At 69.5% G+C, this 56,335-nt stretch carries 56 protein-coding genes (1 of these 56 running past the window's edge); 29 read left to right on the top strand and 27 right to left on the bottom strand.

Annotated elements, in window-relative coordinates:
• The 3 genes in view from IE307_RS22790 to IE307_RS22780 are tightly spaced (each overlapping or abutting the next) and all read left to right on the top strand, a layout consistent with a single transcriptional unit that may run on beyond the window.
• Positions 1 to 77, top strand: the 3' end of a protein-coding gene (locus IE307_RS22790; RefSeq protein WP_308436389.1) for an ABC transporter permease. 502 nt of this gene lie to the left of the window's left edge; only the last 77 of its 579 coding nucleotides appear in the window; its start codon lies beyond the left edge, outside the window; the stop codon is at positions 75 to 77.
• Positions 74 to 841 (top strand): ABC transporter permease, encoded by a 768-nt coding sequence (locus tag IE307_RS22785; protein WP_229904977.1) that lies wholly within the window; start codon positions 74 to 76, stop codon positions 839 to 841. The genes IE307_RS22790 and IE307_RS22785 overlap by 4 nt, the downstream gene beginning before the upstream one ends.
• Positions 825 to 1,625, top strand: coding sequence for an ABC transporter ATP-binding protein (locus IE307_RS22780; protein WP_191300752.1), 801 nt, complete (start codon positions 825 to 827; stop codon positions 1,623 to 1,625). Before IE307_RS22785 ends, IE307_RS22780 begins: the two co-directional genes overlap by 17 nt.
• Positions 1,626 to 1,849: 224 nt before the next feature.
• Here IE307_RS22780 and IE307_RS46895 read toward each other — a convergent pair whose 3' ends face one another.
• Complete coding sequence (locus tag IE307_RS46895; protein WP_229904976.1) at positions 1,850 to 2,581, bottom strand: IniB N-terminal domain-containing protein; 732 nt, start codon at positions 2,579 to 2,581, stop codon at positions 1,850 to 1,852.
• A gap of 175 nt (positions 2,582 to 2,756) precedes the next feature.
• A complete protein-coding gene (locus IE307_RS22770) occupies positions 2,757 to 3,926 on the bottom strand; it encodes a 4-hydroxybenzoate 3-monooxygenase (protein WP_191300750.1) in 1,170 nt (389 codons plus the stop codon).
• Positions 3,927 to 4,103: 177 nt separating this feature from the next.
• On the opposite strand from IE307_RS22770, the gene IE307_RS22765 reads away from it, so the two are divergent.
• From IE307_RS22765 to IE307_RS22745, 5 genes are all read left to right on the top strand, one after another.
• Positions 4,104 to 5,120, top strand: coding sequence for an ABC transporter substrate-binding protein (locus IE307_RS22765; protein ID WP_191300748.1), 1,017 nt, complete (start codon positions 4,104 to 4,106; stop codon positions 5,118 to 5,120).
• A 219-nt stretch (positions 5,121 to 5,339) separates the two neighbouring features.
• Positions 5,340 to 8,114, top strand: a complete 2,775-nt coding sequence (locus IE307_RS22760; protein ID WP_229904975.1) for a nitrate- and nitrite sensing domain-containing protein — start codon at positions 5,340 to 5,342, stop codon at positions 8,112 to 8,114.
• The gene (locus tag IE307_RS22755; RefSeq protein ID WP_030468876.1) at positions 8,111 to 8,533 is read left to right on the top strand and encodes a roadblock/LC7 domain-containing protein; all 423 of its coding nucleotides are present in this window, start codon (positions 8,111 to 8,113) and stop codon (positions 8,531 to 8,533) included. The genes IE307_RS22760 and IE307_RS22755 overlap by 4 nt, the downstream gene beginning before the upstream one ends.
• Positions 8,534 to 8,549: 16 nt before the next feature.
• Entirely contained in the window at positions 8,550 to 9,146 is a 597-nt protein-coding gene (locus IE307_RS22750) for a GTP-binding protein (protein WP_191300744.1), read from the top strand.
• A gap of 335 nt (positions 9,147 to 9,481) precedes the next feature.
• A complete protein-coding gene (locus IE307_RS22745) occupies positions 9,482 to 10,003 on the top strand; it encodes a snapalysin family zinc-dependent metalloprotease (protein WP_229904974.1) in 522 nt (173 codons plus the stop codon).
• Between the two features lie 43 nt (positions 10,004 to 10,046).
• Here the strand turns inward: IE307_RS22745 and IE307_RS22740 are convergent, their stop codons facing one another.
• From IE307_RS22740 to IE307_RS22720, 5 genes are all read right to left on the bottom strand, one after another.
• Positions 10,047 to 11,879 (bottom strand): diguanylate cyclase domain-containing protein, encoded by a 1,833-nt coding sequence (locus tag IE307_RS22740; protein ID WP_191300742.1) that lies wholly within the window; start codon positions 11,877 to 11,879, stop codon positions 10,047 to 10,049.
• Complete coding sequence (locus IE307_RS22735; protein ID WP_191300740.1) at positions 11,879 to 12,679, bottom strand: SAM-dependent methyltransferase; 801 nt, start codon at positions 12,677 to 12,679, stop codon at positions 11,879 to 11,881. Before IE307_RS22735 ends, IE307_RS22740 begins: the two co-directional genes overlap by 1 nt.
• A 99-nt stretch (positions 12,680 to 12,778) precedes the next feature.
• Complete coding sequence (locus IE307_RS22730) at positions 12,779 to 13,222, bottom strand: hypothetical protein (RefSeq protein WP_191300737.1); 444 nt, start codon at positions 13,220 to 13,222, stop codon at positions 12,779 to 12,781.
• The gene (locus tag IE307_RS22725) at positions 13,200 to 13,817 is read right to left on the bottom strand and encodes an RNA polymerase sigma factor (RefSeq protein ID WP_191300735.1); all 618 of its coding nucleotides are present in this window, start codon (positions 13,815 to 13,817) and stop codon (positions 13,200 to 13,202) included. The genes IE307_RS22730 and IE307_RS22725 overlap by 23 nt, the downstream gene beginning before the upstream one ends.
• Positions 13,818 to 13,871: 54 nt before the next feature.
• Entirely contained in the window at positions 13,872 to 14,759 is an 888-nt protein-coding gene (locus tag IE307_RS22720; protein ID WP_229904973.1) for a S8 family peptidase, read from the bottom strand.
• Here IE307_RS22720 and IE307_RS46890 point away from each other — a divergent pair.
• Together IE307_RS46890 and IE307_RS22715 are read left to right on the top strand one after the other, a co-directional pair.
• Complete coding sequence (locus IE307_RS46890) at positions 14,748 to 15,152, top strand: hypothetical protein (RefSeq protein WP_229904972.1); 405 nt, start codon at positions 14,748 to 14,750, stop codon at positions 15,150 to 15,152. The two genes, IE307_RS22720 and IE307_RS46890, sit on opposite strands and share 12 nt — an antisense overlap.
• Positions 15,149 to 17,737 (top strand): CHAT domain-containing protein, encoded by a 2,589-nt coding sequence (locus IE307_RS22715; RefSeq protein WP_229904971.1) that lies wholly within the window; start codon positions 15,149 to 15,151, stop codon positions 17,735 to 17,737. Before IE307_RS46890 ends, IE307_RS22715 begins: the two co-directional genes overlap by 4 nt.
• Before the next feature lie 7 nt (positions 17,738 to 17,744).
• Here the strand turns inward: IE307_RS22715 and IE307_RS22710 are convergent, their stop codons facing one another.
• Positions 17,745 to 18,539, bottom strand: a complete 795-nt coding sequence (locus tag IE307_RS22710; protein ID WP_191300732.1) for a hypothetical protein — start codon at positions 18,537 to 18,539, stop codon at positions 17,745 to 17,747.
• 94 nt (positions 18,540 to 18,633) lie between these two features.
• On the opposite strand from IE307_RS22710, the gene IE307_RS22705 reads away from it, so the two are divergent.
• Positions 18,634 to 20,166 (top strand): FAD-binding oxidoreductase, encoded by a 1,533-nt coding sequence (locus IE307_RS22705; RefSeq protein WP_191300730.1) that lies wholly within the window; start codon positions 18,634 to 18,636, stop codon positions 20,164 to 20,166.
• On the opposite strand, the gene IE307_RS22700 is transcribed toward IE307_RS22705, so the two are convergent.
• On the bottom strand, positions 20,147 to 20,419 hold the full coding sequence (locus tag IE307_RS22700; RefSeq protein WP_229904970.1) for a YggT family protein: 273 nt from the start codon (positions 20,417 to 20,419) through the stop codon (positions 20,147 to 20,149). The two genes, IE307_RS22705 and IE307_RS22700, sit on opposite strands and share 20 nt — an antisense overlap.
• 85 nt (positions 20,420 to 20,504) lie before the next feature.
• Between IE307_RS22700 and IE307_RS22695 the strand changes: the two genes are divergently transcribed.
• Both IE307_RS22695 and IE307_RS22690 read left to right on the top strand, forming a co-directional pair.
• On the top strand, positions 20,505 to 20,834 hold the full coding sequence (locus IE307_RS22695) for a TfoX/Sxy family protein (RefSeq protein WP_191300728.1): 330 nt from the start codon (positions 20,505 to 20,507) through the stop codon (positions 20,832 to 20,834).
• Positions 20,831 to 21,394 carry a hypothetical protein gene (locus IE307_RS22690; protein ID WP_191300726.1) on the top strand — a complete coding sequence of 188 codons (564 nt, stop codon included), beginning with the start codon at positions 20,831 to 20,833 and terminating at the stop codon, positions 21,392 to 21,394. Before IE307_RS22695 ends, IE307_RS22690 begins: the two co-directional genes overlap by 4 nt.
• On the opposite strand, the gene IE307_RS22685 is transcribed toward IE307_RS22690, so the two are convergent.
• Positions 21,355 to 22,833: an Nramp family divalent metal transporter gene (locus tag IE307_RS22685; RefSeq protein WP_191300724.1), complete on the bottom strand. Its 1,479-nt coding sequence runs from the start codon at positions 22,831 to 22,833 to the stop codon at positions 21,355 to 21,357. The genes IE307_RS22690 and IE307_RS22685 overlap by 40 nt on opposite strands.
• A gap of 214 nt (positions 22,834 to 23,047) precedes the next feature.
• Between IE307_RS22685 and IE307_RS22680 the strand changes: the two genes are divergently transcribed.
• Positions 23,048 to 23,491: a nucleoside deaminase gene (locus tag IE307_RS22680; RefSeq protein ID WP_229904969.1), complete on the top strand. Its 444-nt coding sequence runs from the start codon at positions 23,048 to 23,050 to the stop codon at positions 23,489 to 23,491.
• 10 nt (positions 23,492 to 23,501) lie between these two features.
• Entirely contained in the window at positions 23,502 to 23,918 is a 417-nt protein-coding gene (locus tag IE307_RS22675) for a Rossmann-fold NAD(P)-binding domain-containing protein (protein WP_191300722.1), read from the top strand.
• Here the strand turns inward: IE307_RS22675 and IE307_RS22670 are convergent.
• From IE307_RS22670 to IE307_RS22660, 3 genes are read right to left on the bottom strand one after another with little or no spacing between them, the layout of a single operon-like run.
• Positions 23,900 to 24,268 (bottom strand): STAS domain-containing protein, encoded by a 369-nt coding sequence (locus IE307_RS22670; RefSeq protein WP_191300720.1) that lies wholly within the window; start codon positions 24,266 to 24,268, stop codon positions 23,900 to 23,902. The two genes, IE307_RS22675 and IE307_RS22670, sit on opposite strands and share 19 nt — an antisense overlap.
• A gap of 19 nt (positions 24,269 to 24,287) precedes the next feature.
• On the bottom strand, positions 24,288 to 25,052 hold the full coding sequence (locus IE307_RS22665) for an iron-containing redox enzyme family protein (RefSeq protein WP_191300717.1): 765 nt from the start codon (positions 25,050 to 25,052) through the stop codon (positions 24,288 to 24,290).
• A complete protein-coding gene (locus tag IE307_RS22660) occupies positions 25,052 to 26,119 on the bottom strand; it encodes a carboxylate-amine ligase (protein ID WP_191300716.1) in 1,068 nt (355 codons plus the stop codon). Before IE307_RS22660 ends, IE307_RS22665 begins: the two co-directional genes overlap by 1 nt.
• A gap of 49 nt (positions 26,120 to 26,168) precedes the next feature.
• Here IE307_RS22660 and IE307_RS22655 point away from each other — a divergent pair, with 49 nt between their 5' ends.
• Entirely contained in the window at positions 26,169 to 27,092 is a 924-nt protein-coding gene (locus tag IE307_RS22655) for a DNA topoisomerase IB (RefSeq protein WP_191300714.1), read from the top strand.
• Here IE307_RS22655 and IE307_RS22650 read toward each other — a convergent pair.
• From IE307_RS22650 to IE307_RS22640, 3 genes are read right to left on the bottom strand one after another with little or no spacing between them, the layout of a single operon-like run.
• On the bottom strand, positions 27,079 to 27,501 hold the full coding sequence (locus IE307_RS22650) for a DUF4383 domain-containing protein (protein ID WP_191300712.1): 423 nt from the start codon (positions 27,499 to 27,501) through the stop codon (positions 27,079 to 27,081). The genes IE307_RS22655 and IE307_RS22650 overlap by 14 nt on opposite strands.
• Before the next feature lie 42 nt (positions 27,502 to 27,543).
• The gene (locus IE307_RS22645; RefSeq protein WP_191300710.1) at positions 27,544 to 28,263 is read right to left on the bottom strand and encodes a SigB/SigF/SigG family RNA polymerase sigma factor; all 720 of its coding nucleotides are present in this window, start codon (positions 28,261 to 28,263) and stop codon (positions 27,544 to 27,546) included.
• A gap of 12 nt (positions 28,264 to 28,275) precedes the next feature.
• Complete coding sequence (locus IE307_RS22640) at positions 28,276 to 28,740, bottom strand: SRPBCC family protein (protein WP_191300708.1); 465 nt, start codon at positions 28,738 to 28,740, stop codon at positions 28,276 to 28,278.
• Between the two features lie 211 nt (positions 28,741 to 28,951).
• Here IE307_RS22640 and IE307_RS22635 point away from each other — a divergent pair, with 211 nt between their 5' ends.
• The 7 genes from IE307_RS22635 to IE307_RS22605 all read left to right on the top strand — a co-directional run bounded on the left by IE307_RS22635 (position 28,952) and on the right by IE307_RS22605 (position 35,996).
• A complete protein-coding gene (locus IE307_RS22635; protein WP_444543462.1) occupies positions 28,952 to 29,728 on the top strand; it encodes an ABC transporter ATP-binding protein in 777 nt (258 codons plus the stop codon).
• Positions 29,725 to 30,504, top strand: a complete 780-nt coding sequence (locus tag IE307_RS22630) for an ABC transporter ATP-binding protein (RefSeq protein ID WP_191300704.1) — start codon at positions 29,725 to 29,727, stop codon at positions 30,502 to 30,504. The genes IE307_RS22635 and IE307_RS22630 overlap by 4 nt, the downstream gene beginning before the upstream one ends.
• The gene (locus tag IE307_RS22625; protein ID WP_191300702.1) at positions 30,501 to 32,321 is read left to right on the top strand and encodes an AMP-dependent synthetase/ligase; all 1,821 of its coding nucleotides are present in this window, start codon (positions 30,501 to 30,503) and stop codon (positions 32,319 to 32,321) included. Before IE307_RS22630 ends, IE307_RS22625 begins: the two co-directional genes overlap by 4 nt.
• A complete protein-coding gene (locus IE307_RS22620; protein ID WP_191300700.1) occupies positions 32,314 to 33,201 on the top strand; it encodes a branched-chain amino acid ABC transporter permease in 888 nt (295 codons plus the stop codon). Before IE307_RS22625 ends, IE307_RS22620 begins: the two co-directional genes overlap by 8 nt.
• Positions 33,198 to 34,307 (top strand): branched-chain amino acid ABC transporter permease, encoded by a 1,110-nt coding sequence (locus IE307_RS22615; protein ID WP_229904968.1) that lies wholly within the window; start codon positions 33,198 to 33,200, stop codon positions 34,305 to 34,307. Before IE307_RS22620 ends, IE307_RS22615 begins: the two co-directional genes overlap by 4 nt.
• Before the next feature lie 13 nt (positions 34,308 to 34,320).
• Positions 34,321 to 35,607, top strand: a complete 1,287-nt coding sequence (locus tag IE307_RS22610; protein ID WP_191300699.1) for an ABC transporter substrate-binding protein — start codon at positions 34,321 to 34,323, stop codon at positions 35,605 to 35,607.
• Positions 35,608 to 35,789: 182 nt separating this feature from the next.
• Positions 35,790 to 35,996, top strand: a complete 207-nt coding sequence (locus tag IE307_RS22605) for a hypothetical protein (RefSeq protein ID WP_191300697.1) — start codon at positions 35,790 to 35,792, stop codon at positions 35,994 to 35,996.
• Here the strand turns inward: IE307_RS22605 and IE307_RS22600 are convergent.
• The 5 genes from IE307_RS22600 to IE307_RS22580 form a co-directional block, all read right to left on the bottom strand.
• Positions 35,993 to 36,892: an alpha/beta hydrolase gene (locus IE307_RS22600; RefSeq protein WP_191300695.1), complete on the bottom strand. Its 900-nt coding sequence runs from the start codon at positions 36,890 to 36,892 to the stop codon at positions 35,993 to 35,995. The two genes, IE307_RS22605 and IE307_RS22600, sit on opposite strands and share 4 nt — an antisense overlap.
• Positions 36,892 to 37,197, bottom strand: a complete 306-nt coding sequence (locus IE307_RS22595) for a putative quinol monooxygenase (RefSeq protein ID WP_191300693.1) — start codon at positions 37,195 to 37,197, stop codon at positions 36,892 to 36,894. Before IE307_RS22595 ends, IE307_RS22600 begins: the two co-directional genes overlap by 1 nt.
• Before the next feature lie 106 nt (positions 37,198 to 37,303).
• Positions 37,304 to 38,254, bottom strand: coding sequence for a TolB-like translocation protein (locus IE307_RS22590; protein ID WP_191300691.1), 951 nt, complete (start codon positions 38,252 to 38,254; stop codon positions 37,304 to 37,306).
• Positions 38,251 to 39,453 carry an MFS transporter gene (locus IE307_RS22585; RefSeq protein ID WP_191300689.1) on the bottom strand — a complete coding sequence of 401 codons (1,203 nt, stop codon included), beginning with the start codon at positions 39,451 to 39,453 and terminating at the stop codon, positions 38,251 to 38,253. Before IE307_RS22585 ends, IE307_RS22590 begins: the two co-directional genes overlap by 4 nt.
• A 20-nt stretch (positions 39,454 to 39,473) precedes the next feature.
• Entirely contained in the window at positions 39,474 to 40,829 is a 1,356-nt protein-coding gene (locus tag IE307_RS22580; protein ID WP_191300687.1) for a CBM96 family carbohydrate-binding protein, read from the bottom strand.
• Positions 40,830 to 40,998: 169 nt separating this feature from the next.
• Here IE307_RS22580 and IE307_RS22575 point away from each other — a divergent pair, with 169 nt between their 5' ends.
• A complete protein-coding gene (locus IE307_RS22575) occupies positions 40,999 to 41,577 on the top strand; it encodes a hypothetical protein (RefSeq protein ID WP_191300684.1) in 579 nt (192 codons plus the stop codon).
• Here IE307_RS22575 and IE307_RS22570 read toward each other — a convergent pair.
• Entirely contained in the window at positions 41,540 to 42,526 is a 987-nt protein-coding gene (locus tag IE307_RS22570; RefSeq protein WP_191300682.1) for a PHP domain-containing protein, read from the bottom strand. The genes IE307_RS22575 and IE307_RS22570 overlap by 38 nt on opposite strands.
• A 110-nt stretch (positions 42,527 to 42,636) precedes the next feature.
• Between IE307_RS22570 and IE307_RS22565 the strand changes: the two genes are divergently transcribed.
• On the top strand, positions 42,637 to 44,208 hold the full coding sequence (locus tag IE307_RS22565; RefSeq protein ID WP_191300680.1) for an alpha/beta fold hydrolase: 1,572 nt from the start codon (positions 42,637 to 42,639) through the stop codon (positions 44,206 to 44,208).
• A 10-nt stretch (positions 44,209 to 44,218) separates the two neighbouring features.
• On the opposite strand, the gene IE307_RS22560 is transcribed toward IE307_RS22565, so the two are convergent.
• On the bottom strand, positions 44,219 to 45,166 hold the full coding sequence (locus IE307_RS22560) for an MASE1 domain-containing protein (RefSeq protein ID WP_229904967.1): 948 nt from the start codon (positions 45,164 to 45,166) through the stop codon (positions 44,219 to 44,221).
• Positions 45,167 to 45,436: 270 nt separating this feature from the next.
• Between IE307_RS22560 and IE307_RS22555 the strand changes: the two genes are divergently transcribed.
• A complete protein-coding gene (locus tag IE307_RS22555; protein ID WP_191300678.1) occupies positions 45,437 to 47,575 on the top strand; it encodes a molybdopterin-dependent oxidoreductase in 2,139 nt (712 codons plus the stop codon).
• Between the two features lie 45 nt (positions 47,576 to 47,620).
• Positions 47,621 to 49,402, top strand: coding sequence for an AMP-dependent synthetase/ligase (locus IE307_RS22550; RefSeq protein ID WP_191300676.1), 1,782 nt, complete (start codon positions 47,621 to 47,623; stop codon positions 49,400 to 49,402).
• Positions 49,403 to 49,577: 175 nt separating this feature from the next.
• Here IE307_RS22550 and IE307_RS22545 read toward each other — a convergent pair whose 3' ends face one another.
• On the bottom strand, positions 49,578 to 50,561 hold the full coding sequence (locus IE307_RS22545; protein WP_191300674.1) for a LacI family DNA-binding transcriptional regulator: 984 nt from the start codon (positions 50,559 to 50,561) through the stop codon (positions 49,578 to 49,580).
• A gap of 220 nt (positions 50,562 to 50,781) precedes the next feature.
• On the opposite strand from IE307_RS22545, the gene IE307_RS22540 reads away from it, so the two are divergent.
• Positions 50,782 to 51,972 (top strand): glycosyltransferase, encoded by a 1,191-nt coding sequence (locus tag IE307_RS22540; protein ID WP_191300672.1) that lies wholly within the window; start codon positions 50,782 to 50,784, stop codon positions 51,970 to 51,972.
• A gap of 91 nt (positions 51,973 to 52,063) precedes the next feature.
• Complete coding sequence (locus IE307_RS22535; RefSeq protein WP_191300670.1) at positions 52,064 to 52,939, top strand: alpha/beta hydrolase family protein; 876 nt, start codon at positions 52,064 to 52,066, stop codon at positions 52,937 to 52,939.
• Here IE307_RS22535 and araD read toward each other — a convergent pair.
• The 3 genes from araD to IE307_RS22520 are packed head-to-tail and all read right to left on the bottom strand — an operon-like array spanning position 52,936 to position 56,175.
• Entirely contained in the window at positions 52,936 to 54,642 is a 1,707-nt protein-coding gene (gene araD / locus IE307_RS22530) for an L-arabinonate dehydratase (protein ID WP_373306027.1), read from the bottom strand. The genes IE307_RS22535 and araD overlap by 4 nt on opposite strands.
• Positions 54,639 to 55,544: a dihydrodipicolinate synthase family protein gene (locus IE307_RS22525; RefSeq protein WP_191300666.1), complete on the bottom strand. Its 906-nt coding sequence runs from the start codon at positions 55,542 to 55,544 to the stop codon at positions 54,639 to 54,641. Before IE307_RS22525 ends, araD begins: the two co-directional genes overlap by 4 nt.
• The gene (locus tag IE307_RS22520; RefSeq protein WP_191300888.1) at positions 55,531 to 56,175 is read right to left on the bottom strand and encodes a GntR family transcriptional regulator; all 645 of its coding nucleotides are present in this window, start codon (positions 56,173 to 56,175) and stop codon (positions 55,531 to 55,533) included. The genes IE307_RS22525 and IE307_RS22520 overlap by 14 nt, the downstream gene beginning before the upstream one ends.
• Positions 56,176 to 56,335 lie beyond the last annotated feature (160 nt).

The raw sequence follows: 56,335 nt of genomic DNA, 5'->3' as shown, positions 1-56,335 counted from the left end.
CCGTGGTCGCGGGCGTGATCGGCGTCCTGCTGAACAACGGTCTCGAGCGCGTCCGCCGGCGTTGGGTGGCCTGGTGAACAAGTTCTTCCAACGGTGGACCGTGTTCGCCGGTCTGATCGTCGTGTGGCAGGTCTTCGGGATGCTGGCCGAAGACCCGTTCTTCCCTCCGCCGTCCGACATCGTGACGGCGGCCTGGGAGTGGTGGGTCCTCGAACCGGAGAACGTCACCGAGCACATCCTGCCGTCGATCAGCCGGCTGTTGTCGGGCTGGGCGATCGCCTCGGTCATCGGCGTCGCGCTGGGACTGCTGCTGGGCCGCTCCGACCGGGCGATGGAGTACGCGGGACCGCTGCTGGTGTTCCTGCGGTCGATCCCGCCGCCCGCGCTGGTGCCGGTGTTCCTGCTGCTGTTCAAGGGCGGCACCTCGATGCAGCTCGCCACGATCGTCTTCGGCGTCATCTGGCCGGTGCTGCTCAACACCGTGGACGGCGCCCGTTCCGTCGACGTGACCAAAGTGGACACTTCCGCGGTCTTCCAGATCCCGCGCTACCAATGGGTTCTGGGAGTCGTGCTGCCCGCGGCCTCTCCGAAGATCTTCGCCGGGCTGAGGGTGTCCCTGTCGCTCTCCCTGGTGCTGATGGTCATCTCCGAGCTCGTGGGCACGGACAACGGCATCGGTTCACAACTCATGCAGGCACAGCGCGAGTTCGACTACACGCGCATGTGGGCGGGCATCGTCCTGTTGGGCGTGCTCGGCTACGGACTGAACACCGTGCTTCTGGCGGTGGAACGCAGGGCTTTGGCTTGGCAACCGAGGAGCAGGGATGAGCAACATGCTTGAGGTGGCCGACCTGGGCCACACCTACGGCGACTACGAGGCCATCGGTGGCCTCACGTTCACCGTCCGCGCCGGTGAGCTGGTGTGCGTGGTCGGACCGTCCGGCTGCGGCAAGTCCACGCTGCTGCGCACGATCTCGGGGCTCATCGCGCCCTCCCGCGGTGACGTGTCCCTGAAGGGCTCCCACCTCGCGGTGGTGTTCCAGGACTACCAGCGCTCGCTGTTCCCCTGGCTCACCGTGCAGGGCAACGTCGAGTTCCCGCTGCGGTCCCTGCCGCGTGCCGAGCGCCGCGCTCGCGCCGCGGAGGCACTGGAGTGGGTGGGCCTGTCCGCGGCCGCCAAGAAGCGTCCGTGGCAGCTTTCCGGTGGCATGCAACAGCGTGTGGCGATCGCGCGCGCTCTGGCGTTCCGGCCGGCGCTGTTGCTGATGGACGAGCCGTTCGCCTCGGTGGACGCGCAGACCCGCTTCGAGCTGGAGGACCTGTTGCTGCGCGTGCGCCGCGAGCACGACACGACGGTCCTCGTCGTCACGCACGACATCGACGAGTCGGTGTACCTGGGTGACCGCATCCTGGTGCTCTCCAAGTCGCCCGCGAAGCTGGTGGCGGACCTCGAGGTCCCGCTGCCCGCCGAGCGCGACCAGGTGACCACGCGGACCGACGAGGCCTTCGTGGCGCTGCGGTCCAGGGTGGCGCGGCTGCTGAACGTCGGCGGCAAGCCCGCGGTGGACGTCGAGAAGTGGGCCGCCGCGGAACGCGAGTCCCTCAGCGAGACCGTCTCGTCCTGACAGTCGTCGCCCAGCAGTAGTTCCGGACAGTCGCAAGTTCTGCCGGACAGTCGAGCCCCGGACCGCCGCGGTCCGGGGCTCGACTGCGTTCTCAGCGCCCGCAGGAGGGGGTGGGCGCTGGTGGGGGCAGCGGACGCCCGCGCTCGGGGGCAGAGCGCACAGCGGCCGTCACAGGTCCCCTGGGAGCCGCCTGGACGAGGGCGAGGCGGCTCGGAGGCGCTGGATCAGAGGTGCAGGTCCAGGTTGTTGCCGATGCCGTCGTGGATCAGGTCGATGTCGCCGACCTTCACGTCGTCGACGACCTGGCCGAGGTCGGTGTGGAGGTCGCCGACCTGCGCGACGTCCTGCACCACGTTGTTGCTCAGGTCCGCGACGTCCTTGACGTCGACGTCGCCGACGACGTCCTTGACGAGCACGTCGGTGTCCACGACGTCCTTGAGCAGGACGTCCGTGTCGAGGTCCTTGACCAGCACGTCGGCCACGTCGGTCACGCCGGCGACGCCGTGGACGTCGGCGATCTCGGTGACCTGGGAGACGACGGAGTTGTCGGCCGCGATGCCGGTGACGCCCGCGACGACCTGGTTGGCGTCCACCACGTCGAGCGTCTTGGTGACGTCGCCGAGGCCGCCGAAGTCGGTGACCAGCGCGGTGACCGAGGAGGGGGCGGCGATGCCCGCGACGCCCGAGACGCCGTCGACGGTGCCGGTGATCAGCTTGAGGCTGTCGACGGCGGTCAGGTCGCCCGTTCCGGCCAGGACCTGGTCGACCGCGTCGATCTTCACGACGGACGCGCTGTCGAGCACCAGCGGCAGGATCTCGTGGACGTCGACCGGCGAGATGTCGCCCAGACCAGCCGCTTCGAGGGTGCCCTCCGGGTCGAGCTGGAACGCCTCACGGGCGTCCAGGTCGCCGAGCAGGTTCAGGGTGAAGTCGTGCAGGGTCTGCTGGGTGCCCATGGAAACTCAAGCTCCTGTAGCTGGATCGGGGGATGTCGTGTTGAACCGTATGGACGAACGACATCCCCCTGCATCGGGAGTTGGCCCCAGATTGTGACTTAGCGAGATCCCTAGGGGGATGGGCGTCACCCGTTAGGGGGGCGGGGATTTCACCCCTGAGGGTGGGACTTTTGTGTCACGGTCCGACGTAGTTCTCCGCGAAGGTCGCCCGGTAGGCGGGGGACTCCGCCAGGTGCTCCAGCCTCGCTTGGGCCAACCGTCCGAAGAAGGGCGAGCTGACATCGGTGTGGATCATGTTCACCATCCACTGGGAAAATTCCTGAGCCCTCCACACGCGGCGCAGGCAGTCCTCCGAGTAGGTCTTGAGACCGGTCTCGGATCCGGTGGTGTAGAAGTCGATAAGCGCACGTCCGAACGTTGCGGCGTCGTTCATGGCGAGGTTCATGCCCTTGGCGCCGACCGGGGTGATGATGTGTGCTGCGTCACCCATCAGGTACAGCCGGCCGTACGACATCGGCTCGACCACATGGCTGCGCATGTCGAGCACGCGCTTCTCGATGATCTTTCCTTCGGTCAGCGTCCACGACGAGTCGTGCAATGCGAAGCGTTTGTGGAGTGCTTCCCAGACCTGTTCATCGGACCAATCCGAAGCCTTTGTTCCGACCGCTACCTGCAAATAGAACCGGGACACCGAGGGGGACCGCAGCATGTGTCCCGCGAAACCGTCGTCGTGCAGCGCGTAAATGGTCGCTTTAGTCGATGGAGGGGCTTCCGCGAGAATGGTCAGCCACTCAATCCCGTGGTGGTGGGTGAACTCCGTCAGCACGCCCTCGGGAATGGACGGCCGGCTCACGCCGTGAAAACCGTCAGAGCCTGCCACAAAATCGCTCTCGACGGTCTCCCGAGTGCCGTCCTCGCTGGTGAAGGCCACAGAGGGCCTCGATGACGTCAGGTCTCGCAGCTCCACGTCGCTGACCGAGAACCGGATGTCACCTCCCCTGTCCAGAAATCCCCCGATGAGGTCCTTGACGACTTCCTGCTGGGGGTAGACGAAGTGCTCACGGCCCCCGTAGAGGTCGCTGTACGAGACCTGGAACGCCCTGCCGCTCACGCGGAATTCACACGTTCCGTGACGGTCTGCTTCCATCAGCAAACGATCTGCCAGACCGAGTGACTCCAACATGGTTACAGAGCGGTGCTCCAGGACTCCCGCGCGTGGCCGGGTTTCCACATGGGCTCGACTAGCCCTTTCGAGCACCACGCAGTCGATGTCTGACTGCTGGATCAGGTTTGCCAAGGTCAGACCGGCCGGCCCTGCGCCGACAACGGTCACGGAGCGCTTCAACTGGGGTTCTCCTAGCCCTAGACCTGCTGTGCTTAGATGCTCACCGCAGGTAGTGGACTTGAACCTGCTCGTGTCGGTCAACTGGGGTCTTTTGGAGCAGCGTCATTACTCTGAGTGGTTGACCGTCGCGATCATTCCCCGCAACGACGACACCGCTCCGACAGGAGAGTGCTCCCGATGACTCGCAGAGTCCGCCGTCTGACCATCCGTGGCATCGCCCTTGCCACGCTGCTCGCCACTGTGGCGAGCTGTGGTGCGCTCGGCGGCAAAGAGCAGGCACCCCCGGCCGATGCGAACAGCAGCGGCCCGGTCGAGAAGGCCAAGATCACCCTGGGTGTCCTGCCGATTCTCGACGTGGCCTCCGTTCACGTGGCGATCAAGAAGGAATACTTCAAGGCCGAAGGCCTCGAGGTCGACCTGAAGGTCATCCAGGGTGGAGCCGCGGCCATCCCCGGTCTGGTCAACAAGGAGCTGGACTTCACGTTCGGCAACTGGGTCTCGTTCTTCGCCGCCCAGGCGAAGGACACCGCCAAGGCCGTTGACGGAATCAAGCTCATCTCCGACGGCTACCAGGCCAAACCCGACATGTTCCTGATCTTGGCGGGTGGCGACTCGGCCATCAAGACGCCTGCCGACCTCGCCGGCAAGACCATCGCCATCAACACGTTCAGGAACATCGCGGAGCTCACCGCGAAGGCCACTCTCGAGGCCGCGAACGTGGACGTGAAGTCGGTCAAGTTCAAGGAGATGGCGTTCCCGGACATGCAGGCCGCGGTCCAGAACAAGACCGTTGACGCCGCCTTCATGGTCGAGCCGTTCATCACCCGCGCCCAGCGTGCCGCCGGTCAGATCAAGGTGCTGGACGCCGCGTCCGGCCCGACCGACAACATCCCGATCGCCGGCTACGCCACCAGCGGCGAGTTCGCCAAGAACAACCCCAAGACCGTCGCCGCCTTCCAGCGCGCGATGGCCAAGGGTCAGGCTGACGCGACCGACCGCCCCACGGTCGAGCCGCTGCTCGTCGAGTACGCCAAGGTCGACAAGGAAACCGCAGGTCTTGTCCACTTCGGCGCCTTCCCGACGACGCTCGACGCGACGCGCCTGCAGCGCGTCGTCCAGCTGATGCAGCGCTACGAGATGCTGGACAAGGAGCTCGACGTCAAGCCGATGCTCATCCAGCCCTCCGGCAGTTGACGAACCGCGCGGGTGACTGTGATCAGGCCGTGATCGCGGTCACCCGCGCGATCGTTTCCGCCATAAGAATTATCGCGCGGGGGCCGTTTAGCCGCGCAGTGCAAAGTTGTTGATTCTCGAACCAGCGTTTTGTCGTCCGAACGGCGGTATGAGGACAGCGTGTTTTACTCCAAGATCCACCAGGTTTGCTGCTATTAAACGGGGCGGGGAGTGTTGACGGTGCGCGGTCGTGAGGACCAGCGAGGCATCGACCGGTTCCGCCTACGCAACTGGCGGTTGCGGAGCAAGCTCGCAGTGGTGTTGCTAGTTCCGGCCCTGAGCACCGCGACTCTCGCGGGCCTGCGGCTGAACACCCAGCTCGACGACGTCGAACTCTTCGGCAACGTCCAGCGCGAGCTCGCCGTGAGCCACCAGGCCGCGAAGGTGGAAAACGCTCTACAGGTCGAACGTGACTGGGCAGTGCAGTGTGTCGGCGCAGGCAGGCAGAACGCGTGCCCCGAGCACGCCGCCCGCACGGGCCTCACCGATGTGGAATTGGGCAAGTACAGGGAATCCGGCGCGACGGCCACGGCCTTGAGCGCGCCCTTGCAGGAGACGTTCACCAAGTCGCTGCAGTCCCTCGACGGACTGGGCAGCTTGCGCGTCACGCTGCTGAGCACGAAATATCCCGACATCGCGGTGATCGCGGCGTACAACCAGATCATCGCTTCGCTCGGTCAGGTGCACCGCGCCGCGATCTCGAGCCTCAGCGAACCGCAGATCGTTCCGCTGGTCGCCGCCGCGCAGGCGCTCTACTCCGCGCAGGAGCAGCTCGGCCAGCAGAACTCGATCCTGACGTCCACCGCGCTGCGCCGGAGTTTCGCTCCCGGTGCCGCGGACGAGCTGCGGTCCGCGCAGTCCCGTCTGGACGCGGCGTTCACCGAGTTCAACGCCGCGGCGTCGGCGGAGAACAGGCAGCGGTTCCAGGACAAGGTGTCCGGTGCGTCCGTGGACGGTCGCAACCGGCTGGTGCGGCTCGCGCTCGCGCAGGACTTCGAGCGCAAGCCGGTGTCCATCACGGACGCCGAGGTCCTCAAGGAGGGCCAGAACACCGCGAACCTGGTTCGCGAGGTCGCCGCCGACCTGGAGGGCCAGGCCGACGCGACGACCACGCGTCTCGCCGACACGGCTCGTTCGGACGCGTGGCGTGACGCGGCACTGGTCGCCATCTCGCTGCTGATCGCGTTCGGTCTCATGGCGATGGTCGCGCAGTCCATGCTGAGGCCGCTGCGCGTGCTGCGCCGCAGCGCTCTCGACGTGGCCCGCAACCAGCTTCCCGAGGCGATCAAGCGAATCCGGTCGCACCGCGAACCGGAACGCGCCGCCGAGGAGGCGATCGTCCCGGTGCCGATCAACACCACCGAGGAGGTCGGGCAGGTCGCGCGGGCGTTCGACCTCGTGCAGCGCGAAGCCGTCCGCCTCGCCGTCGAGCAGGTGGCACTGCGCGCGAACGTCAACGACATGTTCATCAACTTGTCGCGGCGCTCGCAGGCGTTGGTGGAACGGCAGATCAGCGTCATCGACCGGCTCGAGCAGGACGAGCAGGACCCGGACCACCTGGCGTCGCTGTTCGAGCTCGACCACCTCGCGACGCAGATGCGCCGCAACAGCGAGAACCTGCTGGTGCTCTCCGGCACGACGGTCAACCGCCGCGTCACCCGTCCCGTCGCGATCGCCGAGGTGCTCGGCGCCGCGGTGTCCGAGGTGGAGAAGTACGCGCGCGTCCAGATCGCGCCGACGCCGGAGCTCATGGTGCAGGGCCGCGTGGTCAACGACCTCGCGCACCTCGTCGCCGAGCTGCTCGACAACGCGACGGCGTTCTCCAAGCCCACCACCAAGGTGACGGTGCGGACGATAGAGACCCGCAAGGGCGAGGTCGCCATCCGCATCCACGACCGCGGTGTCGGCATCCAGGAGCACGAGGTCGCCGAGTTCAACGCGAAGCTCGCCGAGCCGCCGGAGGTCGACGTCTCGGTGGCCCGCGAGATGGGCCTGTTCGTGGTCGGTCAGCTCGCGAACCGCCACGAGATCCGCGTGACGCTGGCGAACAACGACGACATAGAGGGTGGAGTCACCGCCCAGGTGATCCTGCCGGTCTCGTTGCTGCACAAGGGAGCGGCGCCCGCGCTGCCCCTGCCGCCCGCGCCCGCGCCGGCCAGTGAGACCACCAGCACGGGCGAAGGCCTGTCCGGTGTTCCGAAGTGGACGCCGGAGCACCCGGTCCACGTGCCGGGGCCCGCGACCGAGGAGGAGAACTCCGGCCGCCACCGCATCGAGCAGACGTCGACCGACGGCCTGTTCACCGCGCGGATCGAGGCGGACGAGAAGGCCGCCGAGGACGGGTACACCTACGAACCGCCGGTCGAGCGTCCGTCCGAGCCGGCCACGGAGATCTTCCCCGCCATCGTCGACGAGCCGCTGATCTCGCACGACGACCTGTCGAGGTGGTTCCAGACCCCCTCGGCGCCCGAACCCTCCACGAAGGACGTCGCCCCGGCAGCGGAGCCGGAGCCCGTCCAGTACGAGGAACCGGACGACGCGGAGCCCGCCACCGTGAACGGCCTGCCCAAGCGGCAGCGTTCGGCGGAGACCGTGAAGATCGAGGCACCAACGGCGGTACCGCGCGCGGTGGCCGACTACGCAGACTCCGACTGGGGCGCCGCGGACGACGGCTGGAAGGCAGCGGGCGCTCTGGACAAGGGCGCGGCCGCGGAAACGACGGAGAACGGTCTGCCCAAGCGCGTCCCGAAGGCGCGCCTGGTCCCCGGGTCGCTGCCCAAGCCGTCGTCACCGGCGCCTGCGCTGGCGACCGCCGCGGCCATCCCCGGCCGGTCGGCCGACCGGTTGCGCCAGCGGTTCGCCACGTACCAGAAGGGTGTCCAGATGGGCCGAGACTCGCTCTTCGACTCGGCCGTCGGAGGCATCCCCGTGATCGCAGAAAGGGAACGCCAGTGACCACCGCGACTGAGGAACTGGACAACTTCAGCTGGCTGGTCGAGGACTTCGTCAGCAGGGTGGCCGGTGTCGCGCACGCGATCGTCGTCTCCGCCGACGGCCTGTTGCTCGCATCGTCGGACCGTCTGCCGCACGACCGCGCGGAGCAGCTCGCCGCCGTCTCGTCCGGACTGGTCTCGCTGAACCTCGGCGCGGCGCGCTGCTTCGAGGCCGGTGAGGTCAAGCAGACCGTCGTCGAGATGGAGCGGGGTTATCTCTTCCTGATGTCCATCAGCGACGGGTCCTGCCTCGCCGTGCTCGCCGCGCCCAACTGCGACATCGGGCTCATCGGGTACGCGATGACCCGCCTCGTCGAGCGGGTCGGCCTCCAGCTCACGCCGGAGATCAGAGCCCAGCTGCACGTCTCCATGCGAGCCTGAGTAGAGAGAAGTTCCCATGAGCAACGGTGCTCCGGGTCGTCCGGGGTCACCTGGGGCCGACCTGAACGTGATGTCGTCGAAGATCGTCGTCGCGGGTGGGTTCGGCGTCGGCAAGACGACGTTCGTCGGGTCGGTCTCCGAGATCACCCCGCTGACGACCGAGGCCGTGATGACCCAGGCCTCGGTCGGCGTCGACGACCTGTCGCACGTGCCGGACAAGGTGACCACCACGGTGGCCATGGACTTCGGCAGGGTCTCGCTCGACAGGGACCTGATCCTGTACCTGTTCGGCACGCCCGGTCAGCACCGGTTCTGGTTCATGTGGGACGACCTGGTCCGCGGCGCGATCGGCGCCGTGGTCATGGTCGACACCCGCAGGATCGACGACGCGTTCGCGCCCATCGACTTCTTCGAGGACCGCGACCTGCCGTACGTGATCGCGGTGAACTGCTTCGACGGCCTCATGCACCACCGGGCCGAGGAGATCCGCGACGCGCTGACGATCCCGTCGTCGGTGCCGATAATTCCTTGCGACGCACGGAACCGGCAGTCGACGAAGCAGATCCTGATCGCGTTGGTGGAGCACGCGCTGCGCCAGCCGTCGTTCGCTTAGACCCGCTCCCGCGGAGGACACGGGGCCGGTGCCACGCGCACCGGCCCCGTTCGCGTTGTGCGGGAACGCTCCGCCTTCCGGTCCATCAGAACCAGTCGCGTGTGAACAGTTATTCGCCCGTTCGGCCGCGCCCTGTCCGTGGCGGGTGTGCGCGCCAGGTCCGGTCGTAGGGCGCGTTTCCGCTCACCAGGCGGCACGCCGGCGATGCGCGGCGGAAGATCACCTACGAACGCACTTGACCGTGCCAGCGCCGCTTCACACTTGACTCTTCTTGTGCGCCAACGCCGCAGCGATACAGTCGGGGTGCAATCACCCTGCATTGCGAGGAGATTCCTGTGTCCCTGCGCAAAACAATCGCTGTTGTCGCGAGTGCCGCCGCCATGTCGGTCGGTCTCATCGGCACCGCGGAAGCCGCGCCCCGCACGCTCTACTACAACTCGGCCGGAGCCGCTGAGTTCGTGGCGTCCGTCGACGCCGGCGCGAACGTGTGGAACACGCAGCTGCCCAACACCGTGAAGCTGGTGAAGCGGAACAGCGGTTCCGTCAACATCACCATCGTCGCGGACAACGGGTGGCCCCGTGCCCAGACGACCAGCCTCGGCAACGGCCGGGTCTGGATGGGCCGCCAGGCCGTCACCGAAGGCCACGACAAGGTCAGGATCGCCGCGCACGAGCTCGGCCACATCCTGGGCCTGCCGGACCGCCGGACGGGTCTGTGCACCGACCTGATGTCTGGTGCCAGCGCCGGCACGTCGTGCAAGAACGCCAACCCGAACGCCGCGGAGAAGGCCCAGGTCGTCCGCAACTTCGGCGGATCCGCGACCGTCCAGGCCACGACGTTCGAGGACGCGGCCTAGTCAGCCGTCGAGTGGTTGTGGTCTCCCTGACGGCCACAACCACTCACCGCGAGACCACCAGGTCGACCCCGAGCGCCTGGAGCTCGTCCGGGTCACCCGGCCCGCCGATGACGTGCACGCCGGCCGAGCGCAGCAGCGGCACCATGAGCGAGAGTCCCTGCCGCGCCAGCCGTTCCGAAGGCGGCCGTGCCAGCCGGACTCCCCAGACCGGACTGCGGTCCACAGTGGACAGCCCGGCGAACCCGCCGCCGAACTCGTGCAGCAGCACGTGCACGCCCATGTCGTGCAACACCTCGAGGTTCTCCTCGCCGTCCGGCATCGCCCGCACGTCGAGCGCCAGGAACAACGACGACGCCGGGAACGAGCTCGCCCGCAACGTGGACCGCACGTGCGCCGCGAGGTCCGGGTCGCGTGACTGGTCGCGCGACAGCCTGATCAGCACCGGCTCACCGCGGGAGCAGGCGTCCTGCAGCACCAGCCGCCCGACCCGTGCGGCCAGGCCGAGAGCGTCCGCGTAGGCCACCACGTCGTCGTGCAGGCTCGCACCCCAGCGCACGGAGGCCTCCACGAAGGCGAGCGGGCCCGAGATCCACGACACCGGCGCGTACTCCACGGTGATCTCGCCGTTCTCGAAGGCGCCGGGCATCGCCGCGATCCGCGCGAACCGGGTGCGGTCGGCCGTGTCGGCCTCGTGGTCGTAGATGCCCCACTGCCTCTTGCCGCCGGTCTCGGCCCTGCGCAACGTCGAATGCGCGCGCCGCAGCACCGCCGTCGGGTCCACGCCGGGGCCGGAGGTGTGCACGAAGCCGATCGACGTCGACACCGCGACGCCCGCGCCCTCCAGGTACACCGGCTCGGACAGCTCCTCGTCGATCGTCGCCGCCAGCGCCGCGACGTCGGGGGAGCCGTGGATCAGCACCACGAACTCGTCGCCGCCGACCCGCGCCACCACCGCGTCCGGCAGCACGAACCGCAACCGTCGCGCCACCTCGACGAGCACGGCGTCCCCGGCCGCGTACCCCAGGCCGTCGTTGACGATCGTCAGGCTGTCGACGTCCAGGTACCCCAGCGTGTACGGCTCGCCGGTCGCGAGCGCGGACTCCAGCTTGTCCGTGAAGGACGCCCGGTTCGGCAGGCCCGTCAGCAGGTCGGTCAGCGACTGGTGGCGCAGCCACTCCTGCAGCATCCGCTGTTCGGTCACGTCCTCGACCAGCGCGACGTGGAACCTCGCCGTCCCGTTCGAGCCGCGCAGCACGGACAGCACCACGTTCGCCCACACCGTGTCGCCGTTGCCGCGGGTGAGCTCCCACTCGCGCCTGTCGGTGTCCACAGAGGACTCGATCATCCGCCGGCACGCCGCCGCCAGCGCGGCCGCGTCCGGTTCGGTGAACAGCTCCTTCGGCATCTCCTCGTGGCCGAGGATCGCCGCCAGCGCCTCGTTCGCCTCCACGACCGCGCCGTGCAGGTCGAAGATCGCGATACCGACCGCCGTCGTCGCGAAGACCTGGGCGAACCGGGCCTCGCTGTCGTGCAGGTCGCGTTGTGCGGCTTCGACGGCCTTCAGCAGGGAGTCCTTGACCTTCTCCTGCTCGGCGAACAACTGGTCGCGCGTGGCCCGCACGTACCCGGACGCGAGCGCCCCGAGCACCTCCGGCGAGAACTCCGGTGCGAGGACCTCCAGCGTGCGCCGCAACGAGTCGGGACCGGTGAAGCGCTTGCGCACCAGCCATTCGCCGATGGCGACCGCTGCTTGCCCGGCACGCAGCCGGGCGGCGTGTTCCTCGAGGTGCTGCGTCAGCTTCCGCCGTGACATCGGCGAGTACGCGCTCTCGATCAGAACAGCCGCCCAGCGCTGTGCGAGGGGCGAGGGGGACATCAGGGCTTGCGACCCACCGCGGCGTAGAGGTTGGCCTTGGACGGCTCCTCGCCGACGTCCTCGGGGGTCTCCGGGCGCCACTGCGGCGTGAACACGATGCCGGGCTCCACGATCTCGGTGCCCGCCAGCATGTCCGCCACCTGGGCCTTGGTGCGCGGGGTGATCGGCTCCGCGGTCTTCGCGAAGATCTCCTTACCCGCAGCCATGGCCGCCGGCATGCTGTCCGCGGTGAAGTGCGACAGCGCCAGGTACGAACCGGGGGCGAGCGCGTCCACGTACCGCGCCAGCACGCCCCACGGGTCGTCCGAGTCGGGGATGAACTGCAGGACGCCCACGACGAGCAGGCCGATCGGCTGGGAGAAGTCGAGGTGCTGCCGTGCCTGCGCCACGACCTTCTCCGGCTCGCGCAGGTCAGCCAGCAACGCCGTCACGTTCGGCTCGTCGGCCAGCATCAGTTCGGCGTGCGTGATCGCCACGGGCTCGAAGTCGACGTACACGACCTTCGAGTCGGGGGCGACCTCGTGCGCCACCTCGTGCACGTTGCCGACCGTCGGAATGCCCGAACCCAGGTCCAGGAACTGGCGGATGCCCAGGTCCGCCAGTTCGAGCACGGCGCGGCGCAGGTAGGCGCGGTTGAGCCGTGCCATGCCCCGCACCGGAAGCACCTTGATCAGTGCTTCCGCCGTCGCGCGGTCCGCCTCGAAGTTGTGCCCGCCGCCGAGCAGGTAGTCGTAGATCCGGGCGGAACTCGGGACGTCGACGTTGACACCTTCCGGAACCCAGCTGACTCGATCGACCACAGCAGCACACCTCTCGCGATGCGAATTCTGAGCGTCGACAACCCTACTGGCCGAGGATGTGGGCCGAACGAGCGAATTGCCCGTCGCGCGAATGGCGAGTTATAGGATGAACCAATCGGTGCAGCCGCTGGGGAACCGGAACTTCACCGGCCCGCGCGGCGCGGCCCCCATGACGAAGGTCCCCAGTTCGTCGACCGCCGCGGTCTCGTGGTCGCCGTTCGGTGTCACCAGCGTGATCGACTCCGTTGCCGGCATCAGCTGGCCGGTGATCCCCGCCGCCGACACCTCGACCTGCAGCATCACGCCGTCCGCGTCGAACACCAACTGCCGTGCCGTCGCCGTGGACCGCGCACGGGCGAAGAGCGTGTCGTCCAGGACGGAGTCGTACGACGTGATGAGCAGCAGCTCCTCGTCGATGGTCCGCCAGGTGAACGCGGCCTTCGCGGCCTCGACGAACTCCGGCGGAACCTCGTCCTGAGGTGTGCTCAACGCGTCGCGCAAGGCGTCGAGCAGTACGTCGTCACTGTCCCAGTCGTGCCGCACCCAGCACACCTCCTCTCTTGACCGATGATCCGAGAAACGCTGACAGCGCAGTGGTCTTCCGCAACTTCTCCAGGCAGCGGATCCGCGTGGGGCCGATGCTGCCGACCGGCATCGCGAGCTCTTCGCTCACGACCTGGTAGCTCGGCGGCGGATCGGTCATCAGCTTCGTCAGCAACCGCTTGCACTGGTCCGTCAGCTCGGCGAACCCGTCCCGCAACGCCTGCCGCCGCTCCACCGCCAGCAGGTCCGCCTCCACGTCCGCGTCCACCTGCTCCGACTCCAGCGCGTCGGACTCCGACAACGGGTCGTAGAGGTGCGTGCGCTGCTGCACGCGCAGCACGCGCAGGCACTCGTTGCGGGTGGTCGTCATGATCCAGCCCGGCAGGGCTTCCGGCTCGCGCAGTCGTCCGATCTGCTCCACGAGCCGAAGCCACAGCGTCTGGTTCACGTCGGCCGCATCCGACGGGCGCAGCCGGTGCTTGTAGATCACCGACACCACCAGCGGCGTGTAACGGTCCACGATCTCGTTCCACGCCGACTGGTCGCCCTCGGCCGCCGCGCTCACGAGCGCGGCGATCGGGGATGCAGACGTCACGTCGACTCCTTGCTGTCACAACTGGCGGAGGCCGAGGTTGCTCCCCAGATACAACTATTTGACGAAAATTCCGTAGCCGGGGTGGAACTCCGGTCCGCTCAGGAGTTTGTCACGTGCCTGACCTGCGTCGACACCGTCGGCGACCATGGTGGCGGCGATCCGGCCCGTGACGAGGGGAGCGGCGAACGACGTGCCGTACCAGTACGCCCACAGCGCGAACGGCGTGGCGGCGGGCTCACCGGGCAGCTGCCACTCGCCCTTGAGGTAGGTGGAGGCGCGGTTGCCGATCGCGCACGCGTCGACCCAGTGACCCCAGTTCGAGTAGAACGCCGGGCCGATCGAGCCGTCCCGCTCCTGCTGGGCGGCGGCGACGGCGGTGACCCCGCACAGCGCGGCGGGCCAGCTCGGCCGCTGCGTGCCCTGGTTGCCGGCGGAGGCCACCACGACGATGTCGCGCGGCAGCGCCTCGATGGTGCGCCGCAACGGTTCCGAGGCCACGTCGTCCGCGGTGAAGCAGCCGAGCGACAGGTTCAGGAGGTTGATCTTCTTCTTGCCGAGCTCGGTGATCTTGGCGCAGATCCGTTCCTCGTCACCGAAACCGTTCGGGTCGAGGCCCGCCTCCGGGTCGAACGTGACGCCGGGAGCCGCGTTCTGGATGACGCCCGCGACGAACGTGCCGTGCCCGCCCTGCAACGCGAAGTTGTCGCCGCTGCTGTAGGCGGCGTCGACGTCGTCGGCCTCCTTGGCGTAGCGGCCGTCGAACCAGTCGGAGTGGTCGCTGCCCGCGTCCTGCGCGATGCCGGTGTCGATGATGCCGACGCGGACGTTCTTGAGGCGCTCGTCGAACTTCGGCGCGGAGATCGGGTCGGTGGGGTAGGGGCGGTCGCCAGGGTTGCCCATGACGAGGCCGCCGTGCCCGACGATCACGTGGTGCGGCTGCACGAGCGGGACGCGCTCGTTCGGCCAGTTCCGCTGATCCCGCAACAGGCGAACAATGCGGGGAATGTCCTCCGCGTTGTTCGGCAACGTCAATCGCGCCAAACCGGCGAATCCTTCGCCCGGCCGGGCGCCGATACCGTTTTCTCGCAGCTTTTCGACCACGCGTTGTTGGTCCTCGGCTCCGACGAGCAGCTGGCCGGGTCGATAAAGGAATTCACGCCCGCGTTCGGCGTGGAAGCTGATGGTCTTGTCCTCGGCGATGAGCTGCAGAAAAGCTCTTTGGTAAAGCTCCGCGCTTTCTGGCGATTTCGACACCACGGCCTCACTAAAGCAGCGTTGACGGGCACCCCGACCGAGCTTGATCAAGCTACCACAGCGGATAAAGTGTCGCCGTGACCGACTTTTCCGCGGAGGACGCGCTGGAGGCCAGGCAGCGCAACCCGCGTGCGGCCGTGGAGATGGCCCGCGCGGTGCTCCGCACGACGGAAGATCGCGCGGAATGGTCCATCGCCGAGCGTGCGATCGGCCTCGCGTTGCGCGAGATGCACGACTTCCCCGGCGCGGCCCGCCACCTCCGCCGCTCGATCAGGATCGCGTCCGAGGCCTCGCTGCCGCGGTTGTCCGCCCTGGCGCAGATGAGCCTGGCGTGGGTGCTCGCGTACACGGGCAAGCAGAAGGCCGCGCTGACGTTGCTGGACGACGCGATGCCGTCGCTGACGGGTGCGGACTCGGTGGCCGCGTTGATGCAGCGCGGCGTCGTCTTCCACTACCTGACGCGCTACGACGACGCGCAGCGCGACTACACCGCCGCCATCGCCGGTGCCCGCCGCGTGGGCGACCAACTGGTGCAGGCGCGCGCTCTCAACAACCGCGGCCTCGTGCGCGCGTACGTCGGCAACATGCGCGAGGCGTCGGCCGACTTCGCCCTGGCCGCCTCACTGCTGGGCGAGCTGGGCCAGGAGCTCGGCGTCGCCGACGTGAACTGGAACGCGGGCATCATGGCGACCCGGGGCGGTGACGTGCCGGCCGCGCTGTCGCTGTTCGACCAGGCCGAGGAGGTGTACCGCCGCCTCGACGTGATGCGCCCGGTGCTCCTGGTGAACCGCCTGGAACTGCTCGTCTCGGTGCCACTGCTGGACGAGGCCCGCGCCGCCGCCGACCGCGCGATCACCGAGTTGAAGACCTTGAAGAACCCCCTGGGCGTCTCGGAAGCCCTGTACTTCCGCGCCCGCATCGCGTTGCTGGACGACGATCCCGATGCGGCGAACTCCTTCGCCGCCGAAGCGCGCCGCCGCTTCCGTCGCGAGCAACGCCTGCTGTGGGCGGCCGGTGCCCGTTACCTCGAACTGCACGCGGCCGTGCTGCGCGGCGACCGCTCCCGTCCTCTGCGCCTCGCGTTGTCGCGGGTGGCTTCGGAACTGGACGCGATGGACTGGCGGCTCCCCGCCCTGGAGGCCCGCATCGACGCCGGTCTGGTGGCCGCCGACCTGGGCCACCGGAAGAGGGCTGTGCGGGAGTTCTCCCTCGCGGCTTCTGCCCGGCTGCGCGGCCCGGCGGGCCTGCGCGTCCGCGGCTGGTACGCGGAAGCGTTGCGCCGCAAGCTCTCCGACGACGTGCGGGGCACCTCGTCCGCGTTGCGCCGGGGCCTCGGCCTGCTGGACGAGTACCGCGTGTCGCTGGGTGCGGCCGAACTGCGCGCGTCGGCGGGCGTGCAGGGCCAGGCCCTCGCGTCGGAGGGCCTCCGGCTGGCGGTGGCGTCCGGGAACGCGGCGCGCGTCCTGTCGTGGACCGAGAGCTGGCGCGCCGGCGCCCTGCGGATGAAGTCCGTGTCGCCACCGGACGACCCGCGCCTGGAAGACGCCCTGGCGTCCCTGCGCGCGGTGTCCGCCGACGTCGAAACCGCTGTGCTGGCGGGCAAACCGGCGGGCGCGTTGCGAGGCCGCCTGGTCCGCGCCGAACAACGGGTCCGCGACCTGACGCGTCAGCTGTCCGGCGAGGTCTCCGTCTTCAAACCCCCGCCGGTCAGCTCGCTGGTCGCCGCCCTGGGCCCGTCGGCGTTGATCGAGTTCGTGCAGTACGACGGCTCGCTGATGGCGGTGGTGCTGGCCGGCGGCCGCTCGTCGTTGCACTCCCTCGGCCCCGTGGAGGGCGTGGTCCGCGAGATCCGCCTGCTTCGCTTCGCCCTGCACCGCCTGGTGACCCTGCCTCCCACCCTGCCGAACCTGGCCGTGGCCCGCTCATCGGCGTCGCACGCGGCCATGCTGCTGGCCCGCCGCTTGCTCGAGCCGTTGGCCGCACGGATCGAGGACCGTCCTCTGGTGGTCGTGCCGACGGGTGCCCTGAACGGCCTGCCGTGGGGAGTGCTGAACCGCCAGGTGACCGTCGCCCCTTCGGCCTCGGTGTGGCTGCGCGCCACCTCGGTCGCCGATGCCTCCGGTGAAGCCGTGCTGGCCGCCGGCCCGCGCATGGCCGCCGCGCCCGCCGAGATCAAGGCGATCAGTGCGCACGTGCCGGGGCGGGTCCTGGTGGATTCCGAGGCGACCGTGAGCGCCGTCGCGTCCGCAATGGACGGTGCCGCCCTGGCACACGTGGCAGCGCACGGCTCGTTCCGCGTCGACAACCCGCTGTTCTCGGCCTTGGAGTTGGCCGACGGGCCGCTGACCGTCTACGACATCGAGCGCCTGCGCCGCCCGCCCACTCGGGTGGTGCTGTCGGCTTGTGACACCGGTCAGTCCGCGGTTCGTCCCGGTGATGAATTGATGGGGTTCACAGCTGCGTTGCTGGGGTTGGGGACTCGGACGTTGATCGCGCCCGTGGTACCGGTGCCGACGGACGGCACCGCCCCGGTGATGGTGGAGCTGCACCAGAAGCTGGTCGCCGGGATGGCACCGGCCGAGGCTTTGGCCGCCGTGCAACGGGCCGCCGCCGACGACGCTGCTTATGCGGCGGCCGTCGGGTTCGTGTGCTTCGGAGCTGGCTAGGCGCGGGTCACTTCGGCGGAGGAGTCCCGTGGAGCCGCAGCGCGCTCTCCCCGGAGCACCCGAACTCGCCGGGCTGGGTCTGCACGCGCGGCGGGTACCACGCGGCAACGGTTCCGTCAGCGAGCCGTACGCCGTTGAGGCACGAACCGCCACCGGCGGCGACCACCCCGACGTTGCCGTCCTTGACGAAGGTGTCGAGGCGCGGCTCGGCCCAGGGCAGCTTGGTCTGCTCGTCGACGGGCACCGGCGGGAGTTTCGCGCGCAACGCCGCCAGCACCTCGTCCTGTGCGGGGGTGGGCGGCAGGGCGGCGAGGATCGTCTTGAAGGCTTCGAGGTAGTTCTCGGGAACGCCGGTGCGCTGGGCGGGTGGCGGGGTGATCGGGCTCGCGTCGGCGGGGCAGCGGACTCGGTCCGGGCCGCCGTCGGTGACGCCGTAGTAGGTGAAGCCGGCGCGGTAGCAGGCGGTCACCGGGTCCACGTCCCAGAGCCGCCACGGCTGGTCGTCCCGGGAGATGCCGGGGTGGTGGATCCGGAACAGCAGGCCGGCGTGCGCCTTCTGCGGGTCGGTCGTGGGGCTGTCGACGATCTCCAGCACCGCGAAGTGCTCGGGATCGGTGTCGCCCTCCAGGGCGGAGCGGGCGTAGGCGTTGCCGTCGGGGCGCACCGGGTAGCTGATGCGCGTCGCGATCCGTTCGGCCATCTCGTCGGTGGTGCTGTCGCCGTCCGGTCTGCTGACGACGTACGCGGTCACGCCGAGCGCGACCGCGAGCAGAACCACAAGTGCGACCCCCCAGGTCTTCATGCCGCTGACGCTAGCGACGCGGTCGGCGTGCACGCGCGAGTAGATGTACTCAGGTCATTCCAGAACTGCTGCGTTTCGCTTATGGTTGCTCGCCATGACAACGAGGTCGTGGTGGGGCTGGGGCACCGTCGAGGACGCCGTCACCCCGGAGGAACGCCGTGCGCTGGTCGAGCGGGTCCGGGCGGTGCTGCCGGACGCGGACCTGACGTTCCACGAGCCGCCTGACCCCGCCGCGCTCGACGTGCCGGAGTCGCGCGTCGAGGCGGGCGCGCTGTTCTCGACCGACCCCGTCGACCGTCTCACGCACGCCCGCGGCCAGGCCTATCGCGATGTCACGCGCAACCTCGCCGGTGACCTGGGGCAGGTGCCGGACGCGGTGGCGAGGCCGCGCACCGAGCAGGACGTCGTGGACGTGCTCGACTGGTGTTCGGGCAACGACGTGTCGGTGATTCCCTTCGGTGGTGGCACTTCCGTCGTCGGCGGGGTGGAGCCGCGTGAGCTGGGCCGGGTCGTGACGCTCGACCTGCGGCACCTGGACCGGGTGCTGGAGGTCGACGCGACGAGCCGGGCCGCGCGGATCCAGGCCGGTGTGCTGGGGCCGGCGCTGGAGGAGCAGCTGAAGCCGCACGGCTTGACGTTGCGGCACTTCCCGCAGTCGTTCGAGTTCTCGACGCTCGGCGGCTGGCTCGCGACTCGGGCCGGTGGGCACTACGCCACGCTCTACACGCACGTCGACGACCTGGCCGAGTCGCTCAGGGTCGTGACGCCGCAGGGGATCAGCGAGTCGCGGCGGTTGCCGGGGTCGGGTGCGGGGCCGTCGCCGGACCGGCTCTTCCTCGGGTCCGAGGGCGCGTTGGGGGTGATCACCGAGGCGTGGATGCGGCTGCAGGCGCCGCCGGTGCACCGGGCGGGCGCGTCGGTGCGGTTCGCGTCGTGGGAACGGGCCGTCGAGGCGGCGCGGCTGATCGCGCAGTCCGGGCTCCACCCCGCCAACTGCCGGCTGCTGGACCCGGCGGAGGCGTTCCTCAACGCCGGGTCGCCGTCCTCCGTGCTGGTGCTGGGTTTCGAGTCGGCCGACCACCCCGTCGACGCGCTTCTGGCGCGGGCGCTGGACCTCTGCGGTGACGGCGAGGTCGTCGAGGGTGCGGCGCAGCGGTGGCGGAAGTCGTTCCTGCGCATGCCCTATCAGCGTGACGCGATGGCGCAGCACGCGATGATCACCGAGACGTTCGAGACGGCCTGCACCTGGGACCGGTTCCCCGAACTGCACGCGGCGGTGACCACGGCGGCGACCGAGGCGCTGCGGGAGGTGTGCGGCGTCGGCATCGTCACGTGCCGCTTCACCCACGTCTACCCGGACGGCCCCGCGCCCTACTACGGCATCTACGCGCCGGGCAGGTGGGGCAGCCTCACCGCGCAGTGGGACGAGATCAAGGCCGCGGTGTCCGAGGCACTGCTGAACGCGGGCGGCACGATCACGCACCACCACGCCGTCGGCCGCGACCACATGCCCTGGTACACGCGCCAACGGCCCGGCGTCTTCGGCGCGGCCCTGTCCGGTGCCAAGGCCGCGCTGGACCCTCAGGGCCTGCTCAACCCCGGCGTCCTCACCACACGATCGACCTGAGGATCAGCGCCGCGATGAACACCACCGTGAACGCCAGGTCGAGCCCGAACCCGCCGAACCGCAGAGGCGGGAGCACCTTGCGCACCGGCGACAGCACGGGCTCGGTGACGGCGTGCGTCACCCGGCGCACCTTCCACACCCAGTCGCCGCGCGCCTGCAGCGTGACCGCCCAGTCGACGATCATCCGGCCGATCATCACGATGATGAACAGCGTCAACAGCCAACCGACGATCCAGCCGACCAAGCCGAACAAGGGGGCCTCCTAAATGTCCTGTACGTCCATGAAGCCACAAGAAACTGAGAGGCGCCTGGCAACTCGCTGAGACAACATTCAGCACATGGCGTACGACGAGGGCCTGGCCCACCGCCTGGGCGAGTCGCTGGGCGACCTCCCAGACCTGACCACGAAGAAGATGTTCGGCAGCCTGGTGTTCCTGTGGCGGGGAAACCTGCTGGTAGGAGCCCTGGGTTCGGACCTGATCGCCCGTGTCGGCCCGGAGGCGCAGGCCGACGCGCTGGCTGCGCCCGGCGCCCGAGTCTTCGACTTCACCGGACGGCCGATGAACGGCTGGGTGGTCGTCGACGGTGAGGCGGTGGCGGAGGACGAGGCGCTGGAGGACTGGATCGCGCGGTGCCGCGAGTTCGTGGAAGCGCTGCCGCCGAAGTGAGCCGGCTGGAGGAGGTCCGGGCGGCCCTCGGCGGCTGGCGCGGCATCAGCGAGACCGAGGCGCTCGGCGGGATCGTGTTCGAGTGGGACGGTGACCCGGTCGCCGCAGTGGTGGACGACGAACTGGTCGTGCGCGTCGAGGGCGGTGGCTGGGCCACCGCGACGGGCGCCCTCGAGGAGCTGCTGGACCACTCGGCCGAGGTCGTGATCGACGAGTGCGTGGTGCGCTGGCACGGTGAACTCCGGGCGGGCGGCATCCCGGCTTTCCAGGCCATGCTCGCCCTGGTGCGGCACGACCCGGAACGCGAGCAGCTGCAGCGCATCCTCCTCGGCATCACCCGCGGTGCGGACCGCGACCTCGCCCAGCTCGCTGTCACGTGCCTGGGACACGTCGGCAGGATCGACCGCGAGGTGCTGCCCGAGGTGGTGCCGAGGCTGCGGGAGCTCCTGGGCGACCCGCAGCTCGGCGGCAGGGCGGAGGACGCGCTGGGCGACATCCGCCAGTTCGTGCAGCGACCCCGTCAGAAGCGCACCAGCGGGCCTCCGGAGAAGTACTCGTAGACGAAGTTCACGAAGAAGAACCCGAAGAACACCACGTTCAGCACGAGGATCACGTGGTGCCACCACCGGGGCCGGGCCGGGCGCGGCAGGCGGGAGTTCAGGTACATCAACGCGAACGGGAACATCAGCGCGCCGAGGTTCGACATGTTCGCCGAGATCTGCACGAGTTCCACGGGCAGCGCGAGGTGCAGCGCGCCGGCGATGATCGCCAGCACCAGGAGCATGAACGGGTAGTAGAAGCGGCGCGGGTCGTCCTCGATCCGCTTGCGCAGCCGGGGTGAGACGGCGTGCGCGGCGTCGGTGAAGTTGCGGACCAGCGCCTCGAAGATGCCGAGCTGGGTGGAGAACAGCACCAGCACGCCGACCACGAGCATCAGGTAGAACATGCCCTGGCCGTAGAGCAGGCCGAGCTGTTCGGCGGAGAACGTGGGCACGTTCGCGGCCGTCGGCTGTTCGCCGGAGACCGCGACGATGTGGGCCATCAGCACGGTCGGGAGCAGCATGCCGAGCATCGCGCCGACGAAGAACACGGCCCACTGGTCGATCAGCAGCAGCCGGTACCAGCGGCGCCACAGCGACGCGTTCGCCGGGGTGTCCACAAAGGTCACTCCGACCGGGCGCAGCTCCTGCTTGCCGCCGCGCATGCCCGCGATGAACCCGACGTGGTGGCCCATGCCGTAGCCCTTGTCGCGGTAGTGGCTCATCGCGTACCAGTTCAGCCCGGACGCCAGCGCGGTGAAGCCGGCCAGGCCGCCGAGCTGGGTGGCCGTGATGCCGGACGGGGGTGCGGCAGGGGTCACCAGACCGCGGATCCCCTCCCACCACACGGAGAACGGCACGATCGCGACCGTCACCACGAGCAGCACGAGCAGCAACGTGCCGACCAGCACCCAGTTCGTCAACTCCAGGGCGCGGGACACCTTGCGGGCGCCCGCGGTGATCAGGAAGACCACGACGAGCAGGCCGATCGCGAGCAGTCGCACCTGCTCGATCTCGTCCGGGCGGTAGCCGCGGCCCGCGATCAGGGCGAAGAGCCCCTGTCCGGCGCCCGCCGCCCAGCCGCCGAAGATGAACGCGAAGTAGAAGACCGCCAGGGAGACCGGGACCCAGAACTTCCAGCCGGGCGGCACGCGGCCCCAGCCGATGACCGGGGTCTCGCCCGTCGCCACGACGTAGCGGGCGATCTCCACGTTGTAGAACGTCTGCAGCAACGCCGACACCGTGATGACCCAGCCGATGCCGACGAAGCCGAACTTGCCGACCGCCTGCGGGCCGAGCAGCCACTCGCCGCTGCCGATCGAGATGCCGAGCGCGATCAGGCTCGGGCCGATGACGAACTGGACCACCTGCAGCGGCCCCAGCTTGCTGACCTTGAACACCTTCTCGGGTTCCGGCAGGTCCGCCACGTCCAGCGGCGGCCTGCTCACTCCGATTTGCATCGACGACACTGTCGACCTCCCGACACGTCGGGGAACGGAATCCACCACTTTCCCGACGTACCGGGCATTCGGTCAACACCTGTTGCGGGACAACCGACTTCAGGACGTGTCGAGCCGCGGAACCCGGCCACCGCGGCAGTCCGACCGAAGGTCGTCCGCCAGAGCGGCACGTCGATGACGGTGAAGTTGTTCAGGACGAAGTAGCTTCAGGGGCATGACAGCTGAGGACATGCTGGCCGTCGCCGTCGAAGAGGCGCGGACGGGACTCGCCGAGGGCGGGATTCCCATCGGCGCGGCGCTCTTCGACGGCGACGGCGCTCTGCTGGGCCGGGGCCACAACCGCCGCGTGCAGGACGACGACGCCTCCATGCACGCGGAGACATCGGCCTTCCGCAACGCGGGCCGCCAGCGGAGCTACCGCGGCACGACCATGGTCACGACCCTGTCGCCGTGCTGGTACTGCAGCGGCCTGGTCCGCCAGTTCGGCATCTCGAACGTCCTGATCGGCGAGGCCACCACGTTCCACGGCGGCCACGACTGGCTGGCGGAGCACGGCGTCGGCATCACCGTCGTCGAGGACCCGGCGCTCGTCGAGCTGATGACGACGTTCATCGCGGAGCGCCCCGAGCTCTGGTACGAGGACATCGGCCAGGATTAACGTGGAGGGCATGGCGGTTGTGCTGATCACCGGGGCGGACGAGGAGTTCGGTCAGGAGACGGCCCACCGGCTCGAGCGGGCGGGCCACACCGTCCACCGGAATGACGCGATGTCGGCACTGGCGGTGGACGAGCTCGACGTCCTGGTCAACGCGGCGGGCCTCGCGCCGGAGACGTTCGAGGCCAAGGTCGCCGGCCTGGCACGGGTCCTGCAGGCCTGCCTGCCGGCGCTGGAACGGTCGGCCGCCCCGGTCGTGGTCAACGTCAGCGCTCCGGAGACGCTGACCAGGGCGGCCGCGACCGTCGTCACGGCGCAGTACGCGAAGGCGTTCCCCCGGATGCGGATCAACGCGGCCGAGCGGGACGCCGAGATCGTCCTGAGGCTGGTGCGGGACGGGCCGACCGGAGGTTACTTCGAGTCCGCGTAGCGCTCCGCCGCCTCGTCGAGCGAGGCCACGATCGTGAACACCGAGTCGAGCCCGGTCGCCTCGATCGGCCGCAGAGCCGCCCTGGTGGACGCCACCACGACGAACTCCACGTCGGCGCGGGACGCGCGCTGCTGGCCCAGCACCAGGGCCTCCAGCCCGGCCGAGCCGAGGAACCGGACGCCGGCGAGATCGACCAGCACGGCCCGCAGGCCCTGCACGACGTGCGTCTCCAGCGGGCTGGTCAGCTCGCCGCTGGAGGTGGTGTCGAGTTCACCGGACACGTGCAGCACGACGACGTCGGATGCGATCCGGTCGACGACCACGGAGGCCAGAGCGGTGGGGTCGGGCACGCTGTCTCCCTTCAAAGCATCAGCACCCAACGTTAACGCGCCCCTGTGCGAGCGACCAACGGCCCCTCAGTGAGCTGCGTCCCGCCTCCAGCGACGCGTGCACGTGCCGGGTCAGCCGGGCGTGCAGTTCGTGGCACGCGGTGAAGCCCAGGCGGACGTCCTCCGGCGGGCACTGCACGGGCAGCAGCTGCGCGAACGGGTCACCGCCGATGGTGTCGACCGCGGTCAGGAACCCGACCAGCGCGCCGACCAGCCGCCGGTGCATCCCGAACAACGACAGCGCGTTCGCGAGCGCGAGGGTGGGGGCGGGCATCTCGTCGACGCGGGCGAACGGGTCCAGGTCGCGCAACGTCACGGTGAACAGCACCGAGTGCGTGCGCTCGGAGCGCGTGCCGTACGCGTCGCCCTGGATGTCGCGCAGCACCGACCGCATCTCGCGGCGCGGCTGCCAGAACGCGTGGTGCCCGCGCAGTTCCGCGAGCCCCTCCTCCGACAGCGGGGCGGGCGTCGTCACCTCGGTCAGCGACCGCAGCGCCTCCTCCCACCGCGCTTCGAGGACGGCGTGGAACTGGGCCAGCGCCGGGAGCTCCTCCCAGCCGGCGGCGTCGTCGAAGCCGCGCGTCCGCAGCTCGTAGCAGATCCACAGCGACAGCTGGAGGTCGTCGTCCAGCCACGCGTCCCTGGTGCCACCGCTGACGAGCAGTGCGGGCCGCGGCGGGGGAGGCAGGCGCAGCGCCGCGACCAGGGCGGAACTCATGTGGCCGCGGGGAGCGGGGAGGCGCATCAGGTTTCCTCACGCGTTCGGGCGATCAGCACGTCCACAAGGGACTCGGGGTCCGGGCAGCGTCGTTGCCGGGTGGCGCCGCAGCCGTTGTGACGCAACCAGTCGAGGTGCTGCTCCACAGTAGACAGCGTGCCGCGATCGCGCAGGGCGACCTCGACGTGCTCCACGAGCGACACCGCCCGGTCGAACGCGGGGGAGAGGTTTCCGGTGTGTGGATCGGCGGCCAGTCCGTCGACCCCGTCGCGCGACGCACGCCAATATGCCGCCCGCAGCACGGAATCGTCCACCCGTCCTTCGGAGGGTTCCGTCACGACGAGGGCACCGATCAGCTCGGCGAGGACCGCGACTTCCGTTGCCAGTTGCGGGATGTCGGCGACGCGCACCTCAACGGTCGGATGATCGGCCGACGGGCGGACGTCCCAGTAGACCATCGCCCGGTCCAGCAGGGCCTGCGACGCGATGAGCGCGTCGACCGTCCTGCCGTAGTGCTCGGGACCGTCCCACGACGGCGGCGGGCCGCTCACCGGCCAGCGCGACCAGACCATCGACCGCCAGCTGGCGTAGCCGGTGTCCTCTCCCTCGTAGATCGGGGAGTTCGCGCTCAGCGCGAGCAGCGTCGGCAGCCACACCCGCAGCTTGTTGGACGCCCGCAGCGCCTCCGCCTCGTCCGGGACGCCGACGTGGACGTGCAGCCCGCACGCGCCCTGCCCGGCCACGAGCCGGCGGTGGGAGTACTCGATCTGATGATATCGGGGGTCGTCCGATCCGGGAGGCGGACCGGCTTTGCCGATCGGCGGCATCCCGGTCGCCACGAGCCGGCACCCGGCGGAGTCCGCGGCGTCCACGAGCACGCGCCGCCCGCGTCGCACCTGCTCGTCGAGCTCGGCGAAGGACGAGGTGACGCCGGTGGCGACCTCGATCTGGAACGGCGTCAGCTCACCCTGGACGTCGAGGTCGCCAGGGGCCCGGGAGATCTCCCGCACTCGGGGCGCCAGCGCCACCGGCCGCCGCGTTTCCGGGTCGACGAGGAGGAACTCCTGTTCCACGCCGACCGTGTAGTTATTCATCGGCGAGCGGGTACCCGCACCTCGTGCTGATCAACCTCGGAGTGGCCACATGAGACTGCGCCGCAGCAACCCGGCAGGTCCGGGCTGGACCCGCCGCCGTCAGGGCAAGGGGTTCCGCTACCTCGACGCGAAGGGGCAGACCCTCACCGCCGACGACGTCACGCGGGCGAAGGACCTGGTCATTCCTCCCGCGTGGCGCGAGGTGTGGATCTGCCCGCACCCCACCGGCCACATCCAGGCGGTCGGCTACGACGACGCGGGCCGCCGCCAGTACCTCTACCACGAGCAGTGGCGCGCCGAACGGGACGCGGAGAAGTTCGACCGGGTGCTGAAGCTCGCGCCGAAGCTCGGGAAGTTCCGCGAGCAGGTCGCGCGGGACATGAGGTCCCGAGGCCGCACGAGGCTGCTCGCCATCGCGCTGCGCCTGCTCGACCGCGGCATCTTCCGCGTCGGCCACGAGCAGTACGTGGAGGAGAACGGCACCCACGGCGTCGCCACCCTGCTCTGCGAGCACCTCGCCGTGCGCGGGGACCGGATCCGGTTCCACTTCCCGGCCAAGTCCGGGGTCGAGGTCGACCAGGAGATCACCGACCCCGAGCTCGCCAGGGCGCTCAAGTCGCTGCTGCGGGGCAAGACGCCGGACTGCCGCGTCTTCGAGATCACCGCGGACGACGTCAACGAGCGCTTCCGGGAGCTGGTCGGCGACGAGTTCAGCGTGAAGGACCTGCGCACCTGGCGCGCCACGGTGTTCGCCGCGCAGTTCTTCGCGGAGGTGCTGAAGGAGCGCGGCAAGCCCTCGCAGCGCGCGGTCAGCGCGGTGATGAAGGAGGTCGCGGCGGAGCTGGGCAACACGCCGACCGTGGCGAGGAACTCCTACGTGGACCCGCGCCTGGTCGAGGCGTTCGAGCAGGGCGAGGTCATCGGCGGGGGAGACCCGGAACGGGCCGTGCGCAAGCTGCTCAGGCAGGCTTGAGCGCGGCCCGGTCGCACTGGCGGCACCACGCGGCGCCCTGCGCGGCCGCCAGTGCGGCGAACCCGGCGATGAAGTGCAGCGCGTTGCTGCCGGGGTTGACGTTGAGGAAGTTCACGACCTGGTCGTCGTAGCGGGCGAGACCGAGTCCGAACATCACGAGGAACAGCACCGCCACCAGCAGTGCTGTTCCGCTCAACGCCTTCAGGCGCGGAGCGGAGAGCAGGAGCGCGGCACCGAGGACGAGGTGGATGACGTTCTGCAACGGGTTGACGCGCAACCAGAGGATCCAGGTCTCGGACTCGGCGGCGAACCCGGAGAAGCCGGTCACGAAGAATCCGGCCACTCCCCACAGCACGAGCAGCGCGCCAGTGCCGAGCGCCAGCTTCTGGGGCCACCGCAACCGGTTCATGAGATGAGTATCGCCAGAACCGGACATTCCCGCTCGTTCATTTCACTCCTCCGCCAGCAGGTCGTGCCGCAACTGCTCCAGTGACTTGGTGAGCAGCCGTGACACGTGCATCTGGGAGATCCCCACGCGCCGGGCGATCTCGGTCTGGGTGAGCCGGCCGAAGAACCGCAGGACCACGATGGTCCGCTCACGTCGGGGAAGGCCCCGCAGCATGGGCTGCAGGGCCTCGTGGATCTCCACGCCTTCGAGCGCCGGGTCGTCGACCGTGGAGCTCTCCAGCGAGTCGAGGGGTGCGAACGCGATGTTCTTCTCGATGCGCAGGCCCTCGTAGACGTCGCTGAGCGGCAACCCCAGGTGCCGGGCGATCTCGGAGGGAGTGGGAGACCGCCCGGTCCTGTGCGACAGCTCGGCGGTGGCACCGTCGATCGAGTCGCAGAGCTCCTTCAACCTGCGGGGCACGCGCACCGCCCAGCACTGGTCGCGGAAGTGGCGCCGCACCTCGCCGGTGATCGTCGGCACGGCGTAGGACAGGAAGTCCGTCTGCCGCGAGACGTCGAACCGGTCGATGGCGTTGATCAGCCCGACGGCCGCCACCTGCGCCAGGTCCTCCATGGGCTCACCGCGTTCGCTGAAGCGGCGGGCGATGTGCCGGGCGAGCGGGAGGTACTCGCGCACCAGCCGGTCACGCGTCAGGTAGTACTCAGACGAGTGACGGGCTGAGCGCGCGAGCTCCTCGAACGCCTCGTGCTGGTCTGGCGTCAACGCGCACCGCGATCAGACCTGGGGCGGTGGCGTCACGTCGCCACGCCACGCGCCGGTCTCGGTGCCGCGGTTCTCGATGAACTCCTTGAACCGCTTGAGGTCGCCCTCGATCCGGTGGCCGACCACGCCGAGCGCGGTCCCCGCCTTCTCGGTGAGGGTCTCCGGCTCGTAGTCCATCTGGAGGTGGACCCGCGTGGTGTCGTTGTCGATCCGGTGGAAGGTGACCACACCGGCCTGCGACGGGCCCTCGACCGTGGTCCAGGCGACGCGCTCGTCGGGGTGCTGCTCGGTGATCTCCGCGTCGAACTCGCGGACGACCCCACCGATCTTCGTGGTCCAGTGCGTCATCGTCGGCGTGAGCTGGTCGATCTTCTCGACGCCGTCCATGAACGCCGGGAAGGATTCGAACTGGGTCCACTGGTTGTACGCCGTGCTCACAGGCACCTGGACGTCCACCGACTTCTCAATGGTGGTCACGAAACCTCCTCCTTCGATTGGTGTCGGCAACGGAGTACCCGTGTCACGCCCTGTTACACATCGGCAACAAGTCCACTGAGGACAGTCACGCAGAGTGCTGGACCACTTGCGATCTGCGCATCACGAAATCGCCCACAGTGGTCAAACTGCTCTGTGATCCAAGTCTCAAGGGGTACATACTGCTCGGTATGTCAGGGGCCCCTAGGAGGCGCTGGTGCTCGAGGCGAACAACCTTGAGGTTGTCTACGACGACGTCATGCTGGTGCTCCGGGGCGTGAGCCTGCAGGTGCCCCAGGGCAAGGTCGTGGCCCTTCTCGGGGCCAACGGAGCTGGGAAAACGACGTTGATGAGGGCCTTCAGCGGCCTGCTCGACGTGCACGACGGCAAGGTCACCAAGGGCTCGATCACGCTCGACGGTGAACCGATCCACCGCCTCTCACCGGCGCGGATCGCCGAGCGGGGCATCAAGCAGGCGCTGGAGGGCCGGCGGATCCTGGCCGAACTGACCGTCGAGGAGAACCTCAAGGTCGGCGGTCACGCGAGGCCCAAACGGCTCAAGCAGAACCTGGACCGGTGTTACGAACTGTTCCCCCGGCTCCTGGAGAGGCGAAGACAGAGCGCGGGCTACCTGTCCGGTGGTGAGCAGCAGATGCTCTCGATCGGGCGGGCGCTGATGTCGGAGCCGTCCTACCTGCTGCTGGACGAACCCAGCCTCGGCCTCGCGCCGTTGCTCGTGCAGCAGATCCGCGACCTCGTCGTGAAGATCAACGAACAGGGCACCACGGTCCTGCTGGTCGAGCAGAACGCCAGCATGGCGCTGTCCATCGCCGACCACGGCTACGTGCTCGAGACCGGCAAGGTCGTCATGGACAAACCGGCGCAGGCGCTGCTCGCCGACGACGACATCCGCGAGTTCTACCTCGGTCTCGGCACCTCCTCGTTCCGTGCGGTCAAGCACTACAAGCGCAGGAAGAGGTGGTTGTCATGAGCGTCCTCGAGGTCAGCGAGGTGCGACTCGCGTTCGACGGCGTCGTGGCCGTCGACGGGGTGTCGTTCACCGTCGAGGAGGGCGAGCTCTTCGCCATCATCGGCCCGAACGGCGCCGGCAAGACGTCCATCTTCAACGTCCTGAGCGGCGTCTACCGGCCGCAGCGGGGCACCGTGCGGTTCCGCGACGAGGACCTGGTCGGCATGCGGCCCCACCGCATCGCCGCGCGGGGCATGGCCCGCACGTTCCAGAACATCGAGCTGTTCTCCCACCTCACGGTCGTCGACAACCTCATGCTCGGCCGTCACAACCACATGCGCTACGGCGCGCTGTCGGCGTTCTTCTGGCTCGGCAAGGCGCGCAAGGAGGAGCTGGAGAACAGGGCCGCGGTCGAGGGCGTCATCGACTTCCTGGAGCTGGAGCAGTGGCGCCGGTTCCCGGTCGGCCTGCTGCCCTACGGCGTGCAGAAGCGCGTCGAGCTGGGCAGGGCGCTCGCGATGGAACCGAAGCTGCTCCTGCTCGACGAGCCGGTCGCGGGCATGAACGTGGAGGAGACCGAGGACATGGCCCGGTTCATCCTCGACGTGCGCGAGGAGCTCAACATCCCGATGATCATGGTGGAGCACGACATGGGCCTCGTCATGGACCTCGCCGACCGCGTGATGGTCATGGACTTCGGTCGCCCCATCCGCACCGGCACACCCGCCGAGGTCCAGCAGGACCCCGACGTCATCCGGGCCTACCTCGGCGAGCAGCACAAGAGCGTGACGCCATGACGACCACCGTCGTGACGCGCGTGAAGGACCGCGCCGAGAAGACGCCCGACCAGATCGCATTGCGTGCCAAGGACTTCGGCATCTGGCAGGAGGTCAGCTGGGCGTCCTACTGGTCGAACGTCGAACTGGTCGGGCACGCGTTGCTCGCACTCGGCCTGCAGCCGGGCGAACGGGTCGCGATCCACTCCGAGAACCGGCGCGAATGGCTCTACGCCGACCTCGGCATCGTCGCGGCCCGCGGCATCACGGTCGGGCTCTACCCCACGAACCCGGCGTCCGAGGTCGCCTACCTCCTGTCCCACTCCGGCACGCGGATCCTCATCGCCGAGGACCAGGAACAGGTCGACAAGGCGTTGCTCGTGCTGGAGGACACCCCGGACCTGGAGTGGATCGTCTACGTCGAGCCGCGCGGCATCAAGGGCCGCTACGACAACCCGAAACTCCTTGCCTGGGACGACTTCCTGGCACTCGGCGCGGCTCACCGCGAGGAGTTCGGGACCGAGCTCGCGGACCGCATGGCGGCCACCGGGTCCGGCGACGTCATGACGTTGATCTACACCTCGGGCACCACCGGGCCGCCCAAGGGCGCGATGCTCACCGTGGCGAACGTCGAGTTCGCCGTCCACGTGCTGGTGGAGGGCGGCGGTTTCACCTCGCCACCGCCGTCCTCCGCCGACGTCACGCTGTCCTACCTGCCGTTGTGCCACGTCGCCGAAAGGATCTTCACGACGTGGTTCAGCGCGGCCAGCGGTGTGCAGGTCCACTTCGCCGAGTCGATCGAGACCGTGCAGGCGAACCTGCGCGAGGTGCAGCCGACGATCCTGTTCGGCGTTCCGCGCATCTGGGAGAAGGTGCTGGCGGGCGTCAAGATCGGCGTCTCCAGCGCGTCCTGGCTCAAGCGGTCGACCACCCTGTTCTGGCTCGAGCGCGCCGAGACCATCGGCGAGACGCTCGTGCGGACAGGCGGCCGGCACACGGGGCGGAGCCGGATGCTCTACGCGCTGGGCTGGCTGTTCTGCTTCCGGGCGCTGAAGGCCAGGATCGGCATGCGGCACGTCCGGTACGCGGCGTCCGGTGCCGCGCCGATCGCGCCGGACGTCCTGAAGTTCTTCATGGGCATCGGGGTGCCGATGCACGAGGTCTACGGCATGACCGAGAACACCGCAGTGGCGACGGGGAACCGTCCTGGGCGGGTCAAGGTCGGCACGGTCGGCGAACCGCAGCCCGGCACCGAGCTCCGGATCGACGAGGAGACCGGCGAGGTCCTCACGAGGCACGGCGGCACGTTCGCGGGCTACTGGCAGGACCCCGAGGCCACCGAACGCGTGCTGAACGACGGCTGGCTGCACACCGGTGACGTCGGCGAGTGGGTCGACGGCACGCACGTGAAGATCACCGACCGGATGAAGGACATCATCATCACCGCCGGTGGCAAGAACATCTCGCCGTCCGAGCTGGAGAACGCCCTCAAGACCTCCCCGTACATCAAGGAGGCCGTGGTGATCGGCGACCAGCGCAAGTTCCTGGTCGCGCTGATCGGCATCGAGTACGAGACGGTCGGCCACTGGGCCCAGCAGCGCAAGATCACCTACACCACCTACCGGGACCTGTCGGAGAAGGCCGAGGTCCTGGAACTGGTGCAGGGGATCGTGACCGAGGTGAACGGGAAGTTCGCCCAGGTCGAGCAGATCAAGAAGTTCCGGATGTTCCCCAAGGAGCTCGACCACGAGGACGGCGAGCTCACCGCGACGCAGAAGGTGAAGAGATCCGCCCTGGGCAAGATGTTCGACGATCTTGTGGAGAGCATGTATGGATGAGTTTCTCCAGTCGTTGATCCGAGGCCTCGGCACCGGGTCGATCTACTCGCTGCTCGCGCTCGGCTTCGTGATCATCTACAAGTCGACGCAGGTGATCAGCTTCGCGCAGCCGGCGTTCATGCTGGCGGGCGCCGTGCTGGTCTCGTACCTCTCGCCCGCGGTGTCGTTCCTCGGGGCGGTCGTCGTGGCCGCCGTGGTGATCGCGGTGCTGGCGCTGGGCGTGGAACGCACGGTGCTGCGGCCGATGGTCGGCAAACCGGTGTTCGTGGTCGCGATCATCACCATCGGCGTGGACGTGGTGGTCAGGGTCGTCACCAACGCGTTCATCGGCCTCGACGTGCGGCAGGTCGGCGACCCGTGGGGCCTGAGCACGGTCAGCTTCCTGGGCGCCGAGGTGCAGGAGCGGTACCTGGTCATGATCGCGACGACCGCGGTCGTGACGGCGTTGCTGTTCGTGTTCTTCCGCTACTCCCGGATCGGGCTCGCGATGCGTGCGGTCGCCTACGACCAGGAGGTCGCGCTGGCGCAGGGGGTCTCGGTCGGATCGGTGTTCGCGCTGTCGTGGGCGCTGGCGGGCGGGCTCGCCGCACTGGCCGGCGTGTTCGTCGCGACCGGCGCCGGTGTCGACCAGCAGCTGTGGATCGTGGCGCTGAAGGCGTTGCCCGCGATCATCATCGGCGGCCTGGAGTCGCTGGGAGGCGCGGTCGTCGGCGGGCTCACGGTCGGGGTCGTCGAGTCGCTCTTCGGCACCTACCAGAACGACTTCGCACCGTGGCTCGGCCCGAACTTCGGGCTGGTCGCGCCGTACGCGTTGATGCTGCTCGTGTTGCTCGTCAGACCGTACGGGCTGTTCGGCAAGAAGGAGGTGGAGCGACTGTGAAGGGACTCAAAGGCAGGCCGGAGTTGTACACCTCCTACGGGCAGGACATGGCGTTCCTGAACACGCGTCCCAAACGCGCGTGGTCGGGCGGGCTGCTCGTGCTGGCCCTGGTGATGCCGTTCATGATCACCGACGACCTGCTGCAGCTGCTCGCCACCGGGTTCGTGGCGGCGATCGGCGCGATCGGGCTGAACATCGTCACGGGGTACGCGGGCCAGGTCTCGCTGGGCCACGCGTTCTTCCTCGCGATCGGCGCGTACACGGCGGCGGCGCTGTCCGGTCCCGAGACCGGGCGGGTGATCGGCTTCGGCATCACGTCGCTGCCGATCTGGCTGCTGGCCGCGGGTCTGGTGGCCGCGCTCTTCGGCGTCCTGGTGGCGCCGGTGGCGGTGCGGTTGCGCGGTCTCTACCTCGCGATCGTGACGCTGGGACTGGTCTTCCTGGGAGAGCACGTGTTCCGGGAGTGGACGTCGCTGACCGGCGGCCCCGGTGTCGGCAGGCCCGCGGCCGTGCCCGAGCTGTTCGGGGTGCGCCTCGACCAGGACAACGCGGTGTTCACGGCGGCACAACAGCTCTACCTGCTGATGTTCGTGCTGCTGGTCATCTTCGCCGTGCTGGCGCGCAACCTCGTGCGCTCGCGCGTCGGGCGGGCGTTCGCGGCGGTGCGGGACAGGGACCTGGCGGCGTCGGTGATCGGTGTGGACCTGACGAGGTACAAGGTCCTCGCGTTCGCGGTGTCCTCGTTCTACGCGGGTGTCGCGGGCGCGTTGTTGTTCGTGGTGAACGGGTTCTTCGACCCCGGCTCGTTCAACCTGCTGTTGTCAGTGCAGTACATCGCGATGGTGCTCATCGGCGGCGCGGGCACCATCTCCGGAGCGATCATGGGCGCGCTCTTCATCACTCTGCTGCCACGCATCACCAGGGAACTGCCCACGGTGCTGCCGTTCATCAGTGGTGACGCGACCGGGGTGTTCACGGTCTTCCAGCTGGAAGCCGTGCTCTACGGAGTGCTCATCATCGTGTTTCTCATCGTCGAGCCACGCGGGTTGTTCGGCATCTGGGTCCGCGTCCGCAACTACTGGCGCACTTGGCCGTTCTCGTACTGAGGAGAGAATCCCCATGTCCGGTAAGAGAATCGCAGTCATCTTCGTAGGGGCGTTGCTCCTCGCCTCGTGTCGTGGTGGTGGCGACGCCGCACCGCAGGAAGGCGCGGGCGGCATCAAGGTCGACGCGGGCGTGACCAAGGAGGCGTGCCCCGAGGCCGTCGACAAGTCCAAGGGCTGCATCTACCTCGGCACGATCTCGGACCTCACCGAGGGCCCGTTCAAGACGCTGGCCGTGCCGATCACCGACGCGCAGAAGGCGTTCTGGAAGCGCGTCAACGACAAGGGCGGCATCGGCGGCTACGAGGTCGACGTCACCAAGTACGTCAAGGACAACAAGTACAACCCGCAGATCCACAACCAGGTCTACCAGGAGATCAAGGGCAGCGTCCTGGCGCTGACCCAGACCCTGGGCTCGCCCACCACCGTCGCGATCCTGCCGGACCTCGAGAAGACCCCGATGGTGTCGGTGCCAGCGTCGTGGACCTCGTTGTGGGGCCACGAGGAGGTCGTGCTGGAGTCCGGCGCGAACTACTGCGTGGAGTCGATGAACTCCGTCGACTACGCCGCCGAGAAGATGGGCGTGAAGTCCGTCATGGCCGTGCACAACGCCGGTGACTACGGCGACGACGCCGCGGCCGGTGCGAAGATCGCGGCCGAGAAGCGCGGGCTGACGTTCGAGAACGTGACCACCACGGCCGGCCAGGACAACCAGGGCGGCGCGATCGACGCGGTGGTGTCGAAGAAGCCCGACCTCGTGATCCTCACGACCGGCCCGACCGACGCCGCCGTGATCATCGGTCAGGCCGCCGCCCGCGGCTTCAAGGGCAAGTTCATCGGCACCTCGCCGACGTGGAACCCCGGTCTGCTCAAGTCGCCGGCCGCCCCCGCGATCAAGGCGCTGTACATGCAGTCCGCACCGTGGAAGTCGTGGAGCACCGAGTCCGTCGGCCACACGGCGCTGCGCGCGGCACTGCCCGGTGTCACCCCGAACGACGGCTACACCGCCGGGTGGGTGTGGGCGTACCCGCTCAAGGCCGCCCTGGAGAAGGCCGCCGCCAACAAGGACCTGACGCGCGCCGGCGTGCTCGCCGCCGTGCGTCAACTCTCGTCGGTGGACTACGAGGGCATGCTTCCCTCCGGTGCGGGCAACTTCTCCGCCTCGCCCCAGGACGGCGTGTTCCGTCAGAACACCCTCTACAAGCCCGACGACGCCGCTCCGACCGGAGTGACCCTGGTGGAGGACTTCTTCACCGGTTCCACCGCCAAGGACTTCAAGTTCGACAAGCCCTGCTACCAATGATCCGTTCGGGTGACACTCGACGCTGAAACCGGACATCTCTGACTAGTCTCGCTGGTGAGTCCGGCTAGGAGGTCGTCACGGTGATGTCGTGCGTCGAGGTTCGCCGATCCACTGGAGGCCTCCGTCTGTTCGTCCGTCCCCTGGCCGCGTCGTGCTGGAGCGCGCGGCTGGGGTACGAACGGGTGTCGGAGTTGCTGCACGCGATTCGTCAGGCGGAGTCGTGCACCGTGCCGGACGTCGAACTCCGGTACGTGCCCGACCAGCGCACCGGCGAGGCGGTGCTGGCGTGCGAGACGGGATCCGTTCTCCTGGACGCCGACGAGGTCTCCGCGTTGCACGACACGTTGCGCGCTCACATGCCGGACCGCATGCGGCCCCTTCCCGCCTAGCCGAGCGTGCGGGCCAGCCACTCGGTGCGCGTCCGCCGTGCGGCGGTGGAGAGCCGGGCGCCGGGGAAGATCGCGTCGAAGCCGTGGAACCCACCGGCCCACGTGTGCAGCTCGGCGTTCCCGCCCGCCGCCCAGATCCGCGAGGCGTACGCGACGTCCTCGTCGCGGAATACCTCGGCCGTTCCGGTGTCGACGTAGGTGGGCGGCAGGCCGGACAGGTCGCCGGCCAGAGCCGGTGACACGTAAGGAGACACCTCCTCTGCGTCGCCGAGCACCGACCGCCAGCCGAATTCGTTCATCTCCCGCGTCCACACACCGGGCTCGCCCGAGTGCTGCCTGCTGGACGTGCTGTCGTTGCGGTGGTCCAGCATCGGGCAGATCAGCACCTGCGCCGCGATCTCCGGACCGCCCCGGTCGCGGGCCATCAGAGCGACCCCGGCAGCCAGTCCGCCCCCGGCGCTGATGCCCGCCACGACGATCCGGTCGACGCCGAGCTCCCGTGCGTTCTCGACCGTCCACAGGAGACCGTCGTAGCAGTCCTCGACGAGCGTGCTCCCGGCCGACTCCGGGGCGAGCCGGTGCTCGACGGTGACCACGACGACGCCGAGCTCCTCCAGCCACTGCAACGGGATGTCGATCTGCGAGAAGCGGTCGCCCATCACCATGCCACCGCCGTGGATCCAGTAGACGCACGGCGCGGGCCCGGTGAGCCCGGAGGGGCGGAAGACGGTCAGCGTGATCTCGCCGACGGTCACGTCGCGTCGTTCGGCGTCGGTCTTGAACGGTGGCGACGGTATCTTGCGGATCTGCTGGAGCATCTCGTGGGTGAGTCCGGTCGACAGCGGCACGTCCGCGAGGAGCGCGCGCAGTTCGGGGTCGAGAGCCGGGCGCGCCATCAGAACGCCGCCTTGCCGCCGACGGGCAGCTCGTCGAGGTACGTGGACTCACCGGCGAGCAACGTCTGGAGGTTCGCGACGAGCGCCTGCGCCTCGTCGCTCGCGAAGAACGCGCTGTGCGCCTCGGCCGTCGTCCAGCCCTCGGTCACGTGGACGACGTCGGGGTTCGCGGCGGAGCGGCCGACCAGGAAGACCACGCAGTCGTCGTTGGTCAGCGACGGCGCGCCGAGCAGGAACTCGACGACCTCGTCGCCCTTGCCGGGCCGTGCGGTGAGGGTGGCGTGGAAACCGTGCCCGACACTCATCTGTTCCTACCTCTCTGCGGTGCCGCCGTTCTGGCGACGCACTCATCAGATCAGCTCGAACAGGGCGTGCGGCAGATCGATGCTGCCGCGCTCTTGCCTGATCCTCTCAACCGAGCGGCGCCGGCGAACTGGCCTCGGGGACCAGCACGGCCGGTGTGCCGGAGCCGTCCGCGGGCACGGCCCACACGTCGTTCAGGCCGTCGTCGCGCTGGATGCCGTACGTCACGGTCCTGTCGTCGACCCACGCCGGCTGGTCGTCGACGCTGCGGGTCTCGGCCAGTTCGGTGATCTCGCGGGAGGCCAGGTCGAGGACCGAGACGCGCCAGCCCTTCTGCGGGTCGCCGTCCACGGCCTTCTTGTAGGCGACGCGGGTGCCGTCCGGTGAGAGCGACGGGCACTCGACGTTGTCCGTGTCCGTCAACGGCTTGACCTTGCGGGCCGCGAAGTCGCCTTCGAGCAGGTAGCGGTGGCCGCCGGTGGACATGGTGGCGTAGAAGCGGTTGTCGTCCGCGGTGAACGTGACGCCCCAGTAGTTCGTGTCGACCGGTCGCCCCGCCATGCCCTCGACCGCGAACTCCTCCAGCGACGTGACCAGCGCACCGGTCTTCGTGTCGAGGATGCCCGTGCTGGTGGAGAACCCGTTGGCGGCGTAGGAATGTCCGTCGACGAACAGCGTCCACGCCACCATCCGGCCGCTGGTCGAGACCCGCGTGCGGTTCGGGAAACCGGTCAGCGGAACGGTCTTGAGCTCGCGGAGGTCGTTGTCGAGCACGGCGAGTTCGCTCGCCTTCAACGCGCCGGCCGGGCGCAGGCAGGAGATCGTGCCCGCGGCCGAGTACGCGCGGTCGCAGCTCTGCCCGGTGACTTCCCGTGAACCGTCGGCGCGTGAGACCGTGGAGAGCTTGCCGTTGCTCAGCACCATCAACCGCGGCCCCGCGCCGGCCGGAACGGACTGGGCGGCGTTGTCCGGTGCGGCGCCGGACAACGCGGTGTAACCGACGGCGACACCGCCGAGCAGGACCGCGGCGGTCAGGGTGATCAGCAGGCGCTTGTTCATCGGCGTCGTCCCAGCAGTGCGGCGGTGGTGATCAGGGCGCAGACCACCGCGACGGCGGCGATCCTGGTGGCGGCCTCGGGGCTCCAGAACTGCCAGGCGAGACCGAACAGCACGGAGGAGCCGAGGTAGGCGAGCGCCTGTCCACTTTGGATCAGCGCGATGCCGGTGGTGCGCAGGCGTTCGGGCAGGACGGGGCCTGCGAGCGCCATCAGCACGCCGTCCGTGCAGGCGTAGAAGAAGCCGTACAGCAGCACGACCAGCACGAGCAACGGCCAGCCGCCCAGCGGTCCGAAGAGCAACAGGTAGACGACGGTCAGCGCGCCGTACCCGGCCAGCATGACCTTGAGCCGGCCGACGCGGTCCGCGAGCGCGCCCAGCGGTGCGGCGAGCAGCAGGTAGACGAGGCTCGTGCCCACGGCGAGCAACGGGAACCAGCCGAACGCCAGCCCTTCGCGCTTCTGCAGCAACAGGTACACGAACCCGTCGCCGATGGTGACCAGGCCGAGCAGGGACGCGGCCAGCACGATCTTGCGGACGGCCGGGTCCTTGAGCAGCGCGAGCTTGAGAGGTTCCTTGCGCTGCACAGGTTCCGGCCGATCGCGCACGTACAGCACGAGGACCAGCACACCGAACGCGGCGACGCAGGCGCTCACGACGAACACCGCGTCGAACGACTGCGCGGACGCGGCCAGCACCGCCATCGCGACGAGCGGACCGGCGAACGCGCCGATGCCGTCCATCGCCCGGTGCACGCCGAACGCCCGGCCCAGGTCGCCGCTGGGGGTGGAGAGGGTGATCAACGCGTCGCGCGGCGCGGTCCGCAGGCCCTTGCCCGCGCGGTCGGCGGTGATCACGAACCCCAGCGCCGTCAGGGAGTTGCCGGCGGCGAGGAGCCCGAGCTTGGCCACCGCGGAGATCCCGTACCCGAGGCCCGCGACGGCCTTGCGCTTGTTCGTCCGGTCGGCGAGATAGCCGCCGGCGAGTCTGAGCAGGGTGGTGGCGCCGGTGTAGACGCCGTCGATCAGCCCGTACGCGGCGGGGCTGAGCTGGAGGCCGATGACGAGGTACAGCGGCAGGACCGCGGCCACCATCTCCGACGAGACGTCGGTGACGAGGCTGACGGTGCCGAGCGCGAAGACGTTGCCGCTCAGCCCCTTCCAGTTCGCTGACTTGGGTTTGTCGATGGTGGACAGGTACATCATCGGCCTCCAGCGGTCCGTCAGTGGCAGGTGGTGGTGCCGCTGTCGGTGTAGGTCTTGCCCGCCACGGGGACGAACTGCCAGTCGAAGCTGTTGTCGTGCAACGTCAGCTTCAGCACGCCCTGGGTGCCGGTGTTGCGGGCCTCGCTGTTCGGCCTGATCGTGCCGAAGCCGTAGGCCCCGGCGCCGCCCATGCCCGCGACGAACGACCGGATGCCGCGCGAGTTGTCCAGCGCGCCGCTGGGGTTCTGCGGGGCGAACCGCTCGTACTGGTGGTTGTGGCCGAAGAGCACCACGTCGGCGTTGTAGTCGTACAGGGCCTGGAACAGCGGCCGGGTGGCCGTCGAGGGCGCGTGGTTGGCGCCGCTGGTGAACAGCGGGTGGTGCCAGTACGCCGCGGTGCACGGCTTCGTGCTCGCCGCCAGGTCCTGCCGCAGCCACTGCTCCTGCGCGCTGCCCGCCGACATGGTGATGTTGGAGTTGAGCGACACGATGTGCCAGTTGCCGATGTCGTAGGAGTAGTAGCCACGACCCGACGGACCGGCCTGGGCACCGAAGTAGTTGTAGTACCCCGTGGCGCCACTGGTGTTGTAGTCGTGGTTGCCGGGCGACGGCCGCGTGCGCGCCTTGTGGCGGCCCCAGGTGGGCTCGTAGTAGGTGTTGAACTGCGAGGCGGTGCCGTCCGGGTAGACGTTGTCGCCCGTGGTCCAGACGGTGCCCTGGATGCCGTCCAGCAACGCGGCCGTGGCCGTGTCACCGGAACCCGAGTCGGCGATGTCGCCCGCGCCGACGAAGACCGGGTCGCCGGGAGGCGGCGTCGACCCGTCGGTGACGACGAGCTGCGGCGCCGTCGACCCGCTCTCGCGCGAGTCGTAGTCGGCGCCGTCCGTGCTGCTGGACGTGATGCCGATGCTGTAGGTGCCGTTGCCCGTGACGAGACTCGTGACGTCGACCTCGTACCAGGCGTTGCGCACGACCGAACCGAGGGAGCCCAGGGTGGCGCCGTCGATCGCGGGCTGGTTGTTCCAGGTCACCGCCGCCTCGGTCCAGCCGGCGTTCGACATCGCCCGGAACGTGCCGCCGTTCGGGCTCTCGGCGCCGGAGACGTCGTCGGTGTGGATGCGCAGCTTGGCGTTGGAGACACCGCTGATCCCGGAGACGGTGAACTTGAGGAACGACCGCTTGACCGGGGAGTTGTCGATGCCGAGCTGGCCGGACGTGCCGTAGTTCGTGCTGGTGGAGGAGTTGTCGACGTAGGTGTCGGCGGTCGGGGTGAACGTGGTGGTGGCGGCGTGGGCCGCGGTGGAGGCGGTGAGAGTGGCCGCCGTGACGATGACCGTGGAGAGCACGGCCAGGGGAGCCCTGCGACGTGACATGCCTGTCCTTGTGGTGGTGGGCGGACATGGGCCGTCGCGAAGGGTAGGGCTCAAATGAGTCGCACACGATGATCGTTCGGCGGCCACCGGGTGAACGGCCGGAAAATCCCCCTCAGGGGTGGCTGCCGCACGGAGGTATTTCCGCGCCGCACGAGTGCTCCGTACGGGTATGGGAGTCGAGGTCCACGACCCTCGCTGGCTCACGGCCGTGCCGGAGGCCGAGCTCGTGGTCGCGCTGGACGAGGTGGGAGAGCACGCCGCTGACGGGCGCCGGGTGACGGTGCTGATCGACCTCGTGCCGGACAACGTGTCCGTGCTGCGCGGTCTGGCCGCCGAGGCCGTCGGGGAGGGTGCGCGCAAGGTGCGGGTGAGGCCGCACGGCGTCGACCGGGTCGACCTGGTCTACGCCGCCGTGGAACTGGGCCGGGTGGCCGAGGACGACGCCGTCGAGGTGCAGTTCGACGTCACGTCCGCCGCTCTGCTGCGCGCGGATCCGGCGGCGTTCGTGCGGGTGGACCCGCTCGTCGTCAAGGCGGACGGGACGGTCGTGCCGATCTGCGCGGGGCTGGAGCAGTACGCGCTCGGCACGCTGGGGTCGTTCGGCGACCTGCTGGCCGCCTACGACCCCGAACCCGTCCGGGACCTGTGCCGGGTCGCCCTGGGGCGCGCGCTGGCCGACACCGGGCCGCTCGTGTCCTGGTACGAGCACCTCACCCGGACAGCAGCCGAGCTGCGCTCCGGGTGTTGATCACCTGCTCCGGCGCGACACCGCACTCCTGCGCCCGCGCGCACCCGTAGTTCAGCCAGTCCAGCTGGCCGGGCGCGTGCGCGTCGCTGTCGATGGAGAACGCGCACCCGGCGTCCACGGCCAGCGACAGCAGCCGGCGCGGGGGATCGAGCCGCTCCGGCCGTGAGTTGATCTCGACGGCCGTGCCGTGCTCGGCGCACGCCTCGAAGACCTTCTCCGCGTCGAACTGGGACTCCGGGCGGCCCTTGCCGACGACCAGGCGGCCGGTGCAGTGGCCGAGGATGTCGACGTGCGGGTTCTTCACCGCGTTGACCATCCTGCGGGTCATCTCGGCGCGCGGCATCTTCAGTTTCGAGTGGACGCTCGCGACCACGACGTCCAACCGTGCCAGCAGGTCCTCGTCCTGGTCCAGCGATCCGTCGTCGAGGATGTCGACCTCGATGCCGGTGAGCACGAGGAACGGCGCCAGCTCGGCGTTCAGCCCGGCGACCACCTCGAGCTGCTTCTCGAGCCGGTCGCGGGACAGTCCGTTCGCGACGGTCAGGCGCGGCGAGTGGTCGGTCAGCACCATGAACTCGTGGCCGAGGTCGCGGGCAGCCTCGGCCATGTCGCGGATCGGGCTGCCGCCGTCGGACCAGTCGGAGTGGACGTGGCAGTCGCCCTTCAGCGCCGCCCGCATCTCCTCGCCGCCGGTGATGTCGACGTGCCGCAGCTTCGCCAGGTACGACGGTTCGCGGTTCGCCAGCGCGTCCACGACGACTCCGGCCGTCGACTTGCCGACGCCCTTGAGGTCGGTGAGCGTGCCGAGCTTGGCCCGTTTCTCCACGTCGGCGGGGTCGAGGTCGGCCAGGACCGAGGCCGCGTTGCGGAACGCCTGGACGCGGTAGGTCGGCTCGCCCGCCCGTTCGAGCTGGAAGGCCACCTGCTTCAACGCCCTGACCGGATCCATACCTCTTCCTACCCCACCGCGGTGAATTTCACCCGACCTTCGGGGGTGTCGAGCGGGTCGGCGGCTGCGGAAGCGTTCGGGCGCTGACCGACGATCGTGAGGGGTACGCGGTGAGGAAGCGTTGGGGCGCGGCGGCTTTGGCCGTCCCGCTGTTCATGTCCCTGGTGGGAACGTCCCAGGCGGCGCCTGGTCCGTTGGACGAGTACTACAGCCAGACGGTCGCCTGGGCCGAGTGCCAGGCCGGGTGGGTCACGCCCTCGACGGGGGTCGAGTGTGCCACGGTGGTCGTGCCGATGGACTACAAGAATCCCGGCAACGGCAACCTGGAGATCGCCCTCTCACGCAAGAAGGCGACGGATCCCGCGCGCCGCAGAGGCGTGCTGATGACCAACCCCGGCGGCCCCGGTGGTTCCGGCCTGGGCGCCGTGCACTGGTTCAACGCCCAGACCGACGTGCTGAAGATCTACGACGTCATCGGCATGGACCCGCGCGGGGTCGGCCGTTCGACGCAGATCCGCTGCATCTCGACGCCGACCGACGACGAGTTCCCCACTCGTCCCGCGGACTCGCAGCTCGCCAACTGGTCGGACTACGCCCGCGCGGTCGAGGAGAACTGCCAGCGCGGCGGCGGTGAGATGCGCAGGCACATCTCCACCATGAACACCGCCCGCGACATGGACGTCGTCCGCGGGGCCATGGGGGAGAAGAAGATCTCCTACGTCGGCTACTCCTACGGCACGCAGCTCGGCGCCGTCTACGGCTCGCTGTTCCCGAAGTTCCTCGACCGCAGCGTGCTCGACTCCGCCCTGGACCCGCTCAAGACGTGGCACGAGCAGGACGTCGACGTGGTGGACGCGATCACCGACAACCTGCGCAAGTGGACGGAGTGGACCGCCGCCCGCAACGGCACCTACGGCCTCGGCACCACCCCGGCCGCCGTGCGCGCCGAACTGGACGCGATCGCCGCGAAGCTCAAGGACGGCCCGTTCGGCGGCTACGCGGACGTGACCTCGTTCGACTACGCCGTCGGAGCCACGCGCTACCGCCGTTCGTGGGCCGCCTTCTCCCGCCACATCGCCTCGATCAAGGCGGGTGTCGCCGATCCCGCCGAGGCCTCCGCGATCGTCGCCGCGCTGAAGAAGGGTGACATCGAACCGACCTCGGCCGGCACGTTCCAGGCCGTCGTGTGCGAGTGGGACTGGTTCTCCGACGTCAACACCTACTACAACGACATGAAGCGCTGGCGCGACACCAACCCGTACGGCGGCACCGTCGACTACATGGCGCCGACCAACTGCACGTTCCGCGCCTTCCAGCGCCCGGAGAAGATCCCGGCCATCACCCGCAAGTACCCGGCGGGCCTGGTCGTGAACTCCGACGGCGACACCCAGACCCCGCTCGCCAACGGCAGGGTCATGGCGGAGCACCTCGCCCAGCCGTTGATCAGCGTGTCCAACGACGGCCAGCACGGCCACTACGCGTTGCGCCGCAACGCCTGCGTCGACACGATCGTCAACAAGTACCTGGTGTCCGGCATCCTGCCGGCCTCCCGGGTCACCTGCGCGGGCACGGACATCGCGGAGACCGTGCCTCCGGGCGCGGCCGTTTCGCTCGGCGCGCAGTCCGCGCGGCCGTTGAGCGACATCCTCGGTGAGATCGCCGCGGAGACGAAGCCCTTCTAGCGCAAGCCCTTCACGCGGGTGGCACGACGCGGCCGAGCCGTTTGCGCGCTCCGTCCTCCTGGTAGCGCGCAACGGTCTCGGTCAGCTGCACGCACGCGCGCTCGATGGCCTGCCTGGCCTCGTTGCGCTCGCTGGTGATGGCGCTCAGGATCAGCCCGGTCAGCGCCACCGAGCCGTTGAACGCCTGCAGCACGATCATCGTCGGCAGCAGTTCGCCGGAGGTGAAGTGACCGCCGGCGGCGGACATCACCGCGGCCACGGAGATGATCGCGGCGCACGGCGCGGCGATCGCGTGCTGGAAGCGGAGCGCCGCCCAGATCAGCATCGGGAACACCAGGAACAACAGCCGCGACGCGGACACGGTCACGAACGACGCGAGCACCGCCGTGGTGAGCAGCAGCGCCCCCGCCTCGGCGAGCCGGCGCGGGGCGGCGTTCCAGTGGCGGGGCAGGGTGAGCAGCAGCGGTGTGAACACCAGCACGCCCATCGCGTCGCCGGTCCACCACACCGACACCACGGCCGGCACGTCGCGCCACGGGATCACGCCGCCGATCTTCAACGCCGCCGCGCCGACCAGCGCGCTGACCAGCATCGCGCCCAGGGCGCCCGCGAACACGAGCAGCAGCGCGTCCTTCAGCCGGTCCAGCGCCGGCCGGAAGCCGGAGCGCGTCAGCAGGTACCAGGCGAGCAGCGGTGCGGCGGTGTTGCCCGCGGTGATCACCAACGCCGAGACCAGCGGCGCGCCCAGGGAGATGTTGGCGGCGAACGCCCCGAGCGTGATGCCCGGCCAGATCCCGCGGCCCGACATCAGCAGCGCCGCCACGGAGATCCCCGTCGGCAGCCACAGCGGGGTGACCTGACCCTCCACGAGGGCCAGGACCAGGCCGACCTGCGCGGTCGCGAAGTACGCGACCGCGACCGCGGCGATCGTGGCGGCGGTCCGGATTGCGGCGTTCACCGCAACATGCTGCACCCGTGCGGACGTGATGGCCAGACCTCGCGGCACGGCGTACCCACCTGGACTCACTCCGCAGGTAGGTACCGATCAGTGCCGGAAGGATCGCCGCCACGACCCCCGCTTTGACCAGTGCAAATCGACATACCGGCTGGTATGCTCGGCGACTTCAGGGCGCCCGTTGGGCCGTTCGGGTCGACCCTCGGCAGGGTGATTGCGTCCGATGGCAGCCGACTAGTACCCGTTGGTAACAAGCTCGTGTGAGGGGACCCGATGAGGACCGTGTTCACGACCTGCCCGCTGTGCGAGGCGACGTGCGGGCTGGAGCTGACGGTCGAGGGCGACCGCATCACGAAGGTCCGCGGCGACCGCGAGGACGAGTTCAGCAAGGGCTTCCTCTGCCCCAAGGGCGCCTCGCTCGGCACGCTCGACGCCGACCCGGACCGGCTGAGCGCCCCGCTGGTCAAGCGCGACGGCGAGTTCCACGAGGTCACCTGGGACGAGGCCTTCCGCGTCGTCGACGAACGCCTGAAGGACTTCCCCGACCGCAACGCCGTCGCGATGTACCTCGGCAACCCGGTCGCCCACTCGCTCGCCGGCGGCCTCTACGCCGGACCGCTGCGCAAGGCGCTGGGCAGCCGCAACCTCTTCACCGCCAGCACGGTCGACCAGATGCCCAAGCACGTCCAGGTCGGCCACATGTTCGGCGGCATCTTCTCGATCCCCGTGCCCGACATCGACCGCACCGACTTCATGCTGGTGCTGGGCGCGGACCCGTTCTCGTCCAACGGGAGCCTGTGGACGGTTCCGGACGCGCCGGGCCGCTTCAGGGAGTTGCAGAGGCGCGGCGGCCGGTTCGTCGTGGTCGACCCGCGCCGCAGCAGGACCGCCGCGGCCGCCGACCAGCACGTCGTGATCCGGCCGGGCACGGACGTGTTCCTGCTGCTGGCGCTGGTCCACGAGCTGTTCGCGCAGGACCTGGTCGACCTCGGGGACCTCGCCGGGCACGTCACCGACCACGAGGTGATCCGCTCGCACGTCGAGGCGTTCGGCCCCGAGGCCGTCGAGGAGCGCACGGGAGTCGACGCGGCCACGATCCGCGCGCTGGCCAGGCAGCTGGCCGAAGCCGAACGCGCCGTGGTGTACGGGCGGATCGGCACGACGACGGTCGAGTTCGGCACGGTCGCGTCGTGGGCCGTCGACACGCTCAACGTCCTCACCGGCAACCTCGACCGGCCCGGCGGCGCGATGTGGCCGCTGCCCGCGCACAACAGGCGGGGAACGGGCACCGGCAAGGGCTTCGAGGTCGGCCGCTGGCACAGCCGGGTCAAGGGCCACCCCGAGGTGATGGGGGAGTTCCCGGCCGTCACGCTGGTCGACGAGATCGAGACGCCCGGCGAGGGCCAGGTGCGGGCGCTGTTCACGATCGGCGGCAACCCCGCGCTGTCGCTGCCGAACTCGGCGCGCGTGAGCGCGGCACTGTCCTCATTGGACTTCATGGTCAGCGTCGACCCGTACCTCAACGAGACCACCCGGCACGCGGACGTCATCCTGCCCACGCCGCCGCCGTCGCGCCGCGACCACTACGACATCGCGTTCCTCAACAACTCGACGCGCAACGTCGTGAAGTACTCGCGCGCCGCGATCCCGTTGGAGGAGGGCAGGGTCGACGAGACGGAGATCTTCTTCCGCCTCGCCACGATCTTCAGCGGACTCGGCCCGGCGGCCGATCTCGACGCCGTCGCCGCGTTCCAGCTCGCCGGCCTCAAGAAGAAGGCGGGAGCCGACTTCGAACCCGAAGGCGAGACGCGCGAAGAACGCCTGCTGGACCTGAAACTCCGCACCGGCGCGTACGGGCTGTCGCTCCAGCAGTTGCTGGAAAATCCTCACGGCATCGACCTCGGCCCGCTCACCCCGCGCCTGCCGGAGATCCTGCGCACGCCGTCCGGGAAGGTCGAGCTGACCCCGCGGCCGATCGTGGACGACCTGCCGCGCGTGCGCGCCGCGCTGCGGACGCCCGAGACCGAGCTGGTGCTCGTCGGCCGCAGGCACCTGCGCAGCAACAACTCCTGGATGCACAACGTGCCCGCGCTGGTGAAGGGCAAGCCGTTGTGCACGCTGCTGGTGAACCCCGGTGACGCCACCCGCATCGGCCTGGCCGACGGCGCGACCGCCCAGGTCACCTCGCGCGTCGGCGAGGTGGAGGTGCTGGTCGAGGTCACCGCCGACATCGCGCCGGGCGTCGTCTCCATGCCGCACGGCTGGGGCCACGACCAGCCGGGCACGCGGCTCACCGTCGCGAGCGAGCACGCCGGCGTGAACGTCAACCTCCTCACCGACGACCTCCGCATCGACCCGCTCTCGGGCACCGCCGTGCTGAACGGCACCCGAGTGCGGGTCGTGCCCGCCTGATCGTCCGCTGCCGGAAAGCCCGTCGGAAACCGCATTGGAGCCGCCATGACCGCCGGAGTGACCAGCCCGAGCGCGGTGCGAGCCGTCCGCCGGATAGCCGACCTGCCGTTCCTCGCCGAGCAGGCGTACGGCGACGCGGTGGCGTGGCGGTTCAAGCAGGACGGGCAGTGGCGCGAGCAGACCTACGCCGAGGTCTCCGAGCTGGTGCTGGACCTCGCCTCCGGGTTCGTCCACGCCGGACTGGAGGCGGGGGACAGGGTCTGCGTCCTCGCGACCACGCGTCCGGAGTGGACGGCGGTCGAGCTCGCCGTGCTCGCGGCGGGCGGCATCGTCGTGCCGATCTACCCGTCGAGCACGCCCGAGGAGATCGCCTGGGTGGTCGGCGACTCCGGCGCGTCGATCGTGGTGGCGGAGAACTCCGAGCAGTGCGCCAAGGTCGAGGCCGTCCACTCCGAACTCCCCGAGCTGCGCACGATCCTCTCGATCGATCCCGCCGGCGACCGTCCCCGCGTCGCGGAGCTGCAGGACTCCGGCCGCACCTCGCCGCTCGCCGACGTGCTGGACGTCCGTCGGGCCGCGATCAGGCCGGAGGACCCCAGCCTGATCATCTACACCTCCGGCACCACGGGGCCGCCCAAGGGCTGCGTCCTGACCAACGCGAACTGGGTCGCGCTGTGCCGGGTCGCGGAAGAGGCCCGCATCGACGCCATGACCGGCACCGTCTACCTGTTCCTGCCGCTGGCGCACGTCTTCGCGCAGATCATCATGTTCGGGACGATGTACTGGGGCGGCGCGCTGGCCTACTTCGGCGGCGACATGAAGGCGATCGTGCCGGAACTGGCCGAGGTGCGGCCCACCTTCCTGCCGTCCGTGCCGCGCATCTTCGAGAAGATCTACACCTTCGTCACGGCGAACGTGCCCGCGCAGCAGCTCGAGCAGGCCGTCGCGCTCGGCATCGAGGTCCGTCGCAGGCGTGCCGCGGGTGAATCGGTTCCGCCGGAGATGGCGGCGGGGTTCGACCAGGTCGACGCGTTGTTCGCGAACGTGCGAGGGGCTTTCGGCGGCCGGCTCGTGCAGGCGTTGTCCGGCGCCGCGCCGATCTCGCCCGAGGTGCTGCGGTTCTTCCACGCGGCGGGCGTGCCGGTGCTGGAGGGGTACGGGATGACCGAGTCCACGGCGGTGGGCACGATCAACACGCTGGGCCGCTTCAAGCTCGGCTCGGTCGGCGCGACCGGCGTGGCGGGCCTCGAGATGAAGCTCGGCGAGGACGGCGAACTGCTGATGCGCGGCCCGCACGTCTTCGCGGGCTACTGGCGCAACGAGGAGGCCACCGCGCAGACGTTGCAGGACGGCTGGCTGCACACCGGCGACCTGGGCGAGATCGACGCGGACGGTTTCGTGACGATCACAGGGCGCAAGAAGGACATCATCATCACCGCCGGGGGCAAGAACATCGCGCCGGCGAACGTGGAGAACGTGCTGCGCCAGTCCCGCTGGATCTCGCACGCCGTGCTGTTCGGCGACCGCAAGCCGTACTGCGTGGCCCTGATCACACTGGACGCCGACGAGATCGTGCCGTGGGCGACGGCACGCGGGTTGCCCTCCGACGTCGAATCATTGGTGGGTCACCCGGACGTGCGCACGCTCGTGCGGGAAGTTGTCGACGAAGCGAACTCGCACTTCGCCAGTGTTTCCCAAGTGAAGAAGTTCGTGCTGCTCACCAGGGATCTGTCCCAGGAGGAAGGTGAGCTCACCCCGACGTTGAAGGTCAAGCGGAACGTGGTGCACCGACTTCACTCTGCGTTGTACGAAGGGCTCTACGAGTAACCCGTACGTACGAGAAATCCAAAAACAGGTACATCCACCCTGGCGATTTCCTTCCGCTCAGGGCAGAGTGGGACATCAAGCGCGCTAGGCCCCCTCCCCCCTCGGGCCCAGCCGCTTCGCGGCCCCGGCTCACGGCGTACTCCCCCCAGACGCCCTTGCCGGGGCCGCCTTGCATTCACGGCCCGGGTGGCGCGGTGGTCCCCCGCACGATCAACTGGGTCTCCGCCACGATCTGAGGCGCGTCGGTCCTGTCGGAGTCGAGCCAGTCGAGCAACAGGTTCACCGCCGTGCGCCCGGCCTGCGCCACCGGCATCGCCACCGTCGTCAGCGCGGGTGAGCACAACGCCGCGTACGTGAGGTCGTCGAACCCCGTCACCGACACGTCGCCCGGCACCGAGATGCCGCGGTCGCGCAGCCGGGCGAGCACGCCCAGCGCCATGATGTCGTTGTAGGCCACGATCGCGGTCGTGCCGGCGGCCACGGCCAGGTCCGCCGCCTGCAGGCCGCCCTCGTAGCGCGGCGCGAACGGCCCGAGGTCGACCAGGTCGACCTTGTGCCGTGCCACCGCCTTCATGAGCCCGCGGCGACGCTCCTGGTTGGACCACGACGTGCGAGGCCCGTTGAGGTAAGCGATCCGGTGGTGTCCCAATGCGACGAGGTGGTCGACGACGGCGTGCATCCCGCCCGCCGAGTCCATCAACGCGGCGGGCACGCCGGGCAGGCGCCGGTTCAGCAGCACCAGCGACGTCGCCGCCGCGGCCTCGTGGACCTGGGAGTCCTCCAGGCCCGGCGCGCACAGCACCACGCCGTCGACCTGTTTCGCCATGGCGTGCACGAGTTTCGCCTCGGCGACCGGGTCCTCGTCGCTGTCCGCCACGAACACCGCGTAGTCGGCCTGCATCGCGCGCGCCTGCACGGCCTTGAGCACGCCCGTGAAGAACGGGTTGTCGAGGTCCGGCACGACGATGCCGATGTTGCCCGTCTTGCCCGTGATCAGTCCGCGCGCCGCCCGGTTGGGCTGGTAGCCGAGTTCGGTGGCGGCGGTCAGCACGCGCGACCGCGTCTCCGGGCGCACGAGCTCCGGGGACGTCAGCGCGCGCGACACGGTGGCGACGGAAACGTGCGCCCTGCGTGCCACGTCGCGGATCGTGACTGCCACTGGTACCTCGCCCTCAGCTGCTGGTTCGACCAATCATGACGGGTGAGGTGTGAAGTGGGGGCAGCAGGAACGTCCCGGGAAACGGAAGACCCCCGGACCAGAGCCCGGGGGTCTTCCCACTTCAACGTATAGCGCACAGGGGGTCTTGCGGCAAGACCCGGTTCCGGGCGCAGAATCTCCCGCCGTGACGGGGAACTGGGGCGAGCGGGGGAGCCGGAAGATGCGAGTTGTGCTGGCGGGGTACGGATCACGCGGGGACGTCGAACCACTGATCGCGCTCGCTGTGGCGTTGCGGGAACTGGGCGCGGACGTGCGGGTGTGCGTGCCGCCGGACGAGGAGTTCGTTGCGAGGCTTGATGCGTTCGGCGTGCCGTTGGTCCCGTTCGGACAGTCGGTGCGCGAGCTGGTGACGAGCGCGCGACCGGATCCCGCGACCGTCGCGGCGGCGCTCGTCGGCGAGTGGTTCGGTCCGGTGGCCGCCGCGGCCGAGGGCGCCGACGTGCTGATGGCGACCGGCCTGATGCCGGCGGGAGCGAGGTCGGTGGCGGACCACCTCGGCCTGCGCTACTCGCTCGCGATGTTCCACGACGTCTCGCTGCCGTCGCCGCACCGCAGGCCGTCGCAACGCCCCGGCAAGCCGCTCCCGCCGGAGGAGACCGACAACCAGGTGCTGTGGCGCATCGACGCGGAGAACGTGAACGCGCTGTACGGCCCGGCACTCGACACCCACCGCGCCGCGCTCGGCATGCCGCCGGTGGACAACGTCCGCGACCACGTCTACAGCGGCACGGTGCTGCTCGCGGCGGACCCGCTGCTCTGGCCCGCCTCGGAGCTGACGAACCTGGAGGTCGAGCAGACCGGCGCGTGGATCCTGCCCGACGAACGCCCGCTCGCGCCCGGCCTGGTGGCGTTCCTGGAGGCCGGCGAACCCCCGGTGTACGCGGGCTTCGGCAGCATGGCCATGCACGCCTCGAAGGACGTCGCCCAGGTCGCCGTCGACGCGATCCGCGCGCAGGGGCGCCGCGTCCTCCTGGCCGCCGGCTGGGCGGGTCTCGCCCAGGTCGACGACAGCGACGACTGCCTCGTCGTCGGCGAGGTCAACCAACAGGCGCTGTTCCGCCGGGTCGCCGCCGTCGTGCACCACGGTGGCGCGGGCACGACGACGACCGCCGCCCGTGCCGGGGTGCCGCAGGTGGTCGTGCCGCAGATCGTGGACCAGCCGTTCTGGGCGCACCGGGTCGCCGAGCTCGGCATCGGCGCCGCGCACGACGGGCCGGTGCCGACCTTCGAGTCCCTGTCCGTCGCGCTGAAGACGGCGCTGGCACCGCAGACGCGGGCCCGCGCGGCCGCCGTGGCGGGGGAGATCCGCACCGACGGAGCGGTGGTGGCCGCGCGCTTCCTGCTGGGGTGACCCCTCGGTGTTGACAAAGCGGAACGGCGCTCCGTATCGTTCCGGAACGTCGCTCCGCTTTGATGGCGGACCATTCGAAGGGAACCCCGCAATGACCGTCTTCACCGTGAGTCCCGTCGTGCTCGAGATCCCCGGCAGGCCCGTCGACCTGCAGCTGAAGGTCTCCGCGCCGACCGAGGGCACCGGCCTGCCGATCCTGCTGCTCTCGCACGGGCACGGCTACTCGAACCACCTCTCCTCGCTGAACGGCTACGCACCGCTCGCGAACCACTGGGCGGAGCAGGGTTTCGTCGTCCTGCAGCCCACGCACCTGAGCTCCCGCACCCTGTCCCTGCCGCAGGACACGCCCGGCGCGCCGCTGTTCTGGCGCTCCAGGGCCGAGGACATGTCCCACGTGCTCGACCGGCTCGACGAGGTCGAGAAGGCCGTGCCGCAGCTGCAGAACCGCTGGGACCGCACGAAGATCGCCGTCGTGGGCCACTCGCTGGGCGGTCACACCGCGAGTCTCCTGCTGGGCATGCAGACAGAAGGCGTCAGCCTCAGGGACGACAGGATCAGGGCGGGCGTGCTGCTGGGCGCGACCGGCCGCGGTGACGCGATCACCGACATGGTGAAGGAGAACTACTCCTTCATGCAGCACACGGACTTCAGCACCATGACCGCGCCCGCGCTCGTCGTGGCCGGTGACGCGGACGCCTCCGCGCACCTGACCACCATGGGCCCCGACTGGCACGCCGACCCGTACCACCTGGCGCCCGGCCCGAAGGACCTGCTCACGTTGTTCGGCGCGGAGCACGGGTTCGGCGGCGTCTCCGGTTACGACGTCGCCGAGACCACCGACGAGAGCCCCGAACGGGTCGCGACCCTGCTCCGGCTCACCACGGCCTACCTGCGCACCCACCTGCACGGAACCCAGGACTGGCAGGAGGCGTCCACCGAAGAGGGCCGCGTCGAGTCGAAGAACTAGTGGGCGTTGGGCTCCGGGTTCGCGCCGGGGCGTGACAGGAACTCGAAGTCGCAGCCCTCGTCGGCCTGCGTGATGTGCTCGTAGTACAGGGCGCCGTACCCGCGTTCGAACTTCGGCGGTGGTGACGTCCACGCGTCCCGGCGGCGCGCCATCTCCTCGTCGGAGATCTCCACGCGCAACACCCGCGCCTCGACGTTAAGCGTCACGAGGTCGCCGTCGCGCACCAGTGCCAGCGGACCGCCGACGTGCGCCTCCGGTGCCACGTGCAGAACGCATGCGCCATAAGAAGTTCCGCTCATCCGCGCGTCGGACACGCGCACCATGTCCCGGACGCCCTCGCGCAGGAGCTTGTCCGGGATCGGCAGCATCCCGTATTCCGGCATGCCGGGCCCGCCCTTGGGGCCGCCACCGGCCAGCACGATCACCGAGTCCCTCGTGACGTCCAGCGACGGCGAGTTGATCCGTGCCTGCAGGTCCTTGTAGCCGTGGAAGACCACGGCGGGCCCGGTGTGCCTCCACAACGCGGGATCAGCCGCCACGTACTTGATCACCGCGCCGTCCGGGGCCAGGTTGCCCCGCAGCACGGCCAGCCCGCCCTCGGGGGAGACCGGGTCGTCCAGCGTCCGGATCACCGACGCGTCGTGCACCTCGGCGCCGTCGAGGTCCTCGCCGAACGTCCGCCCGGTCACCGTGATCCGCTCGAGGTGCAACGACTCCCGCAACCGCGACAGCAGTCCGCGCAACCCGCCCGCGTAGTAGAAGTCCTCCATCAGACCCGCACCGGCGGGCTGGACCGAGGCCAGCACCGGCACTTCACGGGACAGCCTGTCGAAGTCGTTCAGCGTCAACGGGATCTGCGACCGCCCGGCCATCGCGATCAGGTGGATGTACGAGTTCGTGGACCCGCCGAGCGCCAGCACGGTCCGGACCGCGTCCTCGTACGCCTCCGCCGACAGCACGTCGCCGATCGTCAGCCCCTCGCGCACCATCTCGACCGCGCGCATGCCGGACGCGGCCGCCATCCGGTGGTGGGCCGAGTCGACGGCCGGGATCGACGACGCGCCGGGCAGGGTCAGCCCCAGCGCCTCCGCGGCGGCCGTCATCGTCGAGGCCGTGCCCATCGTCATGCACGTGCCGGGGGAGCGGGCCAGGCCTGACCCGATCTCCGACCAGTCCGCGGACGAGATCGTGCCCGCCCGCTTCTCGTCCCAGAACCGCCACATGTCCGTGCCCGACGCGAGGGTCTCGCCCCGCCAGTGGCCGCGCAGCATCGGCCCGGCCGGCACGAAGACCGACGGCAGACCGGCGGAGGCCGCGCCCATCAGCAACGCGGGGGTGGTCTTGTCGCAGCCGCCCATCAGCACGCACCCGTCGACGGGGTAGGAGCGCAGGACCTCCTCGGTCTCCATCGACAGCATGTTCCGGTACAGCATCGGGGTCGGCTTCTGGTACGTCTCCGACAACGTGGACACGGGGAACTCCACCGGGAAACCGCCCGCCTCCCAGACCCCGCGCTCGACCTGCTTGGCCCGTTCGCGCAGGTGCATGTGGCACGGGTTGATGCCGCTCCACGTGTTCAGGATCGCGATGACCGGCTTGCCGAGGTGCTCCCCGGGGTTCAGGCCGAGCTGCCGCGCGCGGGCGTTGTGCGAGAACGCCCTGAGCCCCTCGCCCTCGAACCACTCCGCGCTGCGCAGCCTCACAGGAGGTTCCACGAGTCCAGCAACACGCCCACGGCCGAACGGTCCTTTTCGGACAGCACCGAGGCGGGCGGCCGCACGTCCCGGCGGCACAAACCGAGCTGTGCCAGCGCTTCCTTCACCACGGACACGTTGTTCGCCGACTCGTTCAACGCCCGCAGCTCCTCGAACCCGCGGACGAACTCCCAGAACTCCATCGCCGCACCGAACTCCCGCTCCCGCAGGCACCGGAACATCTGCACGGACAGCTGCGGCGCCACGTTCGCCAGGCCGGAGGTGAACCCGGAGGCCCCGACGGCGAAGTACCCCGGCGCCGACAGCTCGGCCAGCCCGGCGACCCAGGTCAGCCGCTCCAGCCCGGCGTCCCGCGCGACGGAGGCGAACCGCACGGGGTCCGGCACCGCGTACTTCACGCCCACGACGTTCGGGCACGCGTCCGCCAGCGCGGCGATCTGCGCGCCGCCGATCCGCGGGTTCCGCACGTACAGGACCACGCTCAGCTCGGGCACCGACGAGGCGACGGCCCGGTGGTAGTCGACCCACCCGTCGAGCGAGACGTACGGGTGCACCGGCTGGTGGACCATGATCCCCCGCGCGCCGGCCCTGTCCGCGAACCGGGCCGCGGCCACGGCCGACTTCACGTCGTGCCCGACCCCGGCGACGACCGCCGCCCGGTCGCCGGCCGCGTCCACGGTGATCCGCAGCGCCTGCTCGGTCTCGGCGGAGGACAACGTGTAGAACTCGCTCGTGTTGCCGTTGGCCGTCACGACCGAGATGCCGCCCTCGGCCATCCGGTCCACCACGGCGGCGTAGCTCTTCTCGTCGACCGCCCCGCCGGCGTCGAACGGTGTCACGGTGATCGCCACGACGGACGCCAGCTGCTCGGTGAGGTCATCGAACGACATCGGGAAGCTCCTCGGCCACTCGGTCGGCGAACGTCTGGACGTGGCGGCGCAGCAGGTCGGCCGCGGCGTCGCCGAAGCCCTCCTCGGCGGCGACGAGGATCGCCCGGTGCTCGGCGTCCTCGGCCTCCCAGGTCGGGCTGACGCCCCAGCCCGCCGCGGTGATCAGCGCCGTCTGGTCGCGCAGCCCGTCGAGGATCTGGACCATCAACGGGTTGCCGCAGCCCGCGTACAGCGCGCGGTGGAACCGCCGGTTCGCCCGGTTGCGCCGGGCCAGGTCCTCGGTGTCGTCCAGCGCCGACCTGGCCTCGGCGAAGTCGGCGCCCAGCGCGGCCGCGCGGCGCAGCGCCTCGGGTTCCAGCAGCAGCCGCACGTCGTAGACGGACCTGGCCATCTCGGCGTCGACCGTGCGGACCGCGGCGCCCTTGTACGGGCTCATCACGACGAGCCCCGACCCCGCGAGCGTCTTGAGCGCCTCGCGCACGGGCGTCTTCGAGACGTTGAGCGTCGCGGCGAGATCGGTTTCGACCAACGCCTGACCGGGTTTCAGTTTTCCGTAAAGAATCGCTTCTTTGATCGATTCAAGAACGAAGTCCGTCCGGGACGCGGGAAGTGCGCCGATCCGGTCATACATCATATATGAGAGCGTAGGAGCTGGTAGCGGCCCGGTCAACCTCCTCGTGTGGTCTGCACAACGTCCTTGTATCTGCGTTGAACCAACTTCCTCGCAGGCTCGTTCTGTGGGTGTTGGTCACCGCTGTGCGCGGGACTGGAGAAGGAGAGATTTGAGTGCA

Origin of the sequence: Lentzea cavernae, from assembly GCF_014653695.1 — a bacterium.
In the GTDB taxonomy this organism is placed as follows: Bacteria; Actinomycetota; Actinomycetes; order Mycobacteriales; family Pseudonocardiaceae; genus Lentzea; species Lentzea cavernae.
Note: the sequence above shows the minus strand (reverse complement) of the source record. Positions and strands in the feature narration are given on the sequence as shown.

Coding starts and splice junctions, on each gene's coding strand:
- IE307_RS22600 (WP_191300695.1), bottom strand. CDS start 36,892: ATGGCGCGCCCGGCTCTCGACCCCGAACTGCGCGCGCTCCTCGCGGAC.
- IE307_RS22750 (WP_191300744.1), top strand. CDS start 8,550: ATGAGCAACGGTGCTCCGGGTCGTCCGGGGTCACCTGGGGCCGACCTG.
- IE307_RS22630 (WP_191300704.1), top strand. CDS start 29,725: ATGAGCGTCCTCGAGGTCAGCGAGGTGCGACTCGCGTTCGACGGCGTC.
- IE307_RS46895 (WP_229904976.1), bottom strand. CDS start 2,581: ATGGGCACCCAGCAGACCCTGCACGACTTCACCCTGAACCTGCTCGGC.
- IE307_RS22555 (WP_191300678.1), top strand. CDS start 45,437: ATGAGGACCGTGTTCACGACCTGCCCGCTGTGCGAGGCGACGTGCGGG.
- IE307_RS22740 (WP_191300742.1), bottom strand. CDS start 11,879: ATGTCCCCCTCGCCCCTCGCACAGCGCTGGGCGGCTGTTCTGATCGAG.
- IE307_RS22590 (WP_191300691.1), bottom strand. CDS start 38,254: ATGAACAAGCGCCTGCTGATCACCCTGACCGCCGCGGTCCTGCTCGGC.
- IE307_RS22570 (WP_191300682.1), bottom strand. CDS start 42,526: ATGGATCCGGTCAGGGCGTTGAAGCAGGTGGCCTTCCAGCTCGAACGG.
- IE307_RS22520 (WP_191300888.1), bottom strand. CDS start 56,175: ATGTATGACCGGATCGGCGCACTTCCCGCGTCCCGGACGGACTTCGTT.
- IE307_RS22580 (WP_191300687.1), bottom strand. CDS start 40,829: ATGTCACGTCGCAGGGCTCCCCTGGCCGTGCTCTCCACGGTCATCGTC.
- IE307_RS22665 (WP_191300717.1), bottom strand. CDS start 25,052: ATGCGCCTCCCCGCTCCCCGCGGCCACATGAGTTCCGCCCTGGTCGCG.
- IE307_RS22585 (WP_191300689.1), bottom strand. CDS start 39,453: ATGTACCTGTCCACCATCGACAAACCCAAGTCAGCGAACTGGAAGGGG.
- IE307_RS22675 (WP_191300722.1), top strand. CDS start 23,502: ATGGCGGTTGTGCTGATCACCGGGGCGGACGAGGAGTTCGGTCAGGAG.
- IE307_RS22705 (WP_191300730.1), top strand. CDS start 18,634: ATGACAACGAGGTCGTGGTGGGGCTGGGGCACCGTCGAGGACGCCGTC.
- IE307_RS22710 (WP_191300732.1), bottom strand. CDS start 18,539: ATGAAGACCTGGGGGGTCGCACTTGTGGTTCTGCTCGCGGTCGCGCTC.
- IE307_RS22780 (WP_191300752.1), top strand. CDS start 825: ATGAGCAACATGCTTGAGGTGGCCGACCTGGGCCACACCTACGGCGAC.
- IE307_RS22620 (WP_191300700.1), top strand. CDS start 32,314: ATGGATGAGTTTCTCCAGTCGTTGATCCGAGGCCTCGGCACCGGGTCG.
- IE307_RS22575 (WP_191300684.1), top strand. CDS start 40,999: ATGGGAGTCGAGGTCCACGACCCTCGCTGGCTCACGGCCGTGCCGGAG.
- IE307_RS22550 (WP_191300676.1), top strand. CDS start 47,621: ATGACCGCCGGAGTGACCAGCCCGAGCGCGGTGCGAGCCGTCCGCCGG.
- IE307_RS22680 (WP_229904969.1), top strand. CDS start 23,048: ATGACAGCTGAGGACATGCTGGCCGTCGCCGTCGAAGAGGCGCGGACG.
- IE307_RS22610 (WP_191300699.1), top strand. CDS start 34,321: ATGTCCGGTAAGAGAATCGCAGTCATCTTCGTAGGGGCGTTGCTCCTC.
- IE307_RS22535 (WP_191300670.1), top strand. CDS start 52,064: ATGACCGTCTTCACCGTGAGTCCCGTCGTGCTCGAGATCCCCGGCAGG.
- IE307_RS22595 (WP_191300693.1), bottom strand. CDS start 37,197: ATGAGTGTCGGGCACGGTTTCCACGCCACCCTCACCGCACGGCCCGGC.
- IE307_RS22540 (WP_191300672.1), top strand. CDS start 50,782: ATGCGAGTTGTGCTGGCGGGGTACGGATCACGCGGGGACGTCGAACCA.
- IE307_RS22625 (WP_191300702.1), top strand. CDS start 30,501: ATGACGACCACCGTCGTGACGCGCGTGAAGGACCGCGCCGAGAAGACG.
- IE307_RS22650 (WP_191300712.1), bottom strand. CDS start 27,501: ATGAACCGGTTGCGGTGGCCCCAGAAGCTGGCGCTCGGCACTGGCGCG.
- IE307_RS22685 (WP_191300724.1), bottom strand. CDS start 22,833: ATGCAAATCGGAGTGAGCAGGCCGCCGCTGGACGTGGCGGACCTGCCG.
- IE307_RS22765 (WP_191300748.1), top strand. CDS start 4,104: ATGACTCGCAGAGTCCGCCGTCTGACCATCCGTGGCATCGCCCTTGCC.
- IE307_RS22660 (WP_191300716.1), bottom strand. CDS start 26,119: ATGAATAACTACACGGTCGGCGTGGAACAGGAGTTCCTCCTCGTCGAC.
- IE307_RS22655 (WP_191300714.1), top strand. CDS start 26,169: ATGAGACTGCGCCGCAGCAACCCGGCAGGTCCGGGCTGGACCCGCCGC.
- IE307_RS22525 (WP_191300666.1), bottom strand. CDS start 55,544: ATGTCGTTCGATGACCTCACCGAGCAGCTGGCGTCCGTCGTGGCGATC.
- IE307_RS22695 (WP_191300728.1), top strand. CDS start 20,505: ATGGCGTACGACGAGGGCCTGGCCCACCGCCTGGGCGAGTCGCTGGGC.